The sequence below is a fragment of the Candidatus Izimaplasma bacterium HR1 genome (assembly GCA_000755705.1).
GTDB lineage: Bacteria > Bacillota_I > Bacilli_A > Izemoplasmatales > Izemoplasmataceae > Xianfuyuplasma.
In genome coordinates this window covers 1038086-1095756 of sequence record CP009415.1, presented here as the reverse complement: position 1 = coordinate 1095756, position 57671 = coordinate 1038086, and the positions used below count along the sequence as shown (strand labels likewise).

At 31.9% G+C, this 57671-nt stretch carries 55 protein-coding genes and 1 pseudogene (2 of these 56 running past the window's edge); 13 read left to right on the top strand and 43 right to left on the bottom strand.

What is annotated here, in order from left to right:
* From KQ51_RS05320 to KQ51_RS05245, 16 genes are all read right to left on the bottom strand, one after another.
* Positions 1-1181, bottom strand: the 5' portion of a protein-coding gene (locus KQ51_RS05320) for an ABC transporter ATP-binding protein (RefSeq protein WP_038469822.1). Its footprint begins 589 nt before the window's first position; only the first 1181 of its 1770 coding nucleotides appear in the window; the start codon lies at positions 1179-1181; its stop codon lies beyond the left edge, outside the window.
* On the bottom strand, positions 1178-1603 hold the full coding sequence (locus KQ51_RS05315; protein ID WP_052609231.1) for a MarR family winged helix-turn-helix transcriptional regulator: 426 nt from the start codon (positions 1601-1603) through the stop codon (positions 1178-1180). Before KQ51_RS05315 ends, KQ51_RS05320 begins: the two co-directional genes overlap by 4 nt.
* A gap of 122 nt (positions 1604-1725) precedes the next feature.
* Positions 1726-3273: an L-lactate permease gene (locus KQ51_RS05310; protein WP_052609229.1), complete on the bottom strand. Its 1548-nt coding sequence runs from the start codon at positions 3271-3273 to the stop codon at positions 1726-1728.
* A gap of 69 nt (positions 3274-3342) precedes the next feature.
* A complete protein-coding gene (locus KQ51_RS05305) occupies positions 3343-5178 on the bottom strand; it encodes a hypothetical protein (RefSeq protein WP_038469819.1) in 1836 nt (611 codons plus the stop codon).
* 76 nt (positions 5179-5254) lie between these two features.
* Positions 5255-5722: a GyrI-like domain-containing protein gene (locus KQ51_RS05300; protein ID WP_038469816.1), complete on the bottom strand. Its 468-nt coding sequence runs from the start codon at positions 5720-5722 to the stop codon at positions 5255-5257.
* A 59-nt stretch (positions 5723-5781) separates the two neighbouring features.
* Positions 5782-6675, bottom strand: coding sequence for an intracellular short-chain-length polyhydroxyalkanoate depolymerase (gene phaZ / locus KQ51_RS05295; RefSeq protein ID WP_038469813.1), 894 nt, complete (start codon positions 6673-6675; stop codon positions 5782-5784).
* A gap of 23 nt (positions 6676-6698) precedes the next feature.
* Entirely contained in the window at positions 6699-7505 is an 807-nt protein-coding gene (locus tag KQ51_RS05290; protein ID WP_038469810.1) for an alpha/beta fold hydrolase, read from the bottom strand.
* On the bottom strand, positions 7502-8803 hold the full coding sequence (locus tag KQ51_RS05285) for an acetyl-CoA hydrolase/transferase family protein (protein WP_038469807.1): 1302 nt from the start codon (positions 8801-8803) through the stop codon (positions 7502-7504). The genes KQ51_RS05290 and KQ51_RS05285 overlap by 4 nt, the downstream gene beginning before the upstream one ends.
* A gap of 67 nt (positions 8804-8870) precedes the next feature.
* The gene (locus tag KQ51_RS05280) at positions 8871-10103 is read right to left on the bottom strand and encodes an ABC transporter substrate-binding protein (RefSeq protein WP_038469802.1); all 1233 of its coding nucleotides are present in this window, start codon (positions 10101-10103) and stop codon (positions 8871-8873) included.
* A gap of 46 nt (positions 10104-10149) precedes the next feature.
* On the bottom strand, positions 10150-10887 hold the full coding sequence (locus KQ51_RS05275) for an ABC transporter ATP-binding protein (RefSeq protein WP_081909920.1): 738 nt from the start codon (positions 10885-10887) through the stop codon (positions 10150-10152).
* On the bottom strand, positions 10874-11668 hold the full coding sequence (locus tag KQ51_RS05270; protein ID WP_038469796.1) for an ABC transporter ATP-binding protein: 795 nt from the start codon (positions 11666-11668) through the stop codon (positions 10874-10876). Before KQ51_RS05270 ends, KQ51_RS05275 begins: the two co-directional genes overlap by 14 nt.
* Entirely contained in the window at positions 11658-12851 is a 1194-nt protein-coding gene (locus tag KQ51_RS05265; RefSeq protein ID WP_052609227.1) for a branched-chain amino acid ABC transporter permease, read from the bottom strand. The genes KQ51_RS05270 and KQ51_RS05265 overlap by 11 nt, the downstream gene beginning before the upstream one ends.
* A 2-nt stretch (positions 12852-12853) precedes the next feature.
* On the bottom strand, positions 12854-13738 hold the full coding sequence (locus KQ51_RS05260) for a branched-chain amino acid ABC transporter permease (RefSeq protein WP_052609225.1): 885 nt from the start codon (positions 13736-13738) through the stop codon (positions 12854-12856).
* Complete coding sequence (locus KQ51_RS05255; RefSeq protein WP_038469794.1) at positions 13739-14758, bottom strand: 3-oxoacyl-ACP synthase; 1020 nt, start codon at positions 14756-14758, stop codon at positions 13739-13741. It lies immediately after the preceding gene.
* Positions 14759-14779: 21 nt separating this feature from the next.
* Entirely contained in the window at positions 14780-15499 is a 720-nt protein-coding gene (gene fabG / locus KQ51_RS05250) for a 3-oxoacyl-ACP reductase FabG (protein ID WP_038471797.1), read from the bottom strand.
* Between the two features lie 2 nt (positions 15500-15501).
* On the bottom strand, positions 15502-16713 hold the full coding sequence (locus KQ51_RS05245; protein ID WP_038469791.1) for an acetyl-CoA C-acetyltransferase: 1212 nt from the start codon (positions 16711-16713) through the stop codon (positions 15502-15504).
* A 182-nt stretch (positions 16714-16895) separates the two neighbouring features.
* Between KQ51_RS05245 and KQ51_RS05240 the strand changes: the two genes are divergently transcribed.
* Positions 16896-17498: a TetR/AcrR family transcriptional regulator gene (locus KQ51_RS05240; protein WP_038469788.1), complete on the top strand. Its 603-nt coding sequence runs from the start codon at positions 16896-16898 to the stop codon at positions 17496-17498.
* A 36-nt stretch (positions 17499-17534) separates the two neighbouring features.
* Here the strand turns inward: KQ51_RS05240 and KQ51_RS05235 are convergent, their stop codons facing one another.
* From KQ51_RS05235 to KQ51_RS05225, 3 genes are read right to left on the bottom strand one after another with little or no spacing between them, the layout of a single operon-like run.
* Positions 17535-20054: a diguanylate cyclase gene (locus KQ51_RS05235; RefSeq protein ID WP_038469785.1), complete on the bottom strand. Its 2520-nt coding sequence runs from the start codon at positions 20052-20054 to the stop codon at positions 17535-17537.
* A 27-nt stretch (positions 20055-20081) separates the two neighbouring features.
* Positions 20082-21644, bottom strand: coding sequence for a GH3 family domain-containing protein (locus KQ51_RS05230; protein ID WP_038469782.1), 1563 nt, complete (start codon positions 21642-21644; stop codon positions 20082-20084).
* A complete protein-coding gene (locus KQ51_RS05225) occupies positions 21641-22207 on the bottom strand; it encodes a methyltransferase family protein (protein ID WP_038469779.1) in 567 nt (188 codons plus the stop codon). The genes KQ51_RS05230 and KQ51_RS05225 overlap by 4 nt, the downstream gene beginning before the upstream one ends.
* 246 nt (positions 22208-22453) lie before the next feature.
* On the opposite strand from KQ51_RS05225, the gene buk reads away from it, so the two are divergent.
* From buk to KQ51_RS05210, 3 genes are read left to right on the top strand one after another with little or no spacing between them, the layout of a single operon-like run.
* Positions 22454-23521, top strand: a complete 1068-nt coding sequence (gene buk / locus KQ51_RS05220; RefSeq protein WP_038469774.1) for a butyrate kinase — start codon at positions 22454-22456, stop codon at positions 23519-23521.
* 10 nt (positions 23522-23531) lie between these two features.
* On the top strand, positions 23532-24434 hold the full coding sequence (locus tag KQ51_RS05215) for a phosphate butyryltransferase (RefSeq protein ID WP_038469771.1): 903 nt from the start codon (positions 23532-23534) through the stop codon (positions 24432-24434).
* Between the two features lie 10 nt (positions 24435-24444).
* Positions 24445-26070, top strand: coding sequence for a phosphoenolpyruvate carboxykinase (ATP) (locus tag KQ51_RS05210; RefSeq protein ID WP_038469768.1), 1626 nt, complete (start codon positions 24445-24447; stop codon positions 26068-26070).
* An 11-nt stretch (positions 26071-26081) separates the two neighbouring features.
* Here KQ51_RS05210 and KQ51_RS05205 read toward each other — a convergent pair whose 3' ends face one another.
* Together KQ51_RS05205 and KQ51_RS05200 are read right to left on the bottom strand one after the other, a co-directional pair.
* Complete coding sequence (locus tag KQ51_RS05205) at positions 26082-27305, bottom strand: MFS transporter (RefSeq protein ID WP_038469764.1); 1224 nt, start codon at positions 27303-27305, stop codon at positions 26082-26084.
* Between the two features lie 71 nt (positions 27306-27376).
* Positions 27377-28375 carry a hypothetical protein gene (locus tag KQ51_RS05200; protein ID WP_038469761.1) on the bottom strand — a complete coding sequence of 333 codons (999 nt, stop codon included), beginning with the start codon at positions 28373-28375 and terminating at the stop codon, positions 27377-27379.
* 185 nt (positions 28376-28560) lie between these two features.
* On the opposite strand from KQ51_RS05200, the gene KQ51_RS05195 reads away from it, so the two are divergent.
* Positions 28561-29781: a pyridoxal phosphate-dependent aminotransferase gene (locus KQ51_RS05195; RefSeq protein WP_038469758.1), complete on the top strand. Its 1221-nt coding sequence runs from the start codon at positions 28561-28563 to the stop codon at positions 29779-29781.
* A gap of 35 nt (positions 29782-29816) precedes the next feature.
* Here the strand turns inward: KQ51_RS05195 and KQ51_RS05190 are convergent, their stop codons facing one another.
* From KQ51_RS05190 to KQ51_RS05175, 5 genes and pseudogenes are all read right to left on the bottom strand, one after another.
* The gene (locus tag KQ51_RS05190) at positions 29817-30812 is read right to left on the bottom strand and encodes a branched-chain amino acid aminotransferase (RefSeq protein ID WP_038469755.1); all 996 of its coding nucleotides are present in this window, start codon (positions 30810-30812) and stop codon (positions 29817-29819) included.
* Between the two features lie 27 nt (positions 30813-30839).
* Positions 30840-32174, bottom strand: coding sequence for an NADP-specific glutamate dehydrogenase (gene gdhA / locus KQ51_RS09745; protein WP_038471795.1), 1335 nt, complete (start codon positions 32172-32174; stop codon positions 30840-30842).
* A gap of 336 nt (positions 32175-32510) precedes the next feature.
* Positions 32511-33467, bottom strand: a pseudogene (locus KQ51_RS09860) (DUF1015 domain-containing protein); the annotation flags it as partial.
* Positions 33468-33477: 10 nt separating this feature from the next.
* Entirely contained in the window at positions 33478-34389 is a 912-nt protein-coding gene (locus tag KQ51_RS05180) for a D-2-hydroxyacid dehydrogenase (protein WP_038469752.1), read from the bottom strand.
* Positions 34390-34397: 8 nt separating this feature from the next.
* Positions 34398-35468: a pyridoxal-phosphate-dependent aminotransferase family protein gene (locus tag KQ51_RS05175; protein WP_038469749.1), complete on the bottom strand. Its 1071-nt coding sequence runs from the start codon at positions 35466-35468 to the stop codon at positions 34398-34400.
* A 332-nt stretch (positions 35469-35800) separates the two neighbouring features.
* Here KQ51_RS05175 and KQ51_RS05170 point away from each other — a divergent pair, with 332 nt between their 5' ends.
* The 4 genes from KQ51_RS05170 to KQ51_RS05155 all read left to right on the top strand — a co-directional run bounded on the left by KQ51_RS05170 (position 35801) and on the right by KQ51_RS05155 (position 39785).
* Positions 35801-36991 carry a pyridoxal phosphate-dependent aminotransferase gene (locus KQ51_RS05170; protein ID WP_038469746.1) on the top strand — a complete coding sequence of 397 codons (1191 nt, stop codon included), beginning with the start codon at positions 35801-35803 and terminating at the stop codon, positions 36989-36991.
* Positions 36992-37027: 36 nt separating this feature from the next.
* Positions 37028-37966 (top strand): dipeptidase, encoded by a 939-nt coding sequence (locus KQ51_RS05165; protein WP_038469743.1) that lies wholly within the window; start codon positions 37028-37030, stop codon positions 37964-37966.
* 12 nt (positions 37967-37978) lie between these two features.
* Positions 37979-38482: a gamma carbonic anhydrase family protein gene (locus KQ51_RS05160; RefSeq protein ID WP_038469740.1), complete on the top strand. Its 504-nt coding sequence runs from the start codon at positions 37979-37981 to the stop codon at positions 38480-38482.
* Positions 38483-38567: 85 nt separating this feature from the next.
* On the top strand, positions 38568-39785 hold the full coding sequence (locus KQ51_RS05155) for a KamA family radical SAM protein (protein ID WP_038469738.1): 1218 nt from the start codon (positions 38568-38570) through the stop codon (positions 39783-39785).
* Positions 39786-39892: 107 nt separating this feature from the next.
* Here KQ51_RS05155 and KQ51_RS05150 read toward each other — a convergent pair whose 3' ends face one another.
* The 15 genes from KQ51_RS05150 to KQ51_RS05080 form a co-directional block, all read right to left on the bottom strand.
* Positions 39893-41887 (bottom strand): FAD-dependent oxidoreductase, encoded by a 1995-nt coding sequence (locus KQ51_RS05150; RefSeq protein WP_071162089.1) that lies wholly within the window; start codon positions 41885-41887, stop codon positions 39893-39895.
* 12 nt (positions 41888-41899) lie between these two features.
* On the bottom strand, positions 41900-43009 hold the full coding sequence (locus tag KQ51_RS05145) for an NADH-quinone oxidoreductase subunit D (RefSeq protein ID WP_038469734.1): 1110 nt from the start codon (positions 43007-43009) through the stop codon (positions 41900-41902).
* Positions 43009-43584, bottom strand: coding sequence for an NADH-quinone oxidoreductase subunit C (locus KQ51_RS05140; RefSeq protein ID WP_052609223.1), 576 nt, complete (start codon positions 43582-43584; stop codon positions 43009-43011). The genes KQ51_RS05145 and KQ51_RS05140 overlap by 1 nt, the downstream gene beginning before the upstream one ends.
* A complete protein-coding gene (nuoB, locus tag KQ51_RS05135) occupies positions 43577-44170 on the bottom strand; it encodes an NADH-quinone oxidoreductase subunit NuoB (protein ID WP_437178346.1) in 594 nt (197 codons plus the stop codon). The genes KQ51_RS05140 and nuoB overlap by 8 nt, the downstream gene beginning before the upstream one ends.
* The gene (locus KQ51_RS05130; protein ID WP_038469731.1) at positions 44171-45073 is read right to left on the bottom strand and encodes a respiratory chain complex I subunit 1 family protein; all 903 of its coding nucleotides are present in this window, start codon (positions 45071-45073) and stop codon (positions 44171-44173) included.
* The gene (locus KQ51_RS05125; protein ID WP_038469728.1) at positions 45070-46899 is read right to left on the bottom strand and encodes a proton-conducting transporter transmembrane domain-containing protein; all 1830 of its coding nucleotides are present in this window, start codon (positions 46897-46899) and stop codon (positions 45070-45072) included. Before KQ51_RS05125 ends, KQ51_RS05130 begins: the two co-directional genes overlap by 4 nt.
* A complete protein-coding gene (locus tag KQ51_RS05120; protein ID WP_052609222.1) occupies positions 46899-48281 on the bottom strand; it encodes a complex I subunit 5 family protein in 1383 nt (460 codons plus the stop codon). The genes KQ51_RS05125 and KQ51_RS05120 overlap by 1 nt, the downstream gene beginning before the upstream one ends.
* Entirely contained in the window at positions 48281-48616 is a 336-nt protein-coding gene (locus KQ51_RS05115) for a sodium:proton antiporter (protein ID WP_038469725.1), read from the bottom strand. The genes KQ51_RS05120 and KQ51_RS05115 overlap by 1 nt, the downstream gene beginning before the upstream one ends.
* A 1-nt stretch (position 48617) precedes the next feature.
* Positions 48618-49364, bottom strand: coding sequence for a hydrogen gas-evolving membrane-bound hydrogenase subunit E (gene mbhE, locus KQ51_RS05110; RefSeq protein ID WP_038469722.1), 747 nt, complete (start codon positions 49362-49364; stop codon positions 48618-48620).
* On the bottom strand, positions 49361-49645 hold the full coding sequence (locus KQ51_RS05105; protein ID WP_232957999.1) for a hydrogenase subunit MbhD domain-containing protein: 285 nt from the start codon (positions 49643-49645) through the stop codon (positions 49361-49363). Before KQ51_RS05105 ends, mbhE begins: the two co-directional genes overlap by 4 nt.
* On the bottom strand, positions 49638-49967 hold the full coding sequence (mnhG, locus tag KQ51_RS05100) for a monovalent cation/H(+) antiporter subunit G (protein ID WP_038469714.1): 330 nt from the start codon (positions 49965-49967) through the stop codon (positions 49638-49640). Before mnhG ends, KQ51_RS05105 begins: the two co-directional genes overlap by 8 nt.
* Positions 49954-50217, bottom strand: a complete 264-nt coding sequence (locus KQ51_RS05095) for a monovalent cation/H+ antiporter complex subunit F (RefSeq protein WP_038469711.1) — start codon at positions 50215-50217, stop codon at positions 49954-49956. The genes mnhG and KQ51_RS05095 overlap by 14 nt, the downstream gene beginning before the upstream one ends.
* The gene (locus tag KQ51_RS05090) at positions 50214-50696 is read right to left on the bottom strand and encodes a Na+/H+ antiporter subunit E (protein WP_038469708.1); all 483 of its coding nucleotides are present in this window, start codon (positions 50694-50696) and stop codon (positions 50214-50216) included. Before KQ51_RS05090 ends, KQ51_RS05095 begins: the two co-directional genes overlap by 4 nt.
* Positions 50693-51625: a hypothetical protein gene (locus KQ51_RS05085; RefSeq protein WP_038469705.1), complete on the bottom strand. Its 933-nt coding sequence runs from the start codon at positions 51623-51625 to the stop codon at positions 50693-50695. Before KQ51_RS05085 ends, KQ51_RS05090 begins: the two co-directional genes overlap by 4 nt.
* A gap of 260 nt (positions 51626-51885) precedes the next feature.
* The gene (locus tag KQ51_RS05080; RefSeq protein ID WP_038469702.1) at positions 51886-52533 is read right to left on the bottom strand and encodes a YczE/YyaS/YitT family protein; all 648 of its coding nucleotides are present in this window, start codon (positions 52531-52533) and stop codon (positions 51886-51888) included.
* A 109-nt stretch (positions 52534-52642) separates the two neighbouring features.
* Between KQ51_RS05080 and KQ51_RS05075 the strand changes: the two genes are divergently transcribed.
* The 3 genes from KQ51_RS05075 to KQ51_RS05065 all read left to right on the top strand — a co-directional run bounded on the left by KQ51_RS05075 (position 52643) and on the right by KQ51_RS05065 (position 55819).
* Positions 52643-53122 (top strand): hypothetical protein, encoded by a 480-nt coding sequence (locus KQ51_RS05075; protein WP_038469700.1) that lies wholly within the window; start codon positions 52643-52645, stop codon positions 53120-53122.
* A 67-nt stretch (positions 53123-53189) separates the two neighbouring features.
* Complete coding sequence (locus KQ51_RS05070; protein ID WP_038469697.1) at positions 53190-54737, top strand: bifunctional metallophosphatase/5'-nucleotidase; 1548 nt, start codon at positions 53190-53192, stop codon at positions 54735-54737.
* 62 nt (positions 54738-54799) lie between these two features.
* A complete protein-coding gene (locus KQ51_RS05065) occupies positions 54800-55819 on the top strand; it encodes an endonuclease (protein ID WP_096334941.1) in 1020 nt (339 codons plus the stop codon).
* Positions 55820-55874: 55 nt separating this feature from the next.
* Here KQ51_RS05065 and KQ51_RS05060 read toward each other — a convergent pair whose 3' ends face one another.
* Together KQ51_RS05060 and KQ51_RS05055 are read right to left on the bottom strand one after the other, a co-directional pair.
* A complete protein-coding gene (locus KQ51_RS05060) occupies positions 55875-56276 on the bottom strand; it encodes a hypothetical protein (RefSeq protein WP_038469694.1) in 402 nt (133 codons plus the stop codon).
* Positions 56277-56340: 64 nt separating this feature from the next.
* Positions 56341-57249, bottom strand: a complete 909-nt coding sequence (locus tag KQ51_RS05055; protein WP_038469692.1) for a DMT family transporter — start codon at positions 57247-57249, stop codon at positions 56341-56343.
* A gap of 130 nt (positions 57250-57379) precedes the next feature.
* Here KQ51_RS05055 and KQ51_RS05050 point away from each other — a divergent pair, with 130 nt between their 5' ends.
* A protein-coding gene (locus KQ51_RS05050) for a nucleoside kinase (RefSeq protein WP_038469688.1) crosses the window boundary here: on the top strand, positions 57380-57671 show its 5' portion. The gene runs 1343 nt beyond the window's last position; 292 of the gene's 1635 nt are visible here — the first part of the coding sequence; the start codon lies at positions 57380-57382; its stop codon lies off the right edge, out of view.

Sequence of the window (57671 nt, the reverse complement as noted above, 5' to 3'; positions counted from 1 at the left end):
TAAATTCTTAATAATAAATCTACAATACTAGTTTTCCCACTACCAGTTCTACCAAGGATACCAACGGTTTCTCCTGCTTTAATTCTAAATTTGATATTTTTCAAAACATCTACGTTTGATTTGGGATATCTAAATGTTAGATTTCTAAACTCGATATTCCCTTTGATTTCATCTAGGTGGACTGGGTTTTCGGGATCTTTTACGCTAATTTCTTCATTTAATATTTTTTCAATACGTTGTAATGAACCTTTCCCTCTAGATCTTATATTAATAATCATAGCAAGAGCCATCATTGGCCAAACTAATGAACTAAATAGAAAATAAAATTCTGTTAACTGTCCAGCTGAAAATCTTTCAGCTTCTGGTAGCGCACTTGTCATAAATACTAAGTAACCACCAAATCCAAGGATAATAACAAAAATTAAACTTACCAAAGTTCTAATCATGATTTGGAATTTAGCTTGCATTTTGACATACTCAATATTTTTAACTCGAGCAACATTATTCGTTTTTAAGAATTCTCTTATTTCCGATTGTTCTTTAACAAAAGCTTTGACAACACTTAATCCACTTAGACTTTCAGTAGCAAAATCACTTAAATCCTCAAATGCTTTTTGAGCTTCTTTGAATTTTTCACGCATTCTTCTACCAACAAAACTACCCACTAATGCAATAACTAACATTGGAATTGCTGAATATAGTGTAAGTCTCAAATCTAGGAAAGACATTTTATATAATGCTAATCCCCCAAGATATACTGCATCAACAAACATTATCATTCCTGGACCAACTGCTCTTCTTACTGATTCTAAATCATTTGTAAAGTAAGCCATTAGTCCTCCAACTTTATTCTCAGAATAAAATTCATTAGACAATTTCTCAGCTTTTTCAAACATGTCGTTTCTTAGACCATAATCGAATCTTCTCGATGCTGTAAAAATAGTCATTCTCCAGACAAATCTACCACCCATAATAATTGCAACGTATATTGCAACTGTTTTTAGGATATCGATAATACCGCTCATATCGATAGTACCTTTATCTAATCCATCAATTATTGAACCAAGTAATCCTGGTATTTCTAACTGAACTGTATCTATTATGACTAAGGCAATGATTCCAAAGAGGAACCAATGAAAATTCTTTATGTAGTATTTATTAATTGCTTTACCAAATATCATTGATCACTACCTCCAAGTTTACTGAAGATTTTAACCAATGTCTTAATATCCTTTTTAGGAAGTTTATCAAACATTCGATCAACAGCCCTTCTACTTTCTAAAGTATTAGTGGTAGCTAATACCACCCCGATGTCAGTCAAAGAGATATAGTTAATTCTTTTATCCTTTTCACTTTTCCGCTTTTCAATAATCCCATTTGCCTTGAAGTGATTTATCACTTCGTTTACAGTAGGTTTAGAAATTGAGAAATGGTCTGCAAGTTCTGTTAGTGTGACTTCTTTTCTTTTATGAATTTCTTTTAAGTATTTAAATCTTATTCCTTTAATCTGATTGAAGTTTATTTCTTCATAGACTTCATTACAAGCATCAAAATATAGTTTTAAGAACTTATTTAAAGAAACTCTTACTTCTTCTTTCTCCATGTATAATTCTCCTCTCAAGTAATATATTTAGGTCAAACCTAATCAATTAGTTAGGTAGTACCTAATTATTATATATTCAAACTTATAAATAAGCAATAAAAAAAACTGGATTTCTCCAGTTTTTAAATTATTATTAGTCCAACTATTATTACAAGTATTAAGTAAATAACAGCAGGTATAATTGTTTTTCTTATTATGTTTCCTTCTTCATTCTCAAGTCCTACAACGCTTGAAGCTGCTACAACATTATGTACACAAATCATATTTCCTATTGCTGCCCCAATGACTTGAGTTGCAAGGACTAAGTTTACATTAAGTCCCAATTCTGTTGCTACAATTGATTGAACATTCCCAAATGTTAATGTAGAGACTGTTGCACTTCCACTAACAAAACTACCTATAGCTCCTAGGATAGGACTACCAATAATCCAGGATTCACCAAACAAAGAAGCTAACTTCATGGCAAGGAATGTTGTCATCCCTATTCCATCTCCACCATTTATACCACTATATCTAAAGATAGTTACCATAATTAATGTTGGTATTAACGCTAGTGATGCATTTATTAATACATCTTTTGAATCAAATACAGCTTTTTTGTATGCTTTAAATCCGTTTCCTTGGAAGAAACTAGCGAATATTGCAGCTATGATTAAAACCGTACCTGGTGAATATAATATTTCAAATTTACTACCTATTCCTGTATTCAAGAAGTTTGTCAGGTTCAGGAACTTAAAACTTAATAACATTTCTTTAATGAATGGAACCATTCTACCAACAAGAAGTAATACTACTACTATTAAATACGGGCTCCAAGCTTTTAATAATGACATTTCGTTTTTTGTCTTAATTATTTCTTCAGTTTTCTTTGGTAATAAAATATTGTACTTAGCTAAGAATATTGTCAAAATCATTACCACGATTGGTGAAATGATTGAAGTGAACTCATAGCCAATTAATCTAGTAACACTAAATGCTGTTAGAGTATATAGAATACCTATCATAATACTGAATGGTACTAGTTCGATAATACTTTTAAATTTCTTACCTTCATATTTACCACTTATTACAACATATAGTGCAACAACCATTAATGGAATAAATGTCCCTGCAAATAAATCAATAAGAGTTATGTAGTTAGGAATAGCCGCAATTACTGGCTCACCTAATCCAACTGTAATCGGTGTCCCTACCGCTCCAAAAGATACAGAAACGCTGTCACTAACTAACGCTATTACAGCTGCAGTAAAAGGATTAATTCCTATCGCTACCATTAAGGGACCGGTTATAGTAGCTGGAGTTCCAAACCCACTAGCTCCTTCAATCAATCCTCCAAATAAGAATGCGATTAATATGATTAATACTCTTTTATCACTTGTTACTGATAAAAATCCGTTGTTAATTCTTTTAATAGCTTTTGTATTCTTTAATGTATTAACCAATGTAATAGCACCAAAGAGAATAAAGATAATTGTAATTGCATTGTGGACCCCAATCCCAATAGATGCAAAGATTACATTAAGATCAATCTTCCAAACAAGTAATCCAAATACAATTATTAAAACCATACTCAATGACATTCCAACTTTAGCACTTTTTCTTAGTATTACTAAGAATACTAATGGACCTAAAATTGGTATAAGACTTACTATAATATTTATAAATTCCATGATAACACCTCGAATTTACTTTAAATTATAAACATATTTAAGTCAACTGATATGAGTGTGAATACGCTTTTACTTTTTTGTTTTTACTATTACAGCAATTACAAATGATACCGAGACAGTATAGACAATAATATTTCTAACTAAATACTCCTTGTCTATTAATGAGTCTCCTTCTGGAACTTCAATAACAAAATCCTTCAAAAGACTAGAACCATCTTCATCAGTAAACTTGATTGTATATAAATATATTCCAGGAATTTCTTCATTTCCTGAGTATTCATCTTTAATTACTTCTACTTCATAATTTTGATCAGGAATTTCCCTGTTTTTAATCATAACATTTAAAGCATCTTGCTCATTAAAAGTAGCATTCTCAGATAAAGTAATAAAAACATTGTCAACGTATATTATCGGAGCTTGATCATCCATAATTGTTACTTCAATTTGATGTGTTGTTTTATTAAAACTAGCATCTTCTACTTCTATATTAATATAATACACACCAACTTCACTAGTTCTATTAGAAAATGTATCACTTGTTATCGTTATATCTTCATTGGTTAGTATGTCATAATTATCATTAACTTGAAGTAATGATAATATATCATTCAAAGAATGTGGATTTGTGTAGGAATATGAGTATGCTACTGGGCCAGTAATCGTTGGGTAAATATCATCAGTTATTTCTATATTTATATCAACAACTATGTTATTGCCAGAACTATCTGAAACCAATAGATTTATAAAATAATCTCCTGGAGCCATATTTGCAGCAGAAAAGTTATCAGCTAAAACTTCTTTTGAAAGTGAAGAAGATAGATCGTAATTATCAGTGAATATTAGTGCGTCTATAATTTCAGTTATTGTTTTTGGATTAGAGTGTAGAACTACTATATTACTACTTGAAACTAGCTCAGGAGATATGTTATCAATAACGTTAATACTAATGCTCTTGATTGTCTCGTTACTAGAAAAATCTTCAGTTTGCAGGGATACTGTGTACAAACCTAGTTGATCTTTGTTAGCAGTGTAGTTATCTACTATTATGTTTATTTCCAAATTGGAGTCATGGCCATCAGTAACTACATAGTTCTCATTGATAATTTGTTCTAATGTTTTAGTTGTTTCTACACTAATATCTACTACATCATTACCAGTTATAATCGGCGCCACTTCATCTTTTACAATGATAGTCAAATCGAAATAAGCACTATTACCAGCAATGTCAGTTGCTTTTAATTCAACAAGATATTCACCAACAGAATTCATATTTTGTGTATATTCATCACTTACGATTTCTATTTGATCTGTAATGTTGCCATCAATGTCATCAATTACCACAATATGTTGCCCAATAATATAAGCTAATGAATAACTATCATAGTAAGAAGTTATATATGCTCCCGCGCCAGTAAACTCAGGACTATTCGCGTCTACAAAAGGAATAATGTATTCCTCATACACAGTTCTTGATGAACCTTCTTCTAATTGGAATTCATCCATATCGTAGTAATTATAATATAATGCCATTCCATCCGCAGTTATTGATATATCAATATAACTGGTTGTTGAAGTTGTTGTAAAAGTACAGATAGTATATTCCATACTTACACTACAATCGTTAATAGAAGACGCTAAATCATCAAAGTATAAATAGTTACTTGATTCAATAGTTACTTCCGGTCTTTCGATCAACCCTTCACCTGGAAAGCTTATTGTATATTCTGTATCCCCCTTGACATATATGCTGTCAATTGTGGATAATCTATCTTGATTAATGTTAAAATTATCAAATTCAAGATAATTTTTCCCTCCAGGTAAATAATTTGATAAATTACTAGCAGTTACATTGCCTGTGGCAAATAGAATAAGTATTAGACCTAATATCACATATTTTAGTTTCATTAAAATCACCTCGTATAGATAATACTTACAAAGAGCTTTTTTTCTTATAAAAAAAATAAGAAAGATTTAATCTTCCTTATTCTTCTAATTTTAATGCAAAATTCAGGATTGCTCCAGTTTTTGTATAGTCTTGTCCTTGAAGATAGTCTTCATAATCAAAACCGTAATGGATATTTACGTTGTTTTCTTTAACATGTTTGTATACTTGTTGAATCTCGTTATGGATATCATCAAAGTTGATCTCAAATAATAAGTACTTACCTTTAGGTAGTTTTTTTGATGAGAATCCGTCTTTTTTTACTAACTCGTTAGTTTCTAGTAAAGCGTAATAATCAAATGTTTGTGATTCTCTAAAATCTGGAGGATAGCATTCCAAACCAATGAATTTATTTTTATTTGGTATATCTTTAAGTAATTTGATATCCTCTCTTAAGAAATCATCCCATAGTTGTCCGAATTTTCCAGTCTCACCTGGTTTTACGCCACCTTCGTACTCGATTCCAATAAAAAATCTATCTTCAAATTCAGCAATTTTATGTTTCATATTATCACCTCTATCTTTATTATACTACATAATGAAAAGAACACTCAAGTTGAGTGTTCTTATTCTGGAGAATTACTTATGAAAGTAATTATATTTTTAGTAAGTTCATCAGGACAATCCACTAAAGGACTATGACCTGAATCTTTAAGTGTAACTTTTTTTACATCGTGAAGTGCTTCAACAGTTTCATCAATCATATACTCTAATACAACTGCATCTTTTTCACCCCAAAATGTTAAGACAGGACAAATTACATCTTTTATTGTTCCATCACCAAGGGTTACACCATTAGTGAAGTTTGACATATTAAAAGTTGTTAGACACCAATCAAGATCAACTAGATTACGTTGTTTCATTGTCTCACTTAGATATAAAGCATCATCTTCAGTTGATGGTTTATTTACTGTGTATATAGCTTGGTCCCAAACGGCTTTCATAACTGGTGTATTACCACTTTCGAAAAGGTTAACCATAGGTAGAACTTGAACAGGATCTAATGACATTTCATGTTTTGATGAATAGTATTCACCAATTTTTGCTTGTCCTAGTTCATCTTTCTTAAAAATAGGGTAACCTCGATAAGAACATGATTCTAGTAAGATTAGTTTTTTGACAGCTTTTTGTTTTTGTGAAGCTATCTTCATAGCTACAGCGCCACCAGTAGACCAACCAACTAAATAGTATTCTTCAATTTTCAAGGCTTGTAATAAGATTAAAATGTCGTCACCTAAATCTTCTAATGATTCAATTCCATTTAGGTAAGTTGAATCACCAAAACCTCTCATATCTGGCGCGATGATTCGATAATCATTTTTTAATCTTTCGATAAGTGGTTTAAAGTGTATACCACTACTCATGTTTCCGTGGATCATAACAATTGTTTCTTTGCCAGTTCCTTCATCTATATAGTAGATTTTTTCATTATTTGCTAGTTCAACATAGTTTTTTTTCATAATAACTCCTTATATCAATTATTTTACTTATTGATGTGATTTAGTACTAAGCTTGTAAATTGCGCAGGAACTTCATACATTGAAGCGTGTCCGCAATTTGGAACCTTTACTAATTCTGAGCTTTGAATATTCTTATGGATTATGATTTGCTCATACTCTGGAGTTAGAAAATCTTCTCCACTACTTATGATTAAAGTCTCAGCTTTAATCATATGCAAATCATTTAATGTGTCGTGAGTTTCAGCGCTAATTGTTAACCGAGTGATTCTATCTAAGAATTGATCATCACCAAATAATGGTAGTAAGATTTCTTTTCTTTCTTCCATCCATTTAATGTTCTTGGTATAGAACTGTGGTGAATATATATATGGTATTGTAATGTTGTAGTAAGCAAGAGCATTTCTTGATTTAGCTACTTCATTCCATCCGTCACCAATTGCTTTTAACCATGGAGAAGTTTTGGCAACACCATTTGCGATTACCATTCTGTTTATTTTACTAGGGAATTTAATACTATATTGGAGCGCTACACTAGAACCGTAGCTAATTCCAACTAAGTTTGGTTTTTTTAGTTCTAAATGATTGATTAGAGCATCTAGAACTTCAACTTGAAGTTCTTGAGTGTATTGAAAGTCAACTTTCGAACTTTCACCTTGATCAATCATATCAAAACGAACTAAAACGTTATCTTTACTAAGAACATCTACAAACATTTCCCAACTTGCAGTTGACATCATAATTCCATTTAGAATTATAATTACTTCCTTGTCTGAATTTAAATCACCATCAACTAAATAGTTAATGTGATAATCTTTATAATTAAATATCATTTAATGTATCCAATTTCTCTTGCTTCAGTTAATAATTCCTCACGGAATTTAGGATGAGCTACACTAACTAATAATTTTACTCGTTCTTTGATTGTTGTTCCTCTCAAACGTACTGCTCCGTATTCAGTAACGATATAATCTACATCATTTCTTGATAAAGATACTGCAGCACCCGGTTTTAAAGTAGCAACGATTTTTGATTTTTCCTCTTTAATTCCAGTTTCTTTATTTCTTACCATTGCTGTTGAATATAAAGCGATAAAACTACGGCCATTTTTAGATCTAAGAGCACCTGTAGCAGTATCTGTTTGTCCACCAGTTCCACTAAACTGTCTTGTTCCAATTGATTCAGAACAACATTGCCCAGTTAAATCGACTTCAATTGTTGTGTTAATCGACACTTGATTATCGTTTAAACCAATAATATAAGGATCATTAACATAGTTTCCATCAAGTAATAATATCGCAGGATTATCATCTATAAAGTCATATAGTTCTTGAGTTCCAAGAGCAAAAGCTGCGACCATTTTTCCTTTATGAAGAGTTTTCTTTTTGTTGTTAACAGCTCCTGATTTAAATAATTTCATAAATCCTGTTGTTAACATTTCAGTATGTACACCTAAATCTTTTTTATCTTTAAGTGCTGCGGCTACTGCATTTGGAATGCCACCGATTCCAAGTTGAATTGTATCGCCGTCATTTATTTTACCAGCGATTAGTTCTCCAATCTTGATATCTTTTTCATTTGGTACTGTGTCAGGTAAAACTGGAGCTAGATAATCAGTTTTAACAAAGAAATCTACCTCATTTTCATGTACTTCTAAATCACCTAAAGTTCTTGGTAGTTTAGGGTTAGTTTCGAGTATAACAATATCTGCGCTCTCAATCATTACTTTTTCATAAACATTTGATAATGACAATGAGACAAATCCATGTTTATCTGGTTCTGTACAATTCCCAACATAAATATTTGGTTTTTTATGTTCAAGTCTTCTTACTCCAGCGAAGTGAAGTTGATTTGGTATAAATGAGACATTTTTATTCTTAAATGCTTTTCTGATATCACCTGAAAAGAACCAGCTATTAACTGTGAAATTTTCGCTATATTTCTCATTAACCATGAATTCATATGGTTGCATTGGTAAACAGTTGTCGATTGTTAGGTGATTTAATCTTTCACTTACTTTATGTAAGTTTAGAAAAAATTCACGTCCCTCACTAGCTGCCATACCTGCGACGATATGATCTCCTTCTTTGACAAGTTCAAGAGCTTGTTCTATTGTAATATATTTCGCCATAATTACCTCCTGTTAAAGACAATATAGGAAGGGGAACACCCTTCCTATACATCAATTAAATACTAATTTAGTCTGCTAAAATTTCTTCTATTGTTTCCATTGGTTGATTAGCAACAAATAACGCCACTGCTGGTGTATCACCATCAGCTGGAGTATATGTAGCTTTTAATAAACTCATACTTTGAGTTCCTGCACGACGACCATCTGCATAGTCAACAGTACCACCAAGTGGATTTAAGACAGGGCTTTCTTCCATTGCATCAATAAAGTTATCCCAGTTAAGAGTACCTTCACCAACACGTTCTAAACCTTCAACGAAGAATGCAGCAGCAACCCAACCTGCCATAGCATAAGGATTAGCAGCTAAAGCGGGATCGATTTTTGAAACTTCAGTTACAAACATATTATATCCATCAGATAAAGTTCCGTCTGCGTTAAAGATATTAATCCATGCACTAGCATAAACATCAAAGTTTGCTAATTCTGCAGAAATTAAACCGATAAATGAAGCAGCAGCATTTACATATGAAACGATACAATCAACATCACTACCACCTGCAGCTAATGCTTTAATAGCAATACTAGCTGGTACTTGGTTTGCAGCAACGATGATAAAATCAACTTCAGCATTGATAAGTGTTAAAGCAGCACTACTCATATCAGTAGCATCAGCAGCAACTTGTGCTTCAACTAAAGTTACATCTTCAGTAGTAGCTTGAATTCTTACACCATTTAAGATTCCGTTACCAGCGTCATCATTTGTATAAATAACACCGATTTTTGCAGCTCCAAAATTACCAACTGCACGTGCAACCATTACTTGACCTTCTGCATCGTAAATAGGTTGTACTGGGAAACTTGAACGATCGTTATCAGTTGCTTCTTCATTAAATAAAGCACTGATTCCTGTTGCGAAATAAACTTGAGGGATTCCTTGTTCTCTTACATAATCAATAGTAGCTCCAACTGTAGGTGTACCGAAATGTCCTACAAGTGCAAATACTTGATCATCTTCAACTAATTCCTCTGTGTAAGTTAAACCTGTAGCAGCATCAAATCCATCGTCATGATTGATAAATTCGATAGTTCTACCTGCAACTCCACCATCATCGTTAACCATATCGAAGTATGCTTGCATACCTTGATTAAATGGTAACCCTACAAATGCAAGAGCTCCCGAAACTGGTGCTGTATTCCCAACTGTAACAGTTGTATCTGTAACACCTTGACTGGCTTTTTGACATCCTGATAAACTAAATGCAAATACCATAACTAAAACTAATAATAATACTTTTTTCATGATTCCTCCTATATTTTTTTATTTTTTTATTAGCGTGAAACTGTAATTATTTACCTAAATAAGCTTCCACTAATTTGTGGTCTTTTTTCAATTCTTCTGCTTTACCTTCTATAATAACTTCACCCACTTGAAGTACATAAGTGTAGTCGGCAATTTTAAGTGTTTGTAAAGCATTCTGTTCAACGATTAAAATTGTTGTACCTTCATTTCTAAACTCTTTAATAATTTGGAAAATATCTCTTACTATTAGAGGTGCTAAACCAAGTGATGGTTCATCTAGAATCAATAGTTTAGGGGAAGCCATTAATGCTCTTGATATAGCAAGCATTTGTTGTTCTCCTCCACTCAAAGTTAATGCAACTTGATTTTTTCTTTCTTTTAGTACTGGAAAGTATTTATATACTCTCTTGAGATTTTCTTTCAATCTAACCTTTCTTGACACACCATCTTTAGCTTTTAAAGTAAATGCCCCAATTGAAAGATTTTCTTCAACAGTTAAATCTGAGAAAACTTGTCTTCCTTCTGGTGATTGGACGATTCCTAAACTAGCAATCTTTTCAGCGCTAAGGTTCGTTATATCCTCACCAGCAAATCTAACAGTTCCTTCAACTGCTTCAATCAAACCTGATATTTTTTTTAGTAGTGTTGTTTTCCCACCACCATTTGAACCAAGAATTGCGACAATTGAACCTTCTTCAACGGTAATACTAACTTTTCTTAAAGCTTGAATAGCACCGTATGAAACACTTAGGTCTTTTACTTCTAAAAGATTACTCATCGTCATCACCACCTAGATAGGCTTCTTGGACAAGAGGATTTTGTTGGATTTTCTTTGGAATATCCATTGCTAAGAATTTCCCAAAGTTGATTGCACAAATGCGATCACATATATCCATTACAAATCCCATATCATGTTCTATTAATACGATTGAACAATTAAAATCATTTTTAATCTTATTGATTATATCAGCTAATTCACTAGTTTCTTTATCGTTCAACCCAGCAGCAGGTTCATCTAAGATGATTACTTTAGGATCAAGCATTAAAGTTCTCGCTATTTCAACTTTTTTTAATACTCCGTAAGGTTGCCCGTACACAAGTTGATTACAAACTTGATCAAGCTTGAGAGTCTTTAAGATACTCATTGCTTTTTCTCTAATGTTTTCTTCTTCTTCAGCAGCTTTTTTAGTTTTAAAGATATGAGAGAATACATCAAACTTAAAACCCTTGTGAGCCCCGATTAAGACGTTATCTATAATACTTAAATCTTTTACCAATTCGATATTTTGGAACGTTCTAACTAACCCATAATTAATTACATCAGTAACTTTTATATTGTTTAAATTAATTTCTGTTCCTGTTTTATCTCTAAACCAGATTTCACCTTCATCGTCCTTATAGAATTGGGTTATACAATTGAATACAGTAGTTTTACCCGCACCATTTGGACCGATTATTCCTACAATTTCTTTTTCTTTAACATCAAAACTAAGATCGTCAACAGCAACTAACCCACCAAATCTCATTGTGAGATTTTTAACTTCTAAGACAGTGTTATTCTTCATTGTTGCCACCATCCTTTTTCTCAAGTTTCTCTTGTTGTAGTTGTTTTTTTAAGTTAGCTATTAGTTTACGATGATTATTTTTGAGAACTTGATAGTCCTCTTTTGTTTTAGTTGGATCTTCTTTTAATTTCTTAAGTTCCTCATCATACTTATTATTCATGATGATATACGGTAATCGCCTAGGATAAATATGTTTATAGTATAGTTTTTTAACATCATTTCCAATATAGACAGCTCCGTAAGGATAGAACATAATAACTACAATAATTAGAACACCAGCGAAGATATAACTAAAAGCTGGGTTAAAACTAAAGAGGTCTTTTAAATATAATTCAGGAACTCCGTATATTACAAATGCTCCAATCGCTGTTCCAAAGATTGATTTAAATCCTCCAACAACTACCATTGCGATTATTAGTAAACTACGATTTAAATTCCATGCTGATGGTTCAACAAATCTAAAGTATGAAACATAAAGTACTCCACCAAGAGCAGCTAATACAGTTGCAGTTACAAATGCCACAGCACGATATTTTATAATACTAATACCCATTGCTTGCGCAGCATGTTCACTTCGACTCATCGCCATTAAAGCACGACCTGTTCTACTATGAACTAAATTATATATTCCTATCATCACTAGTACTAAAACTACTACTAACAATACATAAGTCATATTTCTAGATAAGGTAACCTCAGTAAATATTAGATTAAATTTAGGATGATGAATTTTAGCGCCACTAAATCCTCCTGTAAATGACACAACACTTCTAAATATTTGGAGAAGAATTTCCCCAATAAATAGGGTGGCAATTGCTAGGTAGATTCCTTCGACCTTCATACTTAGTAAGGCAATTAATAAACCAAAAACACCTGCTAAGATTAAAGTAATAATTGTTGCTACTAAGAATCCATCAAAAACGTTATTACTAACATATACAAATAAATATGCTCCTAGACCCATAAACCCTGCAGTTCCTAGTGATACTAAACCACTAAATCCAAGGAGTAAATTAAGTCCTAATGCTACTACAGTAAATATTATGGTAAAACCAAATAATCTTACTGTAGAGTTAGCCATTATTCCTATTTCACTAAGTAAAGGTATAATTGCTAAGATGATACCAAATACAATATATCTGAATGGATAAGATGTCTTATAGAGATTTTTTATTTTTTCCATAATTACACCTTCTTCTGTGTTTTCTTACCAAATAAACCATTTGGTTTTATGTATAATAGTAAAAGTATAATTACATAAACGATTACGTTACCCCATTCAAGAGATATGTAATATGTCGCACTATTTTTAGCAAGAGCAATCATATAAGCTCCAATAACAGCTCCGTAAAAAGTTCCAAATCCACCTAATACACAAGCAAAGAATGCATTTACTTGAACATCTGTCATCATAAAGCTGTTCACACTACCTGCAGGTGCGATAAAAAGTGCAGCTAAAGTACCAAATATTGCAGCAAATGCCCAAGTTGCCATTGTTACATTTTTAGTTGGCACTCCCATTAATCTTGAAGTAACTTCATTTGAAGCAGTTACTCTAATTGCTAGACCCCATTTGGTATATTGTAAAAACCAGAATAAGAATCCCATCAACCCTAAAGTTACAGTTATGATAAAGAGCGTATTGTAACTAATTACAGCTCCGAAAATATCAACTTGAGTTGCAGGAGATACTGCAATAAAATAGTCAAACTTCAATGGATCTACTCCGAATAGCATTGGGATCAATCCAATTATTATCATAATTAAACCTAAAGTTATAATTTGTTTTGATATAGCACTTGCTTTTGAAGCTGGTCTTATTATAAATCTGTCAATAAGAACTCCTGTAATAAAAGCAGTAACTATTGATATTAATGCAGCAGCCCAAATCGACCATCCCCAACTAAGGAATAAAGTTGCTGCAACAAATGCATTTAGGGTACCAATAGAACCCTGTGCAAAGTTTGTTGTTTTAGATGTTCTAAAGATTAGAACAATACCTAATGCAGCAAGAGCGTAAACACTACCTGACTCTAAACTGTTAAAAAGGATTTTGAAAAATACACTCATTTAACCCCACCTCACAATACTAGAAGCCCATACATAACCAATACCAGCTGCTAATAGACAAATATTATCACCTGATTTGATTTTACCTTGTTCGAGCCCAAGGTGTAATGAAAGAATCTGATCTACTTGTCCTATATGACCATATTCCTCTAAGTATATTGTTTGTTCCTCAGTTAATCCTAATGACTCTAACATCATTAAATGTCCTGAGCGTTTGATATGTAGTATTGCAAGATAATCTAAATCATCTCTCTTCAAATTAGATTTCCTTAGAGATGAATCAATACACTTAAACCAATTATCCATTGATACTTCATTTAAACGTTCTTTCATTTTATTTGGTTCCATAAGGGTTAGTGATTTATATGCTTTATCAACATTTTCTTTAGTAATCGGATTACAAGTTCCCCCGTAAACTACACCAGCAGTTCTAGCTAATGTTCCATCCCCAATAATATGAGAGCCTAGAAGGAGATTCTTGTGATATCCTTTTCTTAAGATTAATGCTCCAGCGCCAGCTGAAAGATTAAACATCATTGACATTGTTTTATCTTCAAAATCAACAAAGTCACCATTGCGGTAACCACCAACAATCATAATAGTATCTATTTCATCATCAGCAATTAACATATCTTTAGCTATTTTTAATGCAGACACAGTGGTACAACATCTGTTTTGCAAGTCGATACCCCATGCATTAATAGCACCTATTTTCCCTTGAACATATAGTGCACTTGTAGTTAATGGATATTCTTTCCATTCCTCAGTTACACTTAAAATTACATCAATTTCTTTAGGATCTACTCCTGTATTAGTAAGACAATCCATCGCTGCTAAATAGGACATTTCTTGGGGACCTTCATTGTCGTTAGCTATTAACTTTTGTTTTATTCCTAGTTTCTCAACAACTGCTTCTTCAGTCCAAATACCTTTTGTTCTAGCAGCAATTTCTTTCGCTGTCATTACTTGTTTAGGTAAATAGATTCCCGTGCCCACAATCCCCACAATTCTTTCGGACATAGATTTCACCTCAAATTTTTATTATAGTCTCATTCCACCATTTACACTTAATGTATGTCCCGTTATATAACTTGATTCATCACTAGCTAAGAATAATCCAGCTTTTGCGATTTCTTCAGGTTGTCCTAAACGTTTCAACATTGTTAGTTGTGCAAATTTATTAAGCAATTCTTCAGGGACAGTTTTTAAAATGTCTGTCATAACATAACCAGGCGCGATTGCATTAACTCTTACAGGTACACCTTTTCTAGCAAATTCTTTAGCCCAAGTTTTAGTTAATCCTAATAACCCAGCTTTTGTTGCACTGTAGTTTGCTTGTCCAATATTTCCATATTCTCCGACAACACTACTAATATTAATAATTGAACCGCCACCAATTACTTCCATTTGTGGTCCAATATATCTTACTAAATTGAATACACCTTTTAAGTTAACATCAATAACTAAATTCCATTGTTCATCAGTCATTTTTCTAGTCATTGCGTCTCTTGTGATACCAGCGTTATTAACTAAAATATCAATTTTTCCATATTTTTCAATGATAGCATCGAAAAACTCTTTGCATTTAACTGAATCAGTAACATTTAGGATATATCCTTCAACATTAGGTACATCATATTCTAATTCTGCCATATCTACAGCAATAACTTTAGCTCCTTCAAGAGCATATAGTTTTGCGAATTCCATACCAATACCTTTTGCTGCGCCAGTTACAACAGCTACTTTACCTTGTAATCTCATCATTATTCCTCCATATTTTTAACGATTATAGCAGTACCCATACCGCCACCAATACATAATGAAGCTAATCCATTTGCATTGTTTCGTTTTTTCATTTCATGAATTAATGTTACTAAAATTCTATTTCCACTTGCACCAACTGGATGACCTAATGCAATAGCTCCACCATTTACGTTAGTACGTTCTATGATTTCTTCTTTAGTTAAATCATGTTGCTTAACTAATTCAGTAACAACACCTAAACTTTGTGCTGCGAATGCTTCATTCAATTCTAATAAATCTATTTCTGATAATTTCATATCAGCATTTTTTAAAGCTTGTTTTATTGCAGGAACTGGACCCATACCCATAATACTTGGATCTACTCCACCTTGTCCTATAGAAACGATTTCTACTAAAGGTTTTAAATTATATTTTTTAACTGCTTCTTCTGAAGCTACCATAACAAAACTAGCACCATCATTAATTCCTGAAGAGTTACCCGCAGTTACACTACCTTCTTTTTTGAAAGCAGCTCTTAATGTTCCCAATTTTTCTAATGTAGTTCGACGATTTGGATATTCATCGTTTTCAAAAATGATAGTTTCTCTTCTTGATTTTACTTCGATAGGAACTATTTCATCTTTAAATTTTCCCTCATCAATAGCTTTAATTGCTTTTGCTTGTGAATTTATAGCAAATGCGTCTTGTTCTTCTCTTGTAAGATTATATTTATCAACGATATTTTCAGCAGTAATACCCATATGATATTGTTCAAATGCATCAGTTAAAGCATCATCAATCATATGATCTTTAAGTTTAAATCCACCCATTTTAATTCCACCACGAGTTTTATCTGGGACTAAGTATGGAGCCTTACTCATTGATTCTGTTCCCCCAGCAATTACTAAATTAAACATATTTGCTTTGATATTAACGTATGAATTCATAACTGATTTCATACCACTACCACAAACCATATTTAAACTATAAGCAGGTACTTCAACAGGAATTCCTGCACCAATAGAAACTTGTCTACCCATACCTTGACCTAAACCAGCAGGTAAGATATTACCTATAACTAATTCATCAATCTCAGCAGCAGGTACTTTTGTTTCTTCTAACATGTTTTTAACGACATCACTTGCATATTTTGCAGGATGCAGCTTACTAAGTGTTCCTAAAAAACTACCAATAGGAGTTCTTTTTGCGGAAACAATATAAACTTTACTCATTTCTTCCTCCATCGTTATCTCACTCTTGATAACTTGCTTTTTTTAGTATATTCAATTATACTTAACAGTGTAAAAGTCGAGTTTTTATGAATGGTTCTTCATAATATGAATATCTATTCAGTATTATAGCATAAAGCGTTTTCATTGTCAACGACAGGACGGCCAACCGAGGAGAGATTATAATGATGGAAAACATCAAAGTACCAAAAACTAGAAATGGGAAAGCAACATTTAAATTGATTGTGGATACAACAATCAATTTATTCTATGAAAAAGGTTATTTTAATACAACTATAGCGGACATAACTAGTGAAGCCGGAGTTGCTGCAGGAACATTTTACTTGTATTTCCCTAACAAACTAGCGTTATATAAGTATGTATTAATGGATTTCCAGCACGATATTAGACGAGAAATAGCATCTAAAGTTTCAACCGTAGAAGGAAGATTCAATAAGGAACGTGTAGGGATTAAGACATTTATAAAATATGCACTTGATAATCCCCATTCATATAATATAATTTGGGAATCACTTTACATTGATAAGAAAATATTTATTGATTATTATGATGGATTCGCGAAGAGATATGAAAGAGGATTAAAACAATCTATTGCTGACGGTGAAATGTATGACGTTGATACCGAACTTGTTTCTTATATCCTTATGGGTATAACAAACTTTATTGGTTTAAAGGTTCTACTTAATCTTGGTAGTAATAACGAAGATGTTGACGAAGTTGTTGACAAGGTAATGGCAATTTTGAAAACAGGAATTTTTAAAGACTAGTATATTATATATATAGAAAGCAAATAAAAAAGACCATCAGTTAAATGATGGTCTATTTTCTAATTTAAGTTCAAGAATTTCACCACTTGTTACTAAAGCGATGAAGATATCTACTAAGTTCGGATCAAATTGTAATCCTGAGTTTTTTCTTAATTCATATACTGCCTGCTCTAAAGATAACCCTTTTCGATAAGGACGATCTGTTGTCATTGCATCAAATGAATCGGCAATACAGATAACACGACCTAGAATCGGTATACTTTCCCCTTTAATTCCACGAGGATATCCTTTACCATCATATCTTTCATGATGAGATATAACTACAGGGACTGTATCAATCAGGTTAGGAATATGTTTAATAATATTGATTGATTGAACAACATGACCTTGCATTATTTCATATTCATCAGGAGTTAAGAATCCTGGTTTAGATAGTACACTTTCAGGTACTCCCACTTTTCCAATATCATGTAATAATCCAGCATTTTTAACTGTTTCTATTTGCTCATCATTAAATCCTGCTCTTCTAGCTAATGCTTCACTCAATACAGCGACATTATTACTATGGCCGTATGTATAGTGATCTTTAGCATCAATTGTTGCTGCTAAAGCATAGATACTAGAAATAAAGGCATCTTTGATTTGGGCTTGAACTTGTGAATCAGCACTTTGTTTATCTTTGTCTTTACGATAAACAATTGTTTTATTTCTACCTGATTGCTTACCTTGATGAACAGCTTTATCAGCTTTAGTAATTAATTCTTCCAAAGTACTACCATCCACATTGTAATTCGAGATACCAATTGATACAGTAAGGAACTCACGTATATCTTTTGATAATAGAAATTCACTTTCTACGGTTTCTCTGATTCTTTCAGCTCGTTTATATACTTCTTCTGGTGAGTAATCTGGATATAAAACAACAAACTCTTCTCCACCATATCTTACTAACATTTCAGTCTTAGATGTAACGGTTTGAATTATTTCAGCAATACGTTTTAAAGCAACGTCGCCACTAGCATGTCCGTAAAGGTCATTATAGATTTTGAATTGATCAATATCAATCATTGCTAAACCAAAGCGAGTATATCTTTTCTCTTTAATCCATTCATTCGCTGTATCTTGGAAATAGCGGTGATTAAAGAGTTTTGTTAATTCATCTGTAATTGATTGTTTTTGAATCAATTCGATTGTTTTCGCGTTTTCGATAATTGCTGCTGCATTGTTAATGATTGTTGTTAAGAATTCTGTTTCTTCATAACTATAAGGTGTATCATCAGCACGACCTGAGATTACAACCATACCAACGATTTCATCCATATGTCTAATTGGGACAATTAACTCGGTGTTCATTGTATGAATCATTTCTTTTTCACTATCCCATAATCCTTTAAACATTACGTGGTTATCAATCTGGTTTTTAAGTAACAGATTATTTCCATTTTTAAACCATCTAATAACCGGATGATTGAAGTTGAAATAGATTTGACGATAATCTGTTTCATCGCTTGATGAGTCTCTTAATTTATACTTTGTAGCACCTTTTAAAAGGATGCAAACCTTTTTAGAATTTATTGCATCAATTATAGCGTCGATAAGTGATTTAGAGATTAGTTTTAAGTCTAAAGATGAATTAACTAATGCACTGAACTCTTTTAAGACGATTTGGCGATCTGTTAAACCACGATAAAAGACGTGTTTAGTTAATTTCTGTAACAATAGTCTAATTGGTTCTAATAATAGGAAAATTGGTGACATAATCAAAAAGACTGTCGATAGGCTAGTATCACTATATTTTATGGTTATAATATTATAAGCAGCTATTACTAGAAATGCATACACAGTAAATAAAACGATATTATAGACTGATATAGAAATCCCTCGTTTCACAACGAGGTTAATTTCTAAGAATTTATTACGGTAAATCGCAAATGTTATTAAAACAGCATTTACAGTATTAAATAATATATCGATACCGATTTTTCCTATCTCGGTATTTATGTTACTTGCTCCACCGATTACTACTAAAGAAAGACCGATAATTACTAGTCCAACTTTACGTAAAGATACTTCCTGATTAATAGTTTTCTTAACCATAATCCCAAGAGCTATAATACTATATGTCATCCCAACAACAGCAAAAGTGTATGCTCCCCATGGGTTAACGATATATTGATATTCTCCATTAGCATCAATCCAAGAAGATGAAATAATATTTCCTGTGAAAGCTAATATTATGAAAATAAAACTAATTAAGTATCCAATTCTAACAATTGGCTTCTTGTCATATTCATCAGTTAAAACATAACTAAATCTTAGTAACAAAACCGGTACAGATAAATACCCAATTTGAAGTGCTTTATTCCAGAAGAATGTTCCAGGATAAATATCTAGTTTCATTAGAAAAGATCCTAATGACCAAATCATCATAGCCGCAACATATAAGCTAAAAGTTTTAGCTAATTTTGTGCGGTTTGATGTTAAGATAATCATTAAGATTATTCCATACAGTATAAATGATATTAGTGGAATGATAATTATTATGTTGAGCTCCATATCAGCACCTCTTTGTCAGTAGTGAGTTTACATTCCCTTTATAATAGTAAGTTCTTCCTTATCCGGATTTATTCTTGAGATAGTACGTGAATACTCATTCTTGAATGAATCGAATGCTCCATCTTGAATTGTTGTTAATTTCAATGGATCATAACCAAGCATTGAATGAACATCACTGTAATCAGAATCAACAATTTTCATCTGATTGTTAATTCTATTACGAATTTCATCTAATGATTGCTTAGCTGTGTTTTCAAAGTAAAGATTAATGTATGGTCTATCCTCACCATACTCTTTAACAGCTGTCCAATTATCAATTCCTAAATCTGCTAATTTTATTGCATCACCCATTATTTGCTTTGTAATACGAGTGAATCCTGCAAGATCGATTATATTATTAACACGATCTAAATACTTAACTTGTGGTAATTTTACTTTATCTTCTTTATTTTCAAGAGCTATACATTTCATAACATCACCGATACGGTAACGAACAAATGCTCCTCCTCTTAATTTAGTTATAACTAACTCGTAAACTTCTCCTGCTTTTAATTCATCAAGAAGGATAGTTCGAGGTTGGTAACCTGGATTTTCTTGTTCTTTTTTCATTTCTACTTCAGGAATAAATTCCAAGAAATTTACATCTGGAAAGAATGTTAAACCATTTCTACTCCATGTTTCTGTAGCTACACCGGCACTTTCAGTTCCACCAAATATTTCTAATGGTGTAATCCCAAATAAGTGTTCTATTTGTGATTTATATGTATCAGAGTCTGTCCCACCGCATACAATACCTTTAAACTCGAACAAGTCTTTCGGTAATAGTTTTTCCTTTTTTACTTTCTTTTTCCAAAAAGCTTTAACTAGTTTGACTGCCTGTTTAAAGTTCCCTGGCATCATAAATTTACTAGAACCTTCACTGTTACTAAAAGTTTCTCCTATTTTAACTAGCACACTTGATACTCCATAAAATAAATCAGCACCATTTTTTATTGCTAGTCTAAACCCTACCACATTACGATCTTTAAAGCTAAGTTTCTCAGCTTGTTCTGTATTTGGTAAGTACTTAAAATCAATGTGATGCTTTAAGATATATGGTGCGTATCCTGTAAGGTAGGGACGTGGCGCCATACCATATAAGAATTTATCATTATTTCGTAAATTAAAATGCCCTCTTCCTTTACTCGTTGAGATTATTAGTGCTGATAAGAACATCTTAGTATTTTCCTCAACCATAGATTTTGAATATGGGGCAAGTTTTATTGATCCAGCACCACCTTTCCAAGTTGTTTGAACCCAATGTAAAGGTTCACTTGGTAAGTCTTCGCTCTTTTTATTCAAAAGAGTTTCAGCGTAATCCTCATAAGTTGTTAGTGGTACTTTTTTACGAAAATCTTCTACAGTGTTAATGCGATTTCTTCCAAAGAATTGCTTTCCTAAGTTACAATCTTTTAATAGTTCGATTTGTTCCAGAAGTAAACGGTTTTGAATATCCATAAACTCCTCAATTGATAAATCTAAAAAACCTAAATAAGCCTTCCAAATCTTATCATAATCCTCATCTCGTAGCATCTCTCTAAGTGTTTTCATTCTTTCCTCCAGTTTTTTGTAGTAATAAATCTCTTTACGCTTAAGTAATTTGGAATAACCATTGGTGTTGATTTAATATACTCAGAATAATTTGGAAAAATTTTGACAAGAATATATTTTTCCTGAACTATAACATAGATTGTATTTACTGTTGTCCAGATAATAGCTGAGAGTAATAAATAACTATTTTGACTGAATAAAGCAAGAAATATATATGCTAAGAACAACCAAATAACGCCTGGATGGCGAACTAGAGAATATGTACCGTTGGTCACCAATTTTGGTTCAGCGAACTTCTGGTAGGAATTTCCTCCAACTTCAATAAATACAGAATACACCAATAATACCATAAAAATTACAGCAAACAACAAGCTAGCAATTCGTAAATAACTGTTAATAAATAAATCGGCGTTGTAACTTACCAATTCAAATGTTGAAAAGATTATTAATGCTAAACCTAAAAAGGCAAAAAAGTACTTAAAAAACACTTGGTTCTTTAATGACATGAGATCAAAAACCAATAGTGCAATGAAACCAAATGCACCAATTAATATATATAACATACAATCACTCCTTTTTAACGTTTATTACAATTAATATATATTATATTATATATAAGAAAAAGGTCATATATGACCCATATTTCAAAAAGTTTTTTGGTTCAGCAAATTAAAGTGCCACTTTACGGCTTATTTAAGACCTTAAACCCCTATTTAAAAAAATGTCTAAATATCTATTGTAGTGAAAACGCTATCATGTTATAATGTAGTCGATTTAAGGTAAAAACAAAAATATTGGAGGTTACTTTTATGTTTCAAATACTCGCAATAAATCCAGGTAGTACTTCTACCAAAATTGCAATTTATCAGAATGAAGAATTAATTTATAAGAAAAGCATTAGACATAGCACGGAAGTTATTCAATCATTTGATCGTGTTTTCGATCAATATAATTTTCGAAAGGATGCTATTTTAGATACCCTTAAAGAAGCAAATATCTCGATTGACTCATTTGATGCAATCGTTGGTCGTGGTGGTTTGTTAAAACCGATTGAAGGGGGTACTTATTTAGTTAATGATGAGATGTTAAACTTCATTGAAAGTGCACCTCGTGGTGAACACGCAAGCAACCTTGGTTGCGTTATAGCCAAAGACCTTGCCGACCCTTTAAATATTCCCGCATTTATTGTTGATCCTGTTGCCGTTGATGAGATGGAAGACATCGCAAGATTCACAGGTATGCCATCAATTCAAAGACAAAGTTTATTTCATGCATTAAACCAAAAGGCAGTTGCCTTAAAAGCGGCTAAACTACTTAATAAAGACTATCATGATATTAACTTAATAGTTGCTCACTTAGGTGGTGGAATTAGTGTAGGAGCTCATGAACTTGGAAGAGTAATTGATGTAAATAATGCCTTAGATGGAGATGGGCCAATGTCTCCTGAACGTAGTGGAAGTGTACCGCTTGGTCCACTATATAAGATGGCTCTTAGTGGAGAACATACTTTAAAAGAAATCCAAAGAATGAATTACGGTAATGGTGGCTTGGTAGCACATATCGGAACTAATGATGGATTAGAGATAAATAAACTGATTGAACAGGGTGACCAGAAAGCAAAATTTATGGTTGAAGTGATGTGTTATCAAATCGCAAAAGAGATCGGTAGTTGTGCTACTGTCTTAAAAGGAAAAGTTGATGCAATTGTTTTAACAGGTGGTCTTGCGTATGATGATTTCATTATTGATGAAATTAGATCACGTGTTTCATTTATAAGTGAATGTATAGTATTCCCTGGTGAAGATGAAATGGAATCTTTAGCTTATGGAGCTCTACGAGTATTAAAAAATATAGAATCACACAAAGTATATAAATAGGAGGGGTAAAATGATTAAAACAATTAATGATTTAGTATTAAAAGCTAAAGAGATTGAAACTAAAACTCTGGTTGTTGCTTGTGCTGCTGATGAGCATGTATTAGAGGCAGTTGAAATGGCAAGACAAGAAGATATCGTTAATCCTATCTTAATAGGAAACAAAACTGAAATATTAGGAATTTTCAAACAACACAATATCAATGAGAGTAATTACGAAATCATTGATGAACGTGATAAACCTACTGCTTGTTTAGAGGCAGTTAAATTAGTTAGTGCTAACAATGGTTACTATTTAATGAAAGGCCTAGTAGATACAAGTGTAATCTTAAAGGCAGCGTTAAATAAGGAATTCGGTCTAAGAACTTCTAACCGTATTTCTCATGTATCAGTTATGGAAGTACCAACTCATGATAAACTACTTTATATGACAGATGGTGCAATGAATATAGCACCTAACTTAGATGAGAAAAGACAAATAATTGAAAACAGTGTAAAAATTGCTCATGCTGTTGGAAATAAACTACCAAATGTAGGAATCATCTGCGCAGTAGAAAAAGTGAATCCACAAATGGAAGCCACTTTACATGCTGCTGATTTAGTAAAGATGAATGAAGATGGAATCATTAAAGATTGTATCGTTGGTGGTCCTTTTGCAATCGACAATGCAATTAGTGTTGAAGCTGCAAAACATAAAGGAATTACAAATCCAATTGCTGGAAATATTGACATTCTTGTAATGCCACGTATCGAAGCTGGAAATGTATTTTATAAAACAATGATGTTCTTAGCAAGTGCAAAAAGTGCAAGTGTAATTGCAGGTGCGAAAAAACCTATTGTGCTAACAAGCCGTGCCGACTCTAAGGAAAGTAAATTTTACTCAATTGCTCTTGGCGCATTAGTAACTAACTTATAGAGGTGATATTATGTCAACTAGAAGTAAATTAAAACGAGAAGAAATCGGTACTACTACTCCTAACTTATTCAGTAGAATTAGATCGACTATCGAAACTGCATATTATAGAAATAACGTTATTAAAGTTACTTCTATTTCTGAAGCTTATAATTTAGCTAAAAAACACAGTGGTACAATCGTAACTGATTTAGATGTCCATCGTGCAGAGGATTTAGGTTTGCCTAGTGATGCTAAAGTATTAGTCTTTAATGATGGTGTAATTACTGGTAGGCAAGCTCATGCAAGAAGATTGGTAAACCATAAAACACAAGAGAGTTATGCAAAGACTTTACGTAATTCAGTTTTCAATTCACGTAAGAAAAAAATGTATCATGGTGTTGCTTATGTTGGTCTTCATGAAGACTTCATGGTTAAAGCACATTTGTTAATCCCTGAAGGATATGAGAACACTCTTTATTCGTGGATGTTAAACTTCCAAAATCAAACTCCAGAAATGGATGAACTGTATAATAACTCAACAGAGATTAACGAAGGAGACATCTTCTTATATTCTGATCCAGATGAATTCATTGATGAACATCCTGAAGGTTTAAGCCTATTTGATCACAAAAACAATGTTGGTGCTTTATTTGGTCTTAAATACTTTGGTGAACATAAAAAAGCTACTCTAACTATGAGTTGGAGTGTAGCTTCAAGAAATGATTATACAGCTTGTCATGGTGGACAAAAACGTTTTAATTTAGATAATGATAAAACATTTATCGCTGGGGTATTTGGTTTAAGTGGTAGTGGTAAAAGTACAATCACTCATTCTAAACATGGTGGTAAATACGACGTTACTGTACTTCATGATGATGCCTTTATCATTTCAAACAAAGATGGTTCAAGTATCTCTTTAGAACCATCATATTTTGATAAAGTACAAGATTATCCAACTGATAGTCCTGACAATAAATACTTGTTAACTATCCAAAATGTAGCTGTTACTCGTGATAATAACGATCAATTAGTCCCAGTCACTGAAGATATTAGAAATGGAAATGGAAGAGCACTTAAATCTAAGTATTGGACTAAGGATAGAGCATATAAATTCAGTAATAAAGTAGATGCAATATTCTGGATAATGAAAGATGATTCTTTACCACCACTTCTTAAAATCAACTCCAGCACTCTAGCTAGTACATTAGGAGCAACTCTTGCTACAAAACGTTCTAGTGCTGAACATGGAGCTGTTACTAATAGACTAATTATTGAACCCTATGCTAATCCTTTTAGATTATACCCATTAAGAAGAGATTACAATAAATTTAAAGATCTCTTTGAGAATCAACAAGTAGATTGCTATGTTCTTAATACTGGTTATTTCCTAAATGAAGATATTAGACCTAAAACAACATTAGGTCTAATCGAAAAAATAGTAACAAACGATATTGAGTTCAAGAAATTCAACGGTTTAGATGAAATTGAATATCCTGAAGTAGAAGGATTTAATCCTAACTTCAATGATGCTAAGTACATTAATCTATTCAAAGAAAGATTAAGTTCTAGAATCGACTTTATCAATAATTTATTTAGTCAAGATATCTTGCCTGTCGGAGCGAAACAAAGTATCCAAAACATAATCGACAAAATGTAAAAAAAAGTGCCCTAGGCACTTTTTTGTTTTTGATACACTATTTCAATTAATAACATGAATATCCCAAGTGAAATCATCATTACATGGATTCCGTAATAATCACTGAGAAATCCAGCTAGTGGCGCTAAAATAATGATCATGAGCGATGTTAGTTGTGATTCAATTGATAAAACACTAGCTCTCTTATCATTTACAGTTGAATTGCCTATAAGTTCTACCATATATGGTTTTCTAACGTTTAAATATACATAGAATAAGATAAATGCAAAGACAACAATAAATAAGTTATCCATAAATAAACCAAGTACTATACATGTTATCCCAGTTAATATCCACATCATTGAAGTTATACTACCTTTGGTAAATAATTTTTGTAAAAGATAAGCATTCTTTGTTACAAATATATTAACAAAATGAGCAGTAAAGTATATCAACCCAATATAGATTTTTGTATTCTCATCAATTGTGAAATTGCTAAATAATAGTAAAGTAATACCTAACCCTACAAAAATTGGTTGAATATAGTCTTTTATTGTCTTAAATATAGCATTATAACTTGATGAATTTAGTATAACTGCATTTAATTTTCTTGTTGTAAGTGCATATTTTACACTGCTAATGCTTTCCTTAATAAAGCTAGTGAATTTAAACTCTGTTTCAAGTTTTTTATTTAGAGATTTCGGATAACTTAAAATTAGTCCTAAATCAAATATATATGGAATTATAGCAATTAGGAATAAATAAGAAAGATTTGGAGTAAAGACCACAAGAGCAATTCCAGTAATACTACTAATTGCAGAACCAACATTAGAATAACTTCTCGTTAATCCATATACTTGTGATTTACTTTCTTTTAAATCATTCTCATCAAGATACTGCATAATCATTGCTTTATGAGTTCCACTTCTAAAAGCTTCTCCTAAACCATACAATGAGATGGCAATAATAAACAAGCCAAAATTATTTGAAAAGAAAAACATAACGAATGAAAAGATGTAGAAGATAAAACACAGAACAAGTTCGTTTTTCCTACCAAAGCGATCAGCCAAAACACCTGAAGGTATCTCAAATATATATACTATCGTTTCCCGAATTGCATATAAGGCTCCAATTTCTAGTAGTGATAAACCATTTACAAGGAAATATAACCACAAAAAAGGTTCAAAAAACTTTAAGTTTTTTAATAACCCATAAAGTCCGAATTTAATTATTTGAGTATTCTTCTTAATAGTCATAATCCTCACCTACTCTAAAATTATACTCTTGAAATTCCTAATTGACAATAAAAAATAGGTGAATAAATCACCTATTTTGCTTGTTTCCAACCAATAATTACTTCATCATATGTAATTCGTGCATGAAGCATATATACCCCTGACGCAAATGACATCTCGATAGTTTTACCATCAAGTTTCCATTCGTTAATAACAGCCTTCTCAATATAATCTAATGCTCCCTCAACATCTAAAGGAAGTTCTTCAATTTCTTTATCTTTGGAATTTAAGTCCTCTCGATAAAGTTTTTTTATTTTCATATTCTCAATAACAAATAAGCAATCTGTTGCATGAAGAGCATCAAATGTAGTATTCTCAGGATGTCCTCCCTTAACTTCAAGAGTGCTTAAATATAGGAATACATTATCTCCTTCAATTAAAGCGTCATCTATCAAAGAATTCCTAAAATTAATTTCTTCAATAAAACCTGGAGTTAATATAGGAAACTCATGGTGATATTTCTCATATATTTTCTCAGTTTCTGTGATATCCTCATCATCTTCAATTGAAACTGAATTGTCATTAATAATTACTTTTATTGGGCGAATCATAAAATCTTTCTCTTTATCAAAAGTTTTACCCTTTGCTTCTAGTATTTCAATAATTGGTTCTACCTCTTCTTGGAAAAGATCAGTACTAAGAACAATTTTGTGTTTATTCTCTTTGATTAATATTCCTTCTTCACCAATTTTAAAATCAGTAATTTCATCAAATTTAAGAACGATGAATTCGCGTTTACTAATTCTTTGAATCAAGTGTTTTGGAGTTACAATTATCGCTTCGAATTTACTCTTTGTTAAGGAATAAGGAGCTACAATTAAAACTGCTAATAATACAATTATGATACCTAACGACATAAAATTAGCAAACACCTCAAATACATCTAGTAGGTAAAATATTAACGCTACTACAAATAGAATAGTGGAATACAATACAACTCTACTTCTTCCTCTATGAATTTCATGGATAGCATAGTCCTCTAATTGATAATCAAATTTCGATTTCATAATTCTACGTAAAATTTCAACCATTTTATCACCTCTTACTACTATTTTATCACAAGTTTTTTATTATACAAAAAGCAAACCCTTATTATTTTAATAACTATTTTAAATCATTAATATAAATGTCAAATTTATGCAATTTATTTGTAGGTATAAATTGCATAAAATGTTATAATTATTGTGTTAAATCTAATTATATTTGGGGTGATTATATGTCTTTTCTAAACAACCATAGTGATGGTAAAAAAATGGTAGATAAAGTATTCAAAGCAGCTATTAAAGCTAAAGAGGCAAAAGACAAATTTGGAGACGATGAAGTTGTTGATGCAACTTTGGGAACTCTATTTGATGAAGATGGAATCTTTGTTGCGTATGACAGTGTTTGGGGTCCTTACGATCAACTAGATAAAGTCGAAAAAGGAAGATATGCTAGAAGTATCCAAGGTAATCCTTTATACCGTGATGCCGTTTATAAATGGTTATTCGGCGAAAATGAAATGCCTGCAGAAATAATTGTTTCACCTGGTGGTGCTGGTGCTGTTAGTGCTACGATGCACAATGTCTTAAATCCTGGTGACACTGTTATCAAACCTTCTCAGGGATGGGGACCATATAAAACTATGGCTAATGAATTTGAACTCAAATTGGATAGTTATAATTTATTTAAAGATGGTGCCTTTGATATTGCTGATTTCAAAGATACTTTAACTAAGTATATGAATATACAAGGAAAAGTCTTAGCTATCATTAACGATCCATGTCATAACCCTACTGGTTATACCATGAGCAGTGATGAGTGGGATCAAGTTCTTGATTTCTTAAATGAATTATCTAAGCAAGGTCCTGTAGTAATAATAAATGATATTGCATATGTAGATTACTCAACAGACCCTTCATGGAAGGACCACTTCCTTAAGTATCGTAATCTTGCAGAGAACGTTATGATTGTGATTACATTTAGTTTATCTAAAACATTTACTGCATATGGTGCTCGTGTTGGAGCTAGTGTTGTTGTTTCTAGTAATAAGGAGGAGTTAGCTAAATATAAAGACGCAGCTATCTATAGCGCTAGAAGTATTTGGTCGACTTGTAATAATAGTGTTATGGAATTATTTGCTAAAATAACTACTGATGAAACACTATATACAAACTATATTAATGAGAAGCAATACTATATTGAATTATTAAAAGAAAGATCGCGTATTTTTATAAATGAATGTGCTTCTGAAGAAATAGAATTATATCCGTTTAAAGAAGGTTTCTTTGCAACATTAAAAGTTGTCGATGACAATGAGAAAGAAGCTTTAAATTTAAGACTACAAAAAAGTAATATCTTTACTGTTGAAGTAGATGGTGGATTAAGAGTAGCTTTATGTAGTGTTCCTAAAAGGAAGCTTCGTGGTTTAGCTAGAAAAATTAAAAAGTGTATGTAAAAAAAAAGATGAATCTTGGATTCATCTTTTTTATTTTAGTCTAATTTTAGTTCGTGTAACCATCCTTCAGGAGCTTCAACGTCTCCGTAATAGATACCTACTAATAAATCATATAGTTTTTTGATTGTTGGTCCAACATTACCATCACCAAATTGATGTACATTTCCTTGATGTGTAATTGATTTAATTGGTGTAATAATTGCTGCTGTACCACAAGCACCAGCTTCTTTAAATTCAGAAATGTTGTCGACGAAGCATTCTCTTTCTTCTACTTTCATTCCTAGATAGTGTTCTGCTAAGTATAAAATTGATCTTCTTGTAATACTTTCTAGAATAGTTGGTGATTTTGGAGTAACAAGAACGTTGTCATGTGTTACTGCAAAGAAGTTTGCAGCTCCAACCTCATCAATTTTTGAATGTGTTTGTGGATCGAGATAAATAACCCCAGCATATCCAGCATCTTTAGCTTGTTTACGTGGATATAAAGATGCTCCGTAGTTACCAGCAAATTTAACTTTACCCATACCATTACCAGCTGCGCGATCATATTGAGTTGTAATGAAATCTAAAGCTTGCAAGCCACCTTTGAAATATACTCCAACAGGAGCACAGAAAACACTTAATAAGTATTCGTCTGATGGTTTTACACCTAAGTTCATTCCTTGTCCAATAACAAATGGTCGCATGTATAATGATTGTCCGGTACCATATTCAGGAATATCATCAATATTCGCTTTTGCTACACTTGTAATAGCTTCGAAAAATAGTTTTTCTGGGATTCTTGGAGCTACTATTCTTTCCATTCCTCCATTAATTCTTTCGAAGTTTAGGTCTGGTCTGAATAAATACACTTTACCATTTTGATGTTTATATGCTTTTAAACCTTCAAAAATAGCTTGTCCATAATGAAATACATTTGAACCTTCGTGAATTGTAATGTTTTTATCTTCAGTTAGACTTCCACCATCCCAAGCACCATCTTTGGTCCAAGCTCTAAATCGATATTTAGTTTCTTTTAATGCATACCCCATAAAATCACTCCTTTTTTGGGAAAGCTATTAATATTTACCTTGTGCAATCATTGCGTCTGCAACTTTAGTAAATCCGGCAATATTCGCACCAGCGATTAAATCATATCCGAATCCGTAACGTCCACTAGCACGTACACAGTTGTTGTAAATATTTTTCATAATTCCACGTAATTTTAGATCCACTTCTTCTGCAGTCCAGCTCATACGTTGAGAGTTTTGAGACATTTCAAGAGCACTAGTTGCAACCCCACCAGCATTTGCAGCTTTACCAGGACCAATTACTACTCCAGCAGCTTGTAATAATGCAACTGCTTCATTTGTTGTAGGCATATTTGCGCCCTCAACAAGATATTTAACACCATTTTTGATAATCATTTCAGCGTCAGCTGGATGAATTTCATTTTGTGTGGCGCAAGGCATAATAATATCTACTTCTCTAACCCATGGTTTTTCACCTGGGAAGAATTCAACTCCGAAACGATCAGCATAATCTGTAATCTTACCATCAGTATTTGCTCTCATTTCAATCATGAAGTCAATTTTCTCTTGAGTAACGATACCTTCTGGGTCATAAATATAACCTTCTGGTCCACTTAAAGTAACTACTTTTCCACCTAAATCTCTAACTTTTTTACAAACACCCCAGGCAACATTACCAAATCCTGATACTGCTACTGTTTTGTTTTTAAAGTCTAATTCATCATGTTTTAACATTTGTTGAGCAAAATATGTAGCTCCGTAACCAGTAGCTTCAGGTCTAATTAAAGATCCACCATAATCTAAACCTTTACCAGTTAGAACACCATTTTCAAATGCCCCTTTAATTCTTCTGTAATGCCCGAATAAGAATCCGATTTCACGTCCACCAACACCGATGTCCCCAGCAGGCACATCAACATTTGGTCCAATATGGCGATATAATTCAGTCATAAAGCTAACACAGAATCTTCTAATTTCTTCATCTGATTTTCCAAGAGGGCTAAAGTCAGAACCACCTTTACCTCCACCAATAGGAAGTCCAGTTAAACTGTTTTTAAAGATTTGCTCAAATCCTAAGAATTTGATTAAACCTAAATAAACAGACGGATGGAAACGAAGTCCACCTTTATATGGACCAATAGCTCCATTAAATTGAACACGGAATCCTCTATTTACTTGTGTATCTCCTTCATCATCAACCCAAGGTACTCTAAATTGGATAGCACGTTCTGGTTCAACGATTCTTTCTAATATATTGTTATCAATATATTCTGGATGTTGATCTAAAACAGGACCTAAAGAATGAAGTACTTCTGTTACTGCTTGTACGAATTCTTGTTGGTTTCCGTCTTTATGTTTAACAATTTTTAATGTGTTTTTGATATATTCTTTTGTTTCAGGACTAACTACATCATCAGTTTCAGTAGCAATTTTGAAACTATCGAATTTATGAACGAATAATCCACTACGTAATTTTGGTTCGAACCAAGTTGATTTAGCAGGCATAATTAATCCACTATCAGATACATCCATGATTTCACTCATAGACACTGGGTACATTGCGAATCCACATCCATCAAGTTTATCAGTTTTATCCTTTAAGCCTTTTAAACCTCTAATTCCACCAACAAAACTAATTCTTGATGAATTACGCATGTTTTTGATTCCTAAGATATTATTTAAAACATGAGTTTCTAAGATTGAAGCATCAATACATTCTAATAAATCAGATTTATCGACAACTCCCTCTTTTAAAGTTAATTTATACCATTCCTTGTTTACATACATTCCAAAAGTTCCACGTTCAGTAGGTTTATAAGGAGCTTTTGATGGAGTAACCACAAATATTTCTTCTAATAGACGGAAATATTCATCAATTGGTAATCCGTTTGGATCATGTACAACACGGTTGTAAGGTAAAATATTTAAGTTTGATTCTGGGAAAATCACACTCATAAAGAAGTTAAATTCTTCTGTACCAGTATAATTAGGATTTTCTTCACGTCTTTTTAATGCAACTTTGGCAGCTGATGCAGAACGGTGATGTCCATCAGCAATATATAAGCTTTCGATTCCACCGAATAACTCAGTGATTTCTTTTACTAACTCTTCATCATCAATTGCCCAAGCAACATGACCAACACCATCATCTGTAACCATGTCAAAATCTGGAGTTTTTTGTGTCCACGCTTCTAATATTTCATTTAAGCGATCATTGTCGCGATATGTTAAGAAAATTGGTGCAGTGTTTGCATCACAACGATCAAAATGGTTTAAACGATCTTTTTCTTTACTTAATAATGTTAATTCATGTTTTTTGATTACGTTATTCACATAATCATCAACACTCGTACAACCTACAAAACCAGTTTGTTCTCTACCATCCATAATTTGACGGTAAACATAAATCATTGGTTGTTCATCTTGTACTAAAATTCCATCATCTTCAAATACTTTTAAGTTCTTTTGTGCTTTTTTGTAAACTTTTACATCATATGGATCTGTTGACGATGGGAAATCAATTTCAGATCTAATGATATGTAGGAAACTATAAGGGTTTCCTTTAGCCATAGATTTGGCTTCTTTTCTATCCATTACGTCATAAGGTAATGAAGCAACTCTCTCCACTAAGTCTTTTCTAGGTCTTAGCGCTTTAAAAGGTCTAACAATAGCCATCTTTATCCTCCTAAGATAAACTTTCTAAAATTACTTGTATTGTTTCTTCACCAATACGAGCTTGAGCTTCTATAGTTGAAGCACCGATGTGAGGTGTTAAAGAGATTTTATCACTTGTATAAATCAACTCATTTTTAGTTGGCTCTTCTTCATATACGTCAAGAGCAGCTCTTTCAACAATCCCTTCATCTAATGCCTTAAGAAGTGCATTTTCATTCACCACACCACCACGAGCGGTATGGATTAAGTACATCCCTTTTTTCATTTCATTGAAGTCTTTTTCATTTAAATAAGGTCCAACTTCTTTATTGAATGGGATGTGTAAACTAATAAAATCGCTTGTTTTTAATAGTTGTTCTTTGCCAACAAATTTACATTCAGTCATTAAGTCACTTTGACCTAACATATCATCATATATAACTGTCATACCAAGAGCCATTGCTTTTTTAGCAACACTTCTAGCGATTCTACCAAATCCTACTAAACCAAGTGTTTTACCATTTAGTTCAATACCTTTATATTGTTTCTTATTCCATTTTCCAGCGCGCATTGTAACGTTAGAAATGTATATATGTCTTGCTAAACTAAACATATGTCCAATTGCAAGTTCTGCTACTGCATCACTAGAGCTGTTCGGAGTATTACGAACTGTAATCCCTTTTTCTTTTGCGTATGCATGATCGATATTATCAATCCCTACACCTGCTCTAATAATTAGTTTTAATTGTTTTGTTTCTAGTGCGATATCAATTAGAGATTCTCTAACTTTTGTTGCACTACGTACGATAATACAATCAACTTTTTTAATCATTTCATCAAGGTCTGCGCCTTGATAATGATTTGTATCTACTTGGTATCCTAATTCTAATAATTTTTCTTCAGCAGATTTGTCGATACCGTCATTAGCTAATATTTTATACATATAATCACCTATAAATTCCAAATAGCTTCAATTTCATTTAATAATGCAAGTAAATCTTCTTCTTGACGATCAGCCATATGAGCAATACGGAATGCTTTTTCTTTTAAATCTCCGTAACCATTACTGATCATAAATCCTCTTGTTGCTAATTCTTTGTTTAATTCAGCAACACTGTTACCTTTAGTATTAAGAATAGTTGTTACAGTATTTGAGTAAAAACCTTCTTTAGCATAAAGTTTAAAGTGTTTATTTGCCCAATCTCTAACTATGCTTGCTAAGTGTGTATGTCTATCAAAACGATTGTCTATTCCTTCTACATTGATGATTCTATCTAATTGATAATCTAGAGCCCACATATGTGGTGTCGATGGTGTTGAAGGATATTGATAATCTTTTTTAACACGATTTACAACATTTAGTAAGTCTAAATAGAAACCTCTATTCTCAACTGTCTCTGCTCTTAAAATAGCTTTTTCACTAACGCTTGCTACTGCTAGTCCTGGAGGAAGTCCTAAACATTTTTGAGTTGATGCTAAACAAATATCAATATTTGATTTATCAACTTCAACTTTAGCTCCACCTAAACTACTTACAGTATCAACTAAATATATTACGTCAGGATATTTAGCTACTACTTGTCCAATCTCATAAACAGGATTCATAATACCACTTGATGTTTCATTATGAGTAACTGTTACAACATCGTACTTCCCAGTCTTTAATGCTTCTTCTACCATTTCTGGTGTTGTTGGCATTCCTGGTTCTGATTTAAACTTATCAGCTGGTATATTGTTAGTTACTGCCATTTTATACCAACGATCTCCAAACGCTCCAACACTAAATACTGCAGCACGTTTTTTAGTACATGACTTAATCGCCATTTCCATAATTCCACTACCACTTGAAGTAGATAAAATTATTAAGTTCTCAGTGTACATTAACTTTTGCAATTTCTCTGAAATACCTTTTTGTAAGTTTGTTGCAATCTTGCTTCTATGAGCAATTTGCTCTGTTGCCATTTTTTCTAAAATCTCTGGTAACACATTTACTGGTCCAGGGATAAATAATTTCAAATTCATACACATTTTCCTTTCAAAATCGAATCGTTCTAAATACATAAGCATTTTAACAACTTATCAAAACAAAAACAAGCGTTTTCATTAAAAAAAATAAAAAATTTATAACCAATTTATAAATGGCTACAAATAGCCATTTGCATTGTAACATTTTTCAATTTACATACTTTTATTTATGAAAATACTTTCATTAAATATTTAATGCTTTAATTCATAAACTATTTTTACTTTTTATTGTTTGTGAAAGAGTTTTCATAATATCCATTTTTAATATTGATTTAATTAAACCATAGTGTTAAAATATAGTTGATTTTTTGGAGAAAGAAGGTAAAACAATGAAAATATCAAACCGTGTACTAGAAATGCAGGAATCTCCTGTACGTAAGCTAGTTCCTATCGCAACAAGAGTTAAAAAACAAGGAAAGAAAGTTTATCACTTAAATATTGGACAGCCTGATATAAAAACACCTGAAGTATTTATGGATGCTATCAATAAATATGATACTTCTGTCATTAAATACTCATTCTCACAAGGGGAACCAATTTTAATTGATGCAATAAGAAATTTCTTTAAAAGGGATGGTATTATCTTTAATGAGAATAATGTCCTTATTACAAACGGTGGAAGTGAAGCAATTACTTTTTCTACTATTGCTATGTGTGATCCCGGTGATGAGATTTTAATTCCTGAACCATTCTATACAAACTATAATGGCTTTACTGGTGAAGTTAATGTTAATTTAGTTCCAATAACTACTTTAGCTAAAGATGGTTTCCATCTTCCCAAAAAAGAGGATATCGTAAAATTAATTACCCCAAAAACAAAAGCTATTTTATTTAGTAATCCAGGAAACCCAACTGGGACAATCCTCAGAAGAGATGAAATGGAAATACTCGCTGAAATAGCTATCGAAAATGATTTGTATATAATTAGTGATGAAGTATATAGAGGTATGGCTTTTGATGGTTTAGAAGCTCTATCAATGGGATGTATTGAAGGAATTGATGATCGATTAGTAATCATCGAGTCTGTTTCAAAGCGCTATAGTGCCTGTGGTGCACGTATTGGAGCTATCTGTTCACATAACGAAGACTTAATTAAGAATATTTTGAAACTTTGTCAAGCACGCTTATGTGTTGCAACTTTAGAGCAAATTGGGGCTGCTGCTTTATATTCTTTACCTACTGAATACACAGAAGGTATAAAAAACGAATATCAAGCTAGACGTGATATCGTTTTTGAAACATTAAGCAATATTGATGGCGTTGTATGTGAAAAGCCAACAGGAGCGTTTTATGTTGTTGTTAAACTGCCTGTTGATGACGCAGAAAAATTCATAATCTGGATGTTAGAGGAATTTACCCTAGATAATGAAACTATAATGTTATCTCCTGCTGAAGGGTTCTACGGAACCGAAGGTTTAGGAAAAGATGAAGCTCGTATAGCGTATGTTTTAAATACCGAAGACATGAAACGTGCTATGCTTATATTAGAAAAAGGTTTAGAAGCATATAATCAAAAATAGAACTGAGATAGACTCAGTTTTTTAGGAGGAATAAATATGTTATTTGATGCACACGCGGATATCCTAACAGATATGTATGAACAGAATAAGAAAGGTAACAGAAATTCTTTTAAAAGACGTCATTTAGATTATTATAAAAAGGCTGGAATTACCCATAGTATTTTTGTTAATTGGACAAATCCAAAAACAGAGAATACTCAAGAGTTTAATGAGATATGGGAAAATGCATTTATCGAATTGCAAAATAACAAAGATGTATTCAATATATGCTTAAATTACGAGGACATTATCAATTCCACTACTACTGATAGAATCGGTGTCATTATTGGTATGGAAGGAATTATGCAATTAGAGAGTGTCAACCATCTTACTGAGTTATATGACAAAGGTGTTAGACATGCTGGGTTAACTTGGAACGAAGTTAACAAATATGCTGCTGGATTATCTAGTGAAACTGAGGGTCTAACTTTACTTGGTAAAGAAGTCTTAATAGAGATGGAAAAACTTGGTATGATAATTGATTTAGCTCATGCAAATCCCCGTACATTTAAGGAGATTTTCGAAGTAACTACTCAACCTTTAATCATTTCACATGGAAATACAAAACAACTTTGTAATCACATTAGAAACTATACAGATGAGCAACTTAATATGATTAAAGAAAGAAACGGTGTAATTGGGATATGTGGAATAGCTCCATTCATCTCAGATAAGAAGGAAAATCAAACAGTAGCATATATGGCAAAACATATTGATTATGCTGTTAAGACTATTGGAATTGATCATGTTGGAATCGGGTTTGATGTATGCTATTACCTTTATGATAATGTAAGTAGTAATCATGTCGAAGGATTCATGAATATGGGCGAGGCAAATAACCTTTTTACAGAATTAGAGAAATTAGGATATAATTTAGAGGATATCGAAAAGATTAAATATAAAAACTTCTTCAGAGTTTTCAAAGAAATCTTATAGGTTGGTGATTAGATGACTTTAATTAAACATAATGATAAACTCCCTGTAGTTGATCCAACAGCTAAAATATTTCAAAATGCTGTACTCAGTGGAGACATCACAGTAGGTAAGAATGTTAATATCTGGTTCAATGCAAGTTTAAGAGGAGATATGGCTCCCATCTTTATTGGAGAGAATACAAATATTCAAGATAACGCTGTAGTTCACACTAATCTTAATTTACCCACACATATCGGTAAAAATGTAACAGTCGGTCATGGAGCAATAATTCATGCTTGTACTGTTGAAGACGATTGTTTGATAGGTATGGGTAGTATAATTTTAGATGGTGCAGTAATAAGAAAAGGTGCACTCATTGGCGCTGGAGCTGTAATTCCACCCAACAAAGAGATTCCTGCAAATTCATTAGTTGTTGGTAACCCAATGAGAATCATCAGAGTACTAACAGAAACAGAACTAGAAGCAAACAAGAGTAATAAGGATTTTTACCTAAAATTAATGAGTGAATATAAGTAGTGGTCAACCACTACTTTTTTTATGTCCATTTGTAAGAAACCCTAAAATTTGCTATAATAAAGATGATTAGTAAAGAGGTGATTTAATGGATATAAATAACCTTTCAATTTCAAGAGCAAAAGAACTAAAGGAAAAAACCAAGGAATTTAGAAAATTCAAACTAGGTCAAATAGGTGTTATTGAAAAAAGATATCAGCACTATCTTTCTCAAAAACAACGCCTTCTTAAATATTTCAATGCCACTAACGAAGATTGGAACAATTGGCACTGGCAAGTAAAAAATAGAATTATGGATGTAGAAACATTAGGTAATTTTATCCCACTAAGTAAAAATGAGTATTCAGAAATCAGACAAGTTGCGCTATTAAATCGTTTTGCTATAAATCCCTATTATTTAGCTTTAGTTTGCGAGGACGAAGGCCCTATTAGATCATTAAGTATTCCTTCTATTAAAGAAATACTTTCCAATGATGGTGTTTTGGATCCAATGGATGAAGAACATACTAATCCTGCGGGTAGTATAACTAGAAGATATCCTGATAGATTAATTATAAATGTTACTAATCAATGTTCTATGTACTGTAGACACTGTCAGCGAAGACGTTTGATTGATGAGACTGATAAGCAAACACCTTTGAATAAAATCGAGGATTCAATCGAGTATATTAGAAGGAACGAAGAAGTAAGAGACATTTTACTTACTGGTGGAGATGCATTACTTCTATCTAATAATCACTTAGAGTATATTTTGAAAGAATTACGAAAAATACCACATGTTGAAATAATACGAATTGGTACTAGAACACCTGTAACAATGCCAATGCGCATTACTGATGAACTAGTAAATATGATAAAAAAATATCACCCCATTTATCTAAACGTTCATTACAATCATTTTTATGAAGTTACACCTGAAAGTAAACAAGCATGTGAAAAACTTTCAGATAATGGTATAGTTGTTGGAAATCAAGCAGTTCTATTAAAAGGTATTAATGATGACCCATTTACTATGACTCTGTTAAATCAGAAACTATTAGAAGCAAGAGTTCGTCCATATTATATTTTCCATGCAAAAGATGTTAAAGGTACAACTCATTTTATTCCACGACTTGAAGATGGTTTAAAAATCATCGAATTCTTACGTGGAAACACATCAGGTCTTGCTATCCCAACATATATAATGAACGCTCCAAAAGGTTTGGGTAAGGTTCCATTACTCCCAAAATATATCCATAAAACAGGTAAAGACACTTATACAATTAGGACCTGGGAAAATAAAACATTTGATTATAAAGAAAAGTGATTTCACTTTTCTTTTTTAATTCATATGATATTAGTAACAATTTATCTAATTCGTTAGATTGAGCTAAACATAAATAAAAAGTGCCGCAAATTTGCGACACTTTTTTTTTATTTAATTCCTCTTTGTTTTGGTGTTAATTCTGGAGTATTAAACTTAACTGCTTCTTTCATTTTCGAGACAGTTTTCTTAGTTTTGTTTTTCTTTGATTTTTTGTATAAATACTCATCAATAGCTTGAGCTGAACGATGTCCATCAGCAACACCACTAATTAAGTCTGGACCTCTAAAGATGTCTCCACCAACAAATAACCAATCAAGTTTTTCAACTTGTCCTTGTTCGTTAGCTTTGATTTTTCCACGACTAATTTCGATAGTATCTTGGAAGCTTTTAGGAATGTAGTCATAATCTGGTGATTGTCCGATAGCGATATAAACTTGTTCACCATCGATAATCATTTCACAATCTGAATCAAATTCAGGATTGAATTTACCATTTTTGTCAATGATACATAAACATTTCCATAAACGTAATCCTTCAACATTACCTTTTTTAGAAATCATGATTTCTTGTGGTCCATTACCACATAAGAATTCAACGCCTTCTTCTGCACCTTCAATTACTTCATCAGCGCTTGCTGGTAACATATCAGCGTTTTCTAGTGATGTTAATTTGACATTGCTTTTTCCATATTTAAGCATTTGTAATCTAGTAGCACTTCTAGCAACATCAAATGCAACATCTCCACCACCGATTACGATGACACTTTTAGCTACATCAATATCTTCTAGTTTTAGATTACCTCTCTCATATTCTCTAACTTGAGGTAAGAAATCCATTGCTCCGATAACACCTTTATTTTCACTACCAGGAATATTCAAATTTCTTGGTTTAAAGAACCCAGTTCCTAAGAATACAGCATCATAATCTTTTTCAAGTTGATCCATAGTTATATCCTTACCAACTCTTGTGTTGGTTTGAATATTTACTCCGATACTTTTAATGAAATTGATATCTTTATCAATTGCAGAATCTGGAAGTCGATATGCAGGAATACCATATCGCATAACTCCACCAGTTAATTCTTTTTCTTCAAATACATCAACTTTATAGCCCATTACTTTTAAGTAGTATGCAGCACCTAAACCGGCTGGACCACTACCAACAACAGCAATTTTAGCGTCAATAACTTCACTTACAGGTTCATTAATAATTTTCTCATACATGTCAGTTGGAGCGCTATCGATAATGTATCTTTTTAACCATCTAATTGCGATTGCTTCACCTCTGACAGCAATGGCACACGATGTTTCACAGTTATGAGTACAAACTCTACCACAAACACCAGGTAATGGATTAGTTTCATAGATTTGTCTTAAAGCACCTTCAATGTCGTCTTCCCATATTGCTTTAATATATTCAGGGATATGCATTTGGACAGGACAACTACTTGTACAAACACCACATTCAACACATCTTGCGGCTTCCATTTTTGCATACTCTTTAGAGTATCCTCTAACGATTTCAACAAAACCTTTTTTACGTTCGTCAATATTTTCATGAACCATATCAACACGTTTTAAATCTAATAAATCACTATTTTCATCTTTTATCCATCCTTCTTTAACTTCTTCACCTTGCCATGTTGCTTCTGGCATAATAATGAAGTCATCAGGATTGATATTAGCATAAATATATTCTTTACTCATTTTTAGTGAACCTGTGGTACATGTATCAACACATAAAGCACAGAAACAACATCTTCCGTAATCAATTACTGGTCTTTGTTGTAGTTCTCCAGCTTTCTCATCAACGTCTAATCTTTCAACCATTGTGATGGCTTCTGTTGGACATATTTCTTCACAAGTAGCACAACCTATACAGTCTTCCCAATCATTAGTATGGAATCCTCTAAGGTTATCTGCACCTTCACGAGGTGAAGATTCTAATCTTTTTTTATCTTTAATAATTGAGTTTTTGTTTAAATAGTCAGCGTTTTTCTTTGTCATTATATCTTCGAATGGTATGGTTACAGGTTCTTTAAAGAGATATTTCCATAGTCTAATTGGATTAAAGATACTTACTTTAGGATATTTTTTAGCCATTTGTATATTCTCCTATCTGTCTATCTCAGGAGAACATACACCCATTGTGTCAACCCATAAAGCTGCATCATCAATACGTGTTCCTGGTAGATATTTTTCAATTCCTAGTAACCCTTGAGGATAACTAGCACCTCTTACTCCAATTCGGTAAGGATGAACACTCTTACCATCACTAACTATATAATAACCAAACTCTCCTCTTGAACTTTCAACTGTAGCATAAACATGTCCTTTTGGAACAGTCCATCTCATTGATTGTCCAGGAGCTACAGGTACTCTGACATCACCTTCTGGCATTTTTGCTAAACACTGACGAATTATTCCAATTGATTGGACTAATTCTTTTAATTTAATATCGACACGACTTCTCGCATCACTATAATCACTTACAGGTACTTCAAAATCAATTTTATCATATCTTGCATATGGCATTACTTTACGTAAATCATACGCTTTATTTACGGCACTTCTCATTCCAACTCCAGTAACTCCTAGTTCCCATACAACTTCTTCTGGAAGCATAATAGTATCTTTGATACGAGAGATGATTGTTGGATTTTCAATACCTAAATCACGGTATTCTGTATATCTACTTTCTAAATCATTAAGAAAGGCATGAATATCTACTTCAATTCCTTTTGGTAAATCTTTTCTAACTCCACCAGGGACGATGTATTGGTGATAAATACGGTGTCCGGTGATTTTTTCAAAGATATTTAGAATTGAATTTCGATCAGCATGAGCATGATACATTAATGTATAGTTACCAGTTGGACTACCAAGTCCACCATATGCCATTAAATGAATACTAATTCTTGCTAATTCTAAGATGATCATTCTTATATAATGAGCTCTTTCAGGCACTTCAAGTTTAGCTAATTTTTCAACACCCATTGCAAAAGCCATTTCATTGATATCAGGTTCAACAACACATACTCTAGGGATTAAACTAATATTGTTTACCCATGTATGACGTTCCATTCCTTTTTCAAATCCACGGTGAAGCATTCCCGGAAGTAAGTATGCACGTTTAATGATATCTCCATCAACATACATATGAATTGATGCATTACCATGCATCCCAGGATGCTGAGGTCCTAAAAATAATTTTAATTTTCTCATTATTTTTTACCTCCTTTTAGTCGTGAAATAAATGATTTTCTTTCAGTTCTTTTTTCTTGTTTACTTGGTTGATTATTTAAGTTTGTAAAATCTTTTGTGTACTCTCTTTTTGCAAAGTGAGCATCACTATAAGCACGTGGATCAAAATCTTTTCTTAAAGGAGGAATATCATCCCATTGCTCTAAGATTAATTGCTTATGATAGTCAGGATTACCAGGGAATTTTATTCCAAAGAATTCATGTGCTTCTCGTTCATAGTATTTACAACCTTCATAAATTGGCATAATACTATTCATTTCTGGATTAGTTCTGTTTATTCTTGTTCTAATTTGAACATGAACAGCTCTTTCCCAGTTCATAACAATATACACTAATTCAAATTCGTTTTCAGCGATCCAATCAATAGCACTTAAATAAGATAATTGAATCCATCCACTTGATTTTAAAACAGTTAAAATCTGATGGATATCATTTTTCTCAACTTCAAAGCTAACTTGATATTGATCAATAACTTCAGTTTTCTTAACTTTAAAACTTTTTTCTATTAAATTACGGGTAAATTCGATATTAGTCATGAAATTCATCCTCCACTCGCAATACTCCTAAAGAATCTATTTGATTTTTCTTATACCACTCATAGTTTTTCGCATAGCGTTTCCAACCATCAGCTTTTTTAGATTTGATTAAATCCATTAAATCAACAAATCCATTCATTACAGCTTCTGTATTTGGCATACAACCAGCTACATAACTATCAACTGGAATATATTGATCTAGTTGATTAATAACTGCATGAGAATCATGATAGATTCCACCGTTAATTGTACAACTACCAAATCCTACAACGTATTTAGGTTCACTCATTTGCTCGTATGTGTAGATTAAACGACGAAGTGTTTTAAGTGATAAGTAACCAGTAACTAATAATACGTCTGCTTGTCTAGGTGTAGCCATAGGACCCATACCTAAACGTTCCATATCATAAGCACTTGTCATCGCTGGTGGTAACTCAATCGCACAACAACCTGTACAATACATTAGCATCCATAATGAATTTCTTCTAAAGAAATCTCCTATTTCCCACCATTTACGATCCATAGCTTCTTGTTTAGCTTTAGGAATTGGACTAAACTTTGTTGATTCATATTTCCATTCGTTCATTTAAATCACCCACTTTAAGTAAATTGCCATAACAGCTTGAACCACTGCTAATAATAATGGCCATTTATAGAAGAATAAAACTACTTGATCGATTTTGAAACGACCATTTACATTACTAATTAAGTTTACAAATGTGTAAACACTAAAATATTTTATTAAGAAGATTCCAATTGTCGGAGCTCCTCCTAAGAATAAGTGGACAAACAAACTCACTTCAATAAAGATTGTGATTTCATGCATAATAAATAACATACCTAATTGTTTTCCACCATATTCAACCATTGGACCTGATGCAATTTCTGCTGGAGCTATATAAGTTTCAAATGGTTTTTTTCCTAACATTCCCATTAAACTCAATACTGCAACGACAAATCCAATTGGTAAAGCAATCATAAACCAGTTATTACCAGCAATTTGCTGAAATTCAGCAATCCCGCTAACACTTGAAGTTCCTGTTAATTTTATGATTGTCATAACAACAATCATAAATGGCACTTCATAAGCTAACATCGTAGTTAAAGCTCTCATAACTCCAATACTAGCAAGTGGGTTACCACTACCACTAGCACTCATAGCCATACCTAACATTCCAACAGCGATTAAGTAAACAAAGATAAAGAAATTATCAAAGTTTTCAAAAGCGACGATTGAGTTAGTTACTGGCATGAACATTGCAGTCGCAATAATTCCACCAAGAGCCATAATTACACCAAAGTCAAATATCCAACCATGTGTTGTAGCTCTTTTTGATAGTAATTTAAAGATGTCAATAAATTCTTGATACCATTTTGGTCCTCTTCTTTTTTGTAATCTCGCTACTACTTTTCGGTTAATTCCACCAATCGCAGTCTGCAATACAAATCCAAATAGGGCAACTCCCAAACCAATTAATACATTAATCATACGATTTCACCCCACAATAAGAAGATAATTGTTAATACGATAAATAATACTGTTACTTCTGGTTTATTTGTAAAGAAGAAGTATTTAACCACTCTACCAAATTCTTTTACTTTATTAGCTAGAGAATTGTAGAAGTTTTTCATAATATGAATATATTTTTCATATAGTCTTTCTAATGGAGCATAGAAATCAACACTGTAATGTAATAACTCTTCAGTGTAAACAAAGTTACCAGCAGTATAGGTATCCATTAAACCGACTTTTTTAGACTTTTTAAGGACGATAAAGATTAAGAAACTAACTGCAACTCCGATTCCGAAGATTGCTCCGATAAGACCAGGATTTAAGTCACCATTCTTACCAGTTATTGTCCATGTAGTTATAACTAATTGTTCAATATTTAATTCAACAAGAATTTTATTTATAAATACTAGAATATCCTTAGGATAAACTCCAGTAAAGATATTTAAAGCACTTAAGATTAATAGAGGTAACATCATTAATAACGGAACTTCTTTTATTGTTTTCTTATATTGTGGTAATTCTTGACCTAAGAATAAAGCAGCTAAAGGTCTAAATACATATAAGAAGCTACCAATACTACCGAAGAATGTTGCGATAGCGATAAAGATTAACCCTTCATCAATAACACTTTGGAAGATTAACCATTTACTAACAAATCCACCCATTGGTGGAATTCCTGCCATACTGATTATTGCAATCAAGTAAACTAAATAAGTAACTGGCATTTTGTGGATAATTCCACCCAACTGACTCATCTTTGCAGTTCCCGTTTGACGTTTAACAGCACCAATTGCAAGGAATGCTGCTGTTGAAGCTAATGCATGTGCTAAGACGTGGTATAAAGCACCACTAACACTTGTATTACTCATAATTGCAAGTCCTACTAAGATATAACCAGCATTACTCATAGAAGAATAAGCAAGTAATTTTTTAGCATCATCTTGTCTAATAGCCATCAATGTCCCAAAGACAATTGTTAAAGCCCCTAAGACTGTAATTAAGTAGTGCGTAACTTGCATATCTAAAACTTCAATATTGTATGTTACAGGCATTACTTTTAATAATCCAATTACAGCGATAAATGCTCCTAATTTTTCTAACCCACCACTAAATACTGAAGTAACAGGATCTGGTGCATGTGTTAATACCTTAGGTAACCAGATATGAAGTGGAAACGCTCCTAATTTTGCAAATCCTGCAATCATTAATAGGATAAATACTAATACTCTATTAGAACCAGATATAGCACTTAATGAACTAGCAATTTCAAAACTTCCACCGTTACTAGCACTCATGATTAAAATTGCAAATAGTAATGCAAAACTACCAAAGGCACTAAAACCATAATACCAAGAAGCTGCTTTTTTACTTTTACCTAGAGGAATTAAGAATAAACTTGACCAAACAACTAACTCGAAGAAAAAGAATAGTACTATAAAGTTGTTAGTAAAGAATACACCGATAACACCTGCTAAACTGAATAGATAAAGCATTGAGTATAAACTTGGATATTTATATTTGTCGATGAAATAAGGATTAAAGAACGAAACCATAAAGAACACGAATGTCACAATAATTCCGAAATACAAACTAAGATTTTCTACACCATAAGTAACGAATGGTAATAAATCACTAGTTGTATCTAACCCATTATTAAATCCATAATATGCAATACTTACAAAAGCAAATCCTGAAGCTAAAATCGTAACTGAACCAGATAGTACTTTATTAAGTTTTCCAAGTAAGTAAGCGAGGACACCAGCGACTAATACTATTATTAAAATCATTTCTAAACTAGCCATTATAGAATCCCTCCTATCATGAAGTTAGTATAATTATTTAAGATTTCTCTCAATGGTTCAAAATAAATTCCAAATACGACGATAGCTAATGCGATAACAACAACGATATATTTAGTTACATTATCAAATTTAACTTTTTTAACTTCGCCTTTTTCAAACCATAATTTAATTAATATTTTGATGAAGTAAACACCTTCAACAACACTAGAAGCTAGAATCGCAATAACAAACAATAAATTGCCATTATCAACTAATGTCATTAAGATATTCATCTTAACAATGAAACCAATGAATAAAGGTAAACCTAATACACTTAATACTGTGATTGAGAATGCAGCACCAACTAATTTGTTTTCAGTAAACAATCCGCGAAGATCATTAACTTCATCAGTTTCAGTTTGGTCTGTAACAGTATTTACGATCAAGAATAACACTAACTTGCTGAAACCATTTAAGATAGCTAGAACTAAACCAAACCAGGTAAACCCTAATACAAATAACATAATTACAATTGCTGCTTGAGCGATACTACTAAAGAGTAATACTTCTCGTAATTTACTACTAGCATAAGCCATCGCTTCTCCAGCTAAAATACTAAAGATTAAGACAACAGATATAATTAACATCAGTTGATCACTAATAACAAATACATTTGTTAGTAATCTACCAAATACTAATGCCATAGTTGTCGCATAAACACTAGCAATCATCGGTCCACTAAGTTTATTAGAACTTCCTAATATTCCTTTAACCCATGAATTGAATGGTAATAACTTAGCTTCAACACCAAGTCCAATAAACATTAATAAGAATGGTAAGGCAACTTGTGTAGCTGTTGCACTACTTGCTGTGATGTTCACAGCTAAATCAGCCATATTCAATGTACCAAACATTGCGTATAAGATAATTAAACCTAATAAGTATAAACTACTTCCAACAGTACCAAGTACTAAATAATTAAATGTAGCAACTGGCTTCTTGTTTGTAGTTGTGATTAAGTAAGCAGCAATTCCACTTACTTCAATAAATACGAACAAGTTGAATAAATCTCCTGTAAGTAATAAACCATTTAATCCTGCTAAAGCAACTAATAAGATAGAAGCCATCTTAGCATATTTTCTAAAAGTTACAGCTACAACTAAGAAGAATAAGATATTCACAATATAAATACCTGTAAAGCTATAACTATCTAAAATTAAACTAATTCCGTATGGTGCAGCAAATCCACCAATTGTAACGGTACCTAATTCAATAAGATCAAATCCTAATAATACAAGAATTCCAAAAGAAACCACAAGTAGTAAGTAAGGAGCAATTTTCTTATTTAAGATACTGACAAATGCTGCTAACAAGGGAATACTAATTATCAATACAACACTCATTATTCTTCCCCCATTTCATCAAGTTCAAATGTACCATGTTTTAGATACATTTTTCTTGCTAACGCAAGCCCTAAAGCTGTTGTTCCAACACCAATTACGATAGCTGTTAAAACTAAAGCTTGTGGTAATGGATCTACAAAATTAACACTATTGTTATTTGATACTAAAGTATAGATTGGAGCAATACCACCATGAACATACCCAGTACTAATAATAAAGATATTTAACCCGATTTCTAAAATATTTAATGAAATTATAATTTTGATAACATTTCGTCTAGTTAAAATTCCATACAGTCCTAACATCATTAGGAATATAGCTACAAATTGCAACATATTATACTCCCTCCTCTGTCAAGAAATTATCGATAATACCAGATATTTCACTACCAACTTTTAAACCGATTAGGACATAAATAATTGGGACAATACCAGCACTAAACAATTCTCCTAAAACACCATTATTTAAGAAGTTAACTAAGAAGTAATCAAATGCGAATAATCCAACTAAACCGATTATTACATATATACTTCCTGCAACACTTTCAAGAACTTTGAATCCTGATACTTTAGTTCTAAACTGATCATCAGCTAAATACAGTAATAAAATACTACTAGCGATCATCGTTCCACCAGGAAAACCTCCACCAGGAGTTAAATGTCCATGAATTGTAACAAATACACCAGTCATAAGAATAATCCCAAACAATGCTCTACTACCAACTCGTAACATAAAGTTTGGTTTAAAGTTTAATTCAAGTCTTCTCTTATTTCCAGCTGCCAAAAGTAAAGCTACTCCTAAAGATGAAACAAATAACACTGTGATTTCTCCAAGTGTATCAAAACTTCTATAATCAGCAACAATCGCCGTAACGATATTTGCAGGACCACTTTCTAAATCAGTTGATTCACCGAAATCTACTACTGCATTATCCTCAGTAGTATCACGATTTATATAACCACTACTAACTCTTTCACTTACATCCGCTTCACCGTAATCTGGGAATAAAACATTATTGTTTAAACTAATAATGATTAAAACCCCTAGTAATAGTGCAACAACTAAACCTAAGAAATTCTTCATGATTTGTGTCCCACCTTTCTAACACCTAGTAAAGTAAACACAAATAAACTCGTTACTAAACCACTACCAATAACAGCTTCAGTTACAGCCACATCTGGTGCTTTCATAATTACGAATGCGATAACACTCAGCATACTTAGTGATGACATAAACATTACACCTCTAATTAAAGACTTTGCGTTAATCGCTAAGAAAGCTAAGATAAGAAGTAAAACACTAATAAATAAACTTAGATAATCAATTAACTCCATATTAGTAAAATATTCAATTATACTACTCATCATCTTCACCTCCATAAACATCTTTCAAATCATCTTGAACTAAATTTGAAGGTAATGGTTCACTTCGATATGCTGCTTTAGCAAGTACCGATGAACCAATTGGATTTGATAAAGCAATAAATACAATAATCAAACCAACTTTTAATAACCAATCAGGGTGGCTAATACCCACACCTATTAACAAACTAAAAGCTCCTAATGTAGTTGCTTTAGTTCCTGCTTGAATTCTGTTAAATACATCTGGCATTCTTAAAACGCCTAGTCCACCTAAGAGGAAGAATAATCCACCGATTATCATAAAAACATAACTAACTATTTCCATTTTTACCCTCCAAGTATCTTGCGAATACAATTGTTTCTAAAAATGCTAATATAGCGTAAACAATTGCAATATCAAGATATAGTGAATTTTCAAATTGGTGTGCTAAAAATACTATTACACCGATCACTATAATGTTGAATGTATCAAGAGATACAATTCTATTTGCCATGGTTGGACCTTTAATAAGTCTAATAATCGCAAATAGCATTCCTAATCCTATGAGAAGGAATACAATAATATCTAATATCATTTAAAAATCCCTCCTAGTATTTTTTCAAAAGGTTCTTTGATGTTTTGTTGCTTCTCTTCACTTGTTTCACCTTTAACTTCAACAGTATGGACATAAAGACTATTCTCTTCTACATCAATACTTAATGTACCTGGAGTTAAGGTAATTGAATTTGCTAAAGTCAATTTTGCAAAATCCCCCTCAAGTTCAGTATCAACTTTGATGATTCCAGGATTTAATGGAATCTTCGGACTTAATACTCTTCTTGCGACATCAATGTTAGCTAAAATCAATTGCCAGATGAATACAAATAAATAGACAAAAATGAATTTAACTAATCTTATTGGAAATAGTGCATCTATCTTGTAATCAACATATTTTGCGATAATCAATGTTAATACAAGACTCACAATAGCTCCTAATATTAATTCCTGAACAACAAAGCCTGATAATAATACATAGACAAGAAATAATACAAGAAAAGTTGCTAAATATTTCATAATTTTACCTCCTTATTTAATTTACTCTTTTCATATATTTTGAGCTTGATAATCAGATTGGTGTTGTCTTTAAATGGCCACTTAAGCCATTTGTAGATACCAGCATTAATCTTTTCATCAAGATTGTAGAGACCAAAATCCCCGAGGCCCATTCCGTACTTCTTCGTATATTGCTCATATATGTGATCCATTATGTTCCTATCTTTTATTCCTGAAGTAATTCGCAAATCAAATTCGCTTCCCACATTAACTTCAAAAATGTCGCTAAGAACAAATAGTTTCCCATATTCACCCATCAAATGAACAATATTACTGTTGAAACGATTAATAATATTAACCATTTCATCTAAAATCACGTTCTCAATATATTTAAGCAAATTCTCTTGATATCCACCTTCTCTTAGTAGTGAACATTCAAGTAAAATCTGATTATAGATTAACTGTGTGTAGATTGGTGAAACATAAATAAAATCATATTTTCTAAAATCATTTTTTAAGAACTCATAGTCCTTAATCTCTTCAAACTTTGTTTCAAGAAACTTATCAATCGCATCAAAAGTTGAAATCTTATAAATCTCACTTCTAAAATCAGAAAAGAAATTTGCTTTTTCAAATCCTGTATATTCAACTTCTTTAATTATTATTTTCTTCCGCTCGCTTTTGCTCAGTTTCATTTCATTTACAACTTTGCTAACACTAAGAGTATCAATATCAGTTATTACTACTTTGTCAAAATACTTCGTAAAAAAATACAGCGAAAAATCTTCCATTTTCCCTGCGCCAATGATTAGTGCTTGTCTAAAATTTTTGTTTTTTTGAAGTGTAGAATTTAGGATAATATCAACTTGCTTAGAAAAAGATAAATTCACACTACTTCTTTTTGTAAAACTTTGGTTTAGCTTATTGTTAAAACTTTGAATTATACTCATCTATAATCACCACAAATACTATTATAACTAATATCCATAGGCTCAACAAGAACTATTTAGTATGCGAAACATATAAATATGGCCAAGTTTGGTCGTTTTCACACTTACAAAGCCAAGAAACTGTCTTTTTGTTCGCATACTAATTATAAATTTTGTGATTTACATAATGTTTCTATAAATTTATGAAAACTTTTCATTAACTAATTTATAAAAAAAAGACTCTTGTTATAAACAAGAGTCTTTTATATGATGTTTTTTTCTTACGCTAATTGAAAATAATCTAAAATGTTGTTTTGCTTTTCTGTTTTCGGATCAAACTTAAACACTTTGAAGAAGAATTGAACTAAGTATCCTGCAACTATAATCATAACTACTGTACCTACGCCAAATTGTCCTCCTAATAGGATGCCAATTCCAAGAACAATAAATTCTATTGTAATTTTAATATATTTCACTTGGAAATTTGTGATTCTTGCTAAACCAACAAACAATCCATCTCTTGGTCCGGGACCAAGTCTTGATGCAATGTAAAAACTTCTACCTAGTGTAGTAAATAGTATCCCGAAAATTAGTACAATTATTTGCAAAACTAAATCATCAGGCATAACAGGATAAATTTTATCAAATAGATCAATTAAAGGTCCAACAATAAAGACATTTAGAATCGTTCCAAGACCCACTTTTGTTCCAAGAAAAAAGATTGAAAGCAATAAAATAATTGCTCCAACTATCATTGTTCCGCTTCCGAAACTTAACCAACTAACTTGAATAGCTAATCCATCATGAAATACACCCCAGCTACTCATACCTAGTAAAGAAATTTTTGTTAAATATATACCCAAAGCTAAAACTATGAAACCTAAAAATAGTTTTGGTAAACGTTTTAAATCTTCTAAGAATAGTTTCATAATTAACACCTTCTTCATTCCGCATTATACAATACAATTATTAATAAATAAAGTCTAATTGTTTAAAAAATATTATAGTAATGTTATTATGTTTTAGAGGTGGTATTTTATGCTTACGATAATTAAAGAACAAGCAAAAACAAGAAACAATATTTTAATGTTTGGATTATTGTTTATAATGTTTTTGGCCTTATACGTTTTTTTAGATTTTGAAGGAAATTCAAATTACCTAATAATGACGAGAAATTTTGGTATTGGAGTTACGATAATTCATGTCATAATTAATATATTAATTGCTACGTTATCTTCTATAATGGTCGGATTTAGTATTATTAATTATAAGTTAACAAAAGTTGAAGCAAAAGGTTCAAATGCTATCCCTTTTATAACATTTCTTTTTGGTATTTTAACTTTTGGATGTACTTCTTGTGTTGTTGCTTTCTTAAGTGCTGTGGGTATAGCGTTTACTCCACTAGTACTACCTAACGGAAACTTGCTTTGGAAGTTAGCTGCTTTACTATTTGTAGTACTAGGATTTGTATTTGTCATGTACTCAATAAAAAATACAAAATGTAAAATTAAAGAATAAGCTTTTATAGCTTATTTTTATTTTACTTTATCTTAATATCATATATAATTATTACGAGGTGAATACAATGAAAAATATTGTTACATTCAAAATTTTACATACAAGTGATATTCATGGTTATATTTATCCTAATTCTTACACAACAAAACAAGAAGGTGATTTTGGTTTAGCTAAATTATCTACATTGATAAAAAGTGTGAAAGATGAAAAGACAATTCTAATTGATTCTGGAGATACAATACAGGGTAGTCCTTTAACTTATTATTACTCTAAACAAGATCAAGATAATGCAAATCCTTTAGCTAATGTACTCAATGAGATTGGTTTTGATTATGTTACTATAGGTAATCATGACTTTAATTATGGAAAAGAGTATTTATTAGGTTATTTGAATCACCTGGATGCAAAAATATTAAACTGTAATTTATTGGATATCAAAACCAAGAATCCTTTTAAAGGTATAACTGAAGACATTATGATTATTGATGGTGTCAAGATTGGTTTAATTGGTGTAACAACACATTATATACCAAACTGGGAACAACCTTCTAACATAGAGAATATTGATATCTTAGATGCTTTTGAATCTACTAAGAAACAAGTAAATTCATTAAGAGACAAAGTTGATTTCCTAATCGTTAGTTACCATGGTGGTTTTGAAAGAGATTTGGAAACAAATGAATTACTAACAATTGATACTTCAGAGAATCAAGGTAGTAAAATTCTTAATGAGATAGAAGGAATAGATTTACTTCTTACAGGACATCAACATCGTTCATTATTTGGTACCCGAAACAAAACTATTTATACACAACCAGGATATAATGCGCAAAACTTAGCAGTGGTTGTTATAGAATATAATAAGGATTCAAAATCATATCAAGTTTTGGAAAACAAATTACTGGATTTACAAAATATAAAGGCTGATCAAAAAGTACTGGATTTAGTCAAAGAAATTGAAGATGAAACACAAAAGTATTTAGACACACCTGTTGGTCATATAGAGAATGATTTACTAATTTTAGATCAATTAGATGCTAGAATAAATAAACACCCAATCATCTCTTTGATTAATCATATCCAAATGAAATATACTAATGCTGATATTGCCTTATGTGGTTTAGCTAATGAAGTATCAGGATTTAGAAAAGATATTAGTATTAGAGATGTTATAGGTACATATGTTTATCCTAATACATTGGTAGTTAAAAAAATGGATGGAAGAACGCTCAAACTGGCATTAGAAAAAACCGCTGAGTTCTTTGATTTAAAAGATGGGGAAATTGTTGTTAGTGACGAATTTAATCATCCTAAACTACAGTTATATGCATATGATATGTATGACGGAATTGAATATACAATTAAAGTTGGGAATAAAAAAGGTGAAAGAATCACTTCTTTAACTAAAAACGGAATAACGATTAATGATAATGATGAATTTAGTGTTTGTATGAATAATTATAGAAGTTCTGGTGGTGGTGATTACTTCTTTATCAAAGACTGTGAAGTAATCAATGATACACAAACAGAAATCATTGATTTGTTAGTTGATTATATCGTTGAAACTAAAGATATAAAGATTCCTCATAAAGACAACATCAAAGTTATTAAATAGTGTTGTGGAATTTAGTTTTTTTTAGTACACTATACTGTTAATACTTAAGAGGAGTGACTAAAATGAGAAAATACTTAATCGGAATACTACTAATACTTACACTTTCGCTAAGTGCATGTGATTTTGGTAATAGTCCAATAATAGAACTAGATACAATTGATAAAGTCAAAAGTGAATTAGTCCTTGATGACGAAATTGAAAATATTACTTTACCAACAACTATTGATGGTGTTGAAATTACTTGGGAATCAGATGTCGAAAACACTTTGACTTCAAATTACACAATTATTCAACGTGCAGAAGATAGAGATATAACTCTTACCGCATATTTAATATTTGAAGGTAGAATGTTAATTAAAACCTTTGAAGTGACAGTTATAAAAACTGAAATCAATACTGAATATACAGATTATTATTCTGGTGCTGGTGGTTTAACTGGTGAAGCTCTAAAAACATTTTTACATTATTTAATTGATGATCATACCGAGTTATCATATGGTGCTTTAAGACAAGCTTTACAAGTAACTGATGAAGATCCAAATAATACTGACAATGTTCTCCTTTTCTATACAGGAGACAGTGTAGATAGTACTTGGGATTATGGAGCTACTTGGAATAGAGAACATGTATGGCCAAAAAGTTTAGGTGATATGTCTGATAATGATGCAGAACATAATGATTTGCATCACATAAGAGCTACAGATCCAGACGTTAACGGTGCAAGAGGAAACAAAGAATTTGATGAAGGTGGAACTTTAGTTAAAAACACAACTGGTTGTTTCTCTGATGGTAATTCTTTTGAACCTCGTAACGAAGTTAAAGGTGATGTTGCTAGAATTATATTCTATATGGCCGTTAGATACGAAGGTACAAACGGTGAAATAGATTTAGAAGTCATCGAATCATTAACTGGTTCAGCTCCTACTATTGGAGTATTATCAATATTAATTCAATGGCATTTACAAGATCCTGTAGATGATGCTGAACGAAATAGAAATGACTTAGTCTTTGGTTATCAAGGGAATCGTAATCCGTTTATCGATCATCCTGAATTTGTCGGATTGATTTGGGGTAGTAATTAATAAGAAAAGGAGCTAAATTTTAGCTCCTTTATTTTTTTGTAGGTGTATCTTATTTTTATTCTACTTCTTCTTCAATCTCTACTTCAATTTCTACTTCTTCTTGATCTCTTTTCACATGAAAAGGATCCAGTTTTATTACTACTTTGTATAAATCATCTTCAATTTTATAAACATCGATACGATGTCCTTCTTCACCTTTTTCATTAACAAATGCTACTAAATCTTCTTTTGAAGTGAACATTTTAGTTTTTTGCTTAGGCCCCCTAGGTCTTCTAGGTCTATCAAAAGGTGGACGACCTTCAAAATGAGGTCTTCTTCTTTCATCATCTTTAAAATCTACATGAATATGTTTTTCATGTCTCTCATGTCTCTCATGTCTCTCATGAGGTCTTTCGTCTCTAAATTCTCTCTCACGTTTATCTCGTGGGTAGTGTTTCACATACACTTTTTTTTCCATATTGTGTTCTCTCTCTCTCACACCTACAGAATATATTATAAACCTTTTAAAAAAAAGTGTCAAATTAAGACACTTTTTTACTTACAATTCTTTTGATATCCTCAATATCTAATTCACTAAGAATTATCCCAATAAGAACTAAAGCCATTCCTATTCCCATATTATTACTAAATATATCTCCATAAAGCCAAACCGCGAATAATGGACCAAATAAACTTTCAGTTGATATTAGAATTGCAGCTTCAGCTTCATTAGTATTCTTTTGTCCAATACTTTGAAATATAAAAGCTACAAATGAAGCAAAGAATCCAATGATAATTGCGTATATTAGAATTCTAACGCTTTCCACATCTTGAAAATCTACAGGCGGTGCACCATCCTTAACAACCATGACAATGAATGCTACAACACTAAATAATAGTAACTGAAACGCCATTAATACAACAAGATCAACTTGTTTAGCTTTCTTCCCTAAGAAATAAATATGTATTGCGTAGAAGAAAGCGCCTATAAACGTTAATGAATCCCCAAAGTTTATCCCTGATTCTAACTCATTGAAATTAACTGTTATAAAGAGAATACCTATTAAAGTAATAATTCCTGCTAAGATAGTTTTAAAGTGAATATGTTTTCTCTCAAATATATAAATAATACCAGGCATTAAGACAATATATCCTGCGGTAATTAATGCATTGTTTGAAGGAGTTGTGTTAGCTAACCCCCATGTTTGGAAATAGAATCCTAAATATAAGAATACACCAAGGAATACTCCCCATTTAATTGTTTCCTTATTTGTCTTCATTATTCTTTTAAAATATAAAGCAAAGATAGCGATGGTTGCTGTAAAAAAGCGGACAAATAGTAATTCACTTTCTGTCCATCCAAAATCTAAAATTGTTTTATTAACGTAAAATCCAAATCCCCAGATAAGTCCTGCGGCTACAAGAACAATTCTTGCTAATGTACGATTCATCTAATCACCTCGATGCTAATGGTATTATATAGTATATTATTAGAATTGAAAAGCGATTTTTTAAAGCCTTTACATTTCTAGCGATTTGTAATAAAATATAGGGTCCTAGACTTACAAGGAGGTGGATAATATGTTTACAATTAAATACAACGAGAAATCAGTTGAATACAAAGAACATATTAGAGTAAATGAATTATTAGAAAATGAAAATAAGGTATATCCTGTAGCGTTAGTAAATAATAGACTTCGTGAATTAAGTTACATGTTTGGATATGATGCTGAAGTTGAATTTTTAACTTTAGATCATCCCGAAGCAGTACATATCTATGAAGCATCATTACGTTACTTAATAGCGATGGCTTTTAAAAATATATATCCAGAATACGAAATCAAGTTTAAATATAGCGTTTCTAGAAGTATTT

Excerpts from the sequence above, each read along its gene's own strand:
- KQ51_RS05190 (WP_038469755.1), bottom strand. The coding sequence starts at position 30,812 with ATGGGGTATGCATTAAAAGAAACTAAATATCGATTTAGAGCTTGGACC.
- KQ51_RS05275 (WP_081909920.1), bottom strand. The coding sequence starts at position 10,887 with ATGACGATGAGTAATCTTTTAGAAGTAAAAGACCTAAGTGTTTCATAC.
- phaZ (WP_038469813.1), bottom strand. The coding sequence starts at position 6,675 with ATGAAAAAAAACTATGTTGAACTAGCAAATAATGAAAAAATCTACTAT.
- KQ51_RS05165 (WP_038469743.1), top strand. The coding sequence starts at position 37,028 with ATGTTATTTGATGCACACGCGGATATCCTAACAGATATGTATGAACAG.
- KQ51_RS05155 (WP_038469738.1), top strand. The coding sequence starts at position 38,568 with ATGGATATAAATAACCTTTCAATTTCAAGAGCAAAAGAACTAAAGGAA.
- KQ51_RS05230 (WP_038469782.1), bottom strand. The coding sequence starts at position 21,644 with ATGAAAACACTTAGAGAGATGCTACGAGATGAGGATTATGATAAGATT.
- KQ51_RS05235 (WP_038469785.1), bottom strand. The coding sequence starts at position 20,054 with ATGGAGCTCAACATAATAATTATCATTCCACTAATATCATTTATACTG.
- KQ51_RS05160 (WP_038469740.1), top strand. The coding sequence starts at position 37,979 with ATGACTTTAATTAAACATAATGATAAACTCCCTGTAGTTGATCCAACA.
- KQ51_RS05265 (WP_052609227.1), bottom strand. The coding sequence starts at position 12,851 with ATGGAAAAAATAAAAAATCTCTATAAGACATCTTATCCATTCAGATAT.
- mnhG (WP_038469714.1), bottom strand. The coding sequence starts at position 49,967 with ATGGAAATAGTTAGTTATGTTTTTATGATAATCGGTGGATTATTCTTC.
- KQ51_RS05285 (WP_038469807.1), bottom strand. The coding sequence starts at position 8,803 with ATGGCGAAATATATTACAATAGAACAAGCTCTTGAACTTGTCAAAGAA.
- KQ51_RS05180 (WP_038469752.1), bottom strand. The coding sequence starts at position 34,389 with ATGTATAAAATATTAGCTAATGACGGTATCGACAAATCTGCTGAAGAA.
- KQ51_RS05140 (WP_052609223.1), bottom strand. The coding sequence starts at position 43,584 with ATGACTAATATCGAATTTACCCGTAATTTAATAGAAAAAAGTTTTAAA.
- KQ51_RS05150 (WP_071162089.1), bottom strand. The coding sequence starts at position 41,887 with ATGGCTAAAAAATATCCTAAAGTAAGTATCTTTAATCCAATTAGACTA.
- KQ51_RS05260 (WP_052609225.1), bottom strand. The coding sequence starts at position 13,738 with ATGAGTGTATTTTTCAAAATCCTTTTTAACAGTTTAGAGTCAGGTAGT.
- KQ51_RS05055 (WP_038469692.1), bottom strand. The coding sequence starts at position 57,249 with ATGAATCGTACATTAGCAAGAATTGTTCTTGTAGCCGCAGGACTTATC.
- KQ51_RS05225 (WP_038469779.1), bottom strand. The coding sequence starts at position 22,207 with ATGTTATATATATTAATTGGTGCATTTGGTTTCATTGCACTATTGGTT.
- buk (WP_038469774.1), top strand. The coding sequence starts at position 22,454 with ATGTTTCAAATACTCGCAATAAATCCAGGTAGTACTTCTACCAAAATT.
- KQ51_RS05240 (WP_038469788.1), top strand. The coding sequence starts at position 16,896 with ATGATGGAAAACATCAAAGTACCAAAAACTAGAAATGGGAAAGCAACA.
- KQ51_RS05060 (WP_038469694.1), bottom strand. The coding sequence starts at position 56,276 with ATGGAAAAAAAAGTGTATGTGAAACACTACCCACGAGATAAACGTGAG.
- KQ51_RS05095 (WP_038469711.1), bottom strand. The coding sequence starts at position 50,217 with ATGATATTAGATATTATTGTATTCCTTCTCATAGGATTAGGAATGCTA.
- KQ51_RS05075 (WP_038469700.1), top strand. The coding sequence starts at position 52,643 with ATGCTTACGATAATTAAAGAACAAGCAAAAACAAGAAACAATATTTTA.
- KQ51_RS05120 (WP_052609222.1), bottom strand. The coding sequence starts at position 48,281 with ATGAGTGTTGTATTGATAATTAGTATTCCCTTGTTAGCAGCATTTGTC.
- KQ51_RS05300 (WP_038469816.1), bottom strand. The coding sequence starts at position 5,722 with ATGAAACATAAAATTGCTGAATTTGAAGATAGATTTTTTATTGGAATC.
- KQ51_RS05245 (WP_038469791.1), bottom strand. The coding sequence starts at position 16,713 with ATGAGTAAAGTTTATATTGTTTCCGCAAAAAGAACTCCTATTGGTAGT.
- KQ51_RS05210 (WP_038469768.1), top strand. The coding sequence starts at position 24,445 with ATGTCAACTAGAAGTAAATTAAAACGAGAAGAAATCGGTACTACTACT.
- KQ51_RS05280 (WP_038469802.1), bottom strand. The coding sequence starts at position 10,103 with ATGAAAAAAGTATTATTATTAGTTTTAGTTATGGTATTTGCATTTAGT.
- KQ51_RS05270 (WP_038469796.1), bottom strand. The coding sequence starts at position 11,668 with ATGAAGAATAACACTGTCTTAGAAGTTAAAAATCTCACAATGAGATTT.
- KQ51_RS05205 (WP_038469764.1), bottom strand. The coding sequence starts at position 27,305 with ATGACTATTAAGAAGAATACTCAAATAATTAAATTCGGACTTTATGGG.
- KQ51_RS05175 (WP_038469749.1), bottom strand. The coding sequence starts at position 35,468 with ATGAATTTGAAATTATTTATCCCTGGACCAGTAAATGTGTTACCAGAG.
- KQ51_RS05170 (WP_038469746.1), top strand. The coding sequence starts at position 35,801 with ATGAAAATATCAAACCGTGTACTAGAAATGCAGGAATCTCCTGTACGT.
- KQ51_RS05215 (WP_038469771.1), top strand. The coding sequence starts at position 23,532 with ATGATTAAAACAATTAATGATTTAGTATTAAAAGCTAAAGAGATTGAA.
- fabG (WP_038471797.1), bottom strand. The coding sequence starts at position 15,499 with ATGAGATTACAAGGTAAAGTAGCTGTTGTAACTGGCGCAGCAAAAGGT.
- KQ51_RS05145 (WP_038469734.1), bottom strand. The coding sequence starts at position 43,009 with ATGAGAAAATTAAAATTATTTTTAGGACCTCAGCATCCTGGGATGCAT.
- KQ51_RS05080 (WP_038469702.1), bottom strand. The coding sequence starts at position 52,533 with ATGAAACTATTCTTAGAAGATTTAAAACGTTTACCAAAACTATTTTTA.
- KQ51_RS05115 (WP_038469725.1), bottom strand. The coding sequence starts at position 48,616 with ATGTTGCAATTTGTAGCTATATTCCTAATGATGTTAGGACTGTATGGA.
- KQ51_RS05200 (WP_038469761.1), bottom strand. The coding sequence starts at position 28,375 with ATGGTTGAAATTTTACGTAGAATTATGAAATCGAAATTTGATTATCAA.
- KQ51_RS05085 (WP_038469705.1), bottom strand. The coding sequence starts at position 51,625 with ATGAGTATAATTCAAAGTTTTAACAATAAGCTAAACCAAAGTTTTACA.
- KQ51_RS05315 (WP_052609231.1), bottom strand. The coding sequence starts at position 1,603 with ATGGAGAAAGAAGAAGTAAGAGTTTCTTTAAATAAGTTCTTAAAACTA.
- KQ51_RS05305 (WP_038469819.1), bottom strand. The coding sequence starts at position 5,178 with ATGAAACTAAAATATGTGATATTAGGTCTAATACTTATTCTATTTGCC.
- KQ51_RS05065 (WP_096334941.1), top strand. The coding sequence starts at position 54,800 with ATGAGAAAATACTTAATCGGAATACTACTAATACTTACACTTTCGCTA.
- KQ51_RS05090 (WP_038469708.1), bottom strand. The coding sequence starts at position 50,696 with ATGAAATATTTAGCAACTTTTCTTGTATTATTTCTTGTCTATGTATTA.
- KQ51_RS05290 (WP_038469810.1), bottom strand. The coding sequence starts at position 7,505 with ATGATATTTAATTATAAAGATTATCACATTAACTATTTAGTTGATGGT.
- KQ51_RS05255 (WP_038469794.1), bottom strand. The coding sequence starts at position 14,758 with ATGTCCGAAAGAATTGTGGGGATTGTGGGCACGGGAATCTATTTACCT.
- KQ51_RS05310 (WP_052609229.1), bottom strand. The coding sequence starts at position 3,273 with ATGGAATTTATAAATATTATAGTAAGTCTTATACCAATTTTAGGTCCA.
- KQ51_RS05125 (WP_038469728.1), bottom strand. The coding sequence starts at position 46,899 with ATGGCTAGTTTAGAAATGATTTTAATAATAGTATTAGTCGCTGGTGTC.
- KQ51_RS05105 (WP_232957999.1), bottom strand. The coding sequence starts at position 49,645 with ATGAGTAGTATAATTGAATATTTTACTAATATGGAGTTAATTGATTAT.
- KQ51_RS05070 (WP_038469697.1), top strand. The coding sequence starts at position 53,190 with ATGAAAAATATTGTTACATTCAAAATTTTACATACAAGTGATATTCAT.
- nuoB (WP_437178346.1), bottom strand. The coding sequence starts at position 44,170 with ATGAACGAATGGAAATATGAATCAACAAAGTTTAGTCCAATTCCTAAA.
- mbhE (WP_038469722.1), bottom strand. The coding sequence starts at position 49,364 with ATGAAGAATTTCTTAGGTTTAGTTGTTGCACTATTACTAGGGGTTTTA.
- KQ51_RS05130 (WP_038469731.1), bottom strand. The coding sequence starts at position 45,073 with ATGATTAATGTATTAATTGGTTTGGGAGTTGCCCTATTTGGATTTGTA.
- KQ51_RS05195 (WP_038469758.1), top strand. The coding sequence starts at position 28,561 with ATGTCTTTTCTAAACAACCATAGTGATGGTAAAAAAATGGTAGATAAA.